General features: G+C 59.5%; 52 protein-coding genes. 23 read left to right on the top strand and 29 right to left on the bottom strand.

Going from position 1 to position 51,405, the window contains the following annotated elements; genetic code table 11:
• Positions 1–106: 106 nt before the first annotated feature.
• The 3 genes from ACP7BN_RS26280 to ACP7BN_RS26270 all read right to left on the bottom strand — a co-directional run bounded on the left by ACP7BN_RS26280 (position 107) and on the right by ACP7BN_RS26270 (position 2,293).
• The gene (locus ACP7BN_RS26280; RefSeq protein ID WP_426206698.1) at positions 107–964 is read right to left on the bottom strand and encodes a carboxylate/amino acid/amine transporter; all 858 of its coding nucleotides are present in this window, start codon (positions 962–964) and stop codon (positions 107–109) included.
• A gap of 263 nt (positions 965–1,227) precedes the next feature.
• Positions 1,228–1,827 carry an FMN-dependent NADH-azoreductase gene (locus ACP7BN_RS26275; RefSeq protein ID WP_426206697.1) on the bottom strand — a complete coding sequence of 200 codons (600 nt, stop codon included), beginning with the start codon at positions 1,825–1,827 and terminating at the stop codon, positions 1,228–1,230.
• A gap of 151 nt (positions 1,828–1,978) precedes the next feature.
• On the bottom strand, positions 1,979–2,293 hold the full coding sequence (locus ACP7BN_RS26270) for a 3-phosphoglycerate kinase (protein WP_426206696.1): 315 nt from the start codon (positions 2,291–2,293) through the stop codon (positions 1,979–1,981).
• Between the two features lie 49 nt (positions 2,294–2,342).
• Here ACP7BN_RS26270 and ACP7BN_RS26265 point away from each other — a divergent pair, with 49 nt between their 5' ends.
• The 5 genes from ACP7BN_RS26265 (at position 2,343) to aqpZ (ending at position 7,619) form a co-directional block, all read left to right on the top strand.
• Positions 2,343–3,266 carry a LysR family transcriptional regulator gene (locus ACP7BN_RS26265; RefSeq protein ID WP_426206695.1) on the top strand — a complete coding sequence of 308 codons (924 nt, stop codon included), beginning with the start codon at positions 2,343–2,345 and terminating at the stop codon, positions 3,264–3,266.
• A 14-nt stretch (positions 3,267–3,280) separates the two neighbouring features.
• On the top strand, positions 3,281–4,096 hold the full coding sequence (locus tag ACP7BN_RS26260; protein WP_426206694.1) for an alpha/beta fold hydrolase: 816 nt from the start codon (positions 3,281–3,283) through the stop codon (positions 4,094–4,096).
• Entirely contained in the window at positions 4,090–4,653 is a 564-nt protein-coding gene (locus ACP7BN_RS26255; RefSeq protein ID WP_426206693.1) for a peptidylprolyl isomerase, read from the top strand. Before ACP7BN_RS26260 ends, ACP7BN_RS26255 begins: the two co-directional genes overlap by 7 nt.
• Positions 4,654–4,740: 87 nt before the next feature.
• Positions 4,741–6,573: an ABC transporter ATP-binding protein gene (locus ACP7BN_RS26250; RefSeq protein WP_426206692.1), complete on the top strand. Its 1,833-nt coding sequence runs from the start codon at positions 4,741–4,743 to the stop codon at positions 6,571–6,573.
• Positions 6,574–6,923: 350 nt separating this feature from the next.
• Positions 6,924–7,619, top strand: a complete 696-nt coding sequence (gene aqpZ / locus ACP7BN_RS26245) for an aquaporin Z (RefSeq protein ID WP_420647867.1) — start codon at positions 6,924–6,926, stop codon at positions 7,617–7,619.
• Positions 7,620–7,634: 15 nt separating this feature from the next.
• Here aqpZ and ACP7BN_RS26240 read toward each other — a convergent pair whose 3' ends face one another.
• Entirely contained in the window at positions 7,635–8,759 is a 1,125-nt protein-coding gene (locus ACP7BN_RS26240) for a GNAT family N-acetyltransferase (RefSeq protein WP_426206691.1), read from the bottom strand.
• 280 nt (positions 8,760–9,039) lie between these two features.
• On the opposite strand from ACP7BN_RS26240, the gene ACP7BN_RS26235 reads away from it, so the two are divergent.
• Positions 9,040–10,362, top strand: a complete 1,323-nt coding sequence (locus ACP7BN_RS26235; protein WP_426206690.1) for a putative porin — start codon at positions 9,040–9,042, stop codon at positions 10,360–10,362.
• A gap of 191 nt (positions 10,363–10,553) precedes the next feature.
• Here the strand turns inward: ACP7BN_RS26235 and ACP7BN_RS26230 are convergent, their stop codons facing one another.
• From ACP7BN_RS26230 to aceK, 5 genes are all read right to left on the bottom strand, one after another.
• A complete protein-coding gene (locus ACP7BN_RS26230) occupies positions 10,554–10,793 on the bottom strand; it encodes a zf-HC2 domain-containing protein (protein WP_426206689.1) in 240 nt (79 codons plus the stop codon).
• The gene (locus tag ACP7BN_RS26225; protein ID WP_420647863.1) at positions 10,787–11,401 is read right to left on the bottom strand and encodes an RNA polymerase sigma factor; all 615 of its coding nucleotides are present in this window, start codon (positions 11,399–11,401) and stop codon (positions 10,787–10,789) included. The genes ACP7BN_RS26230 and ACP7BN_RS26225 overlap by 7 nt, the downstream gene beginning before the upstream one ends.
• Positions 11,402–11,471: 70 nt before the next feature.
• On the bottom strand, positions 11,472–12,593 hold the full coding sequence (locus ACP7BN_RS26220; RefSeq protein WP_426206688.1) for a beta-ketoacyl-ACP synthase III: 1,122 nt from the start codon (positions 12,591–12,593) through the stop codon (positions 11,472–11,474).
• A 227-nt stretch (positions 12,594–12,820) separates the two neighbouring features.
• Positions 12,821–16,732: an ATP-dependent RNA helicase HrpA gene (hrpA, locus tag ACP7BN_RS26215; protein WP_426206701.1), complete on the bottom strand. Its 3,912-nt coding sequence runs from the start codon at positions 16,730–16,732 to the stop codon at positions 12,821–12,823.
• Positions 16,733–17,001: 269 nt separating this feature from the next.
• Complete coding sequence (aceK, locus tag ACP7BN_RS26210; RefSeq protein WP_426206687.1) at positions 17,002–18,723, bottom strand: bifunctional isocitrate dehydrogenase kinase/phosphatase; 1,722 nt, start codon at positions 18,721–18,723, stop codon at positions 17,002–17,004.
• A 226-nt stretch (positions 18,724–18,949) separates the two neighbouring features.
• On the opposite strand from aceK, the gene ACP7BN_RS26205 reads away from it, so the two are divergent.
• Positions 18,950–19,858 carry a DMT family transporter gene (locus ACP7BN_RS26205; RefSeq protein WP_426206686.1) on the top strand — a complete coding sequence of 303 codons (909 nt, stop codon included), beginning with the start codon at positions 18,950–18,952 and terminating at the stop codon, positions 19,856–19,858.
• Between the two features lie 58 nt (positions 19,859–19,916).
• Here ACP7BN_RS26205 and ACP7BN_RS26200 read toward each other — a convergent pair whose 3' ends face one another.
• The gene (locus tag ACP7BN_RS26200; protein ID WP_426206685.1) at positions 19,917–20,780 is read right to left on the bottom strand and encodes a DMT family transporter; all 864 of its coding nucleotides are present in this window, start codon (positions 20,778–20,780) and stop codon (positions 19,917–19,919) included.
• 410 nt (positions 20,781–21,190) lie between these two features.
• Between ACP7BN_RS26200 and ACP7BN_RS26195 the strand changes: the two genes are divergently transcribed.
• Entirely contained in the window at positions 21,191–21,736 is a 546-nt protein-coding gene (locus ACP7BN_RS26195; protein WP_426206684.1) for a hypothetical protein, read from the top strand.
• Positions 21,737–21,772: 36 nt separating this feature from the next.
• Positions 21,773–21,931, top strand: coding sequence for a hypothetical protein (locus ACP7BN_RS26190; protein ID WP_426206683.1), 159 nt, complete (start codon positions 21,773–21,775; stop codon positions 21,929–21,931).
• A gap of 53 nt (positions 21,932–21,984) precedes the next feature.
• On the opposite strand, the gene ACP7BN_RS26185 is transcribed toward ACP7BN_RS26190, so the two are convergent.
• Together ACP7BN_RS26185 and cysK are read right to left on the bottom strand one after the other, a co-directional pair.
• Positions 21,985–22,923 carry an aspartyl/asparaginyl beta-hydroxylase domain-containing protein gene (locus ACP7BN_RS26185; protein ID WP_420647845.1) on the bottom strand — a complete coding sequence of 313 codons (939 nt, stop codon included), beginning with the start codon at positions 22,921–22,923 and terminating at the stop codon, positions 21,985–21,987.
• A gap of 186 nt (positions 22,924–23,109) precedes the next feature.
• Positions 23,110–24,084 carry a cysteine synthase A gene (gene cysK, locus ACP7BN_RS26180; RefSeq protein WP_420647844.1) on the bottom strand — a complete coding sequence of 325 codons (975 nt, stop codon included), beginning with the start codon at positions 24,082–24,084 and terminating at the stop codon, positions 23,110–23,112.
• A gap of 127 nt (positions 24,085–24,211) precedes the next feature.
• On the opposite strand from cysK, the gene ACP7BN_RS26175 reads away from it, so the two are divergent.
• On the top strand, positions 24,212–25,285 hold the full coding sequence (locus tag ACP7BN_RS26175) for a DUF748 domain-containing protein (RefSeq protein WP_426206682.1): 1,074 nt from the start codon (positions 24,212–24,214) through the stop codon (positions 25,283–25,285).
• Here ACP7BN_RS26175 and ACP7BN_RS26170 read toward each other — a convergent pair.
• Entirely contained in the window at positions 25,282–25,782 is a 501-nt protein-coding gene (locus tag ACP7BN_RS26170; RefSeq protein WP_426206681.1) for a helix-turn-helix domain-containing protein, read from the bottom strand. The two genes, ACP7BN_RS26175 and ACP7BN_RS26170, sit on opposite strands and share 4 nt — an antisense overlap.
• Positions 25,770–26,000: a DUF4160 domain-containing protein gene (locus ACP7BN_RS26165; protein ID WP_426206680.1), complete on the bottom strand. Its 231-nt coding sequence runs from the start codon at positions 25,998–26,000 to the stop codon at positions 25,770–25,772. The genes ACP7BN_RS26170 and ACP7BN_RS26165 overlap by 13 nt, the downstream gene beginning before the upstream one ends.
• Positions 26,001–26,201: 201 nt before the next feature.
• On the opposite strand from ACP7BN_RS26165, the gene ACP7BN_RS26160 reads away from it, so the two are divergent.
• The gene (locus ACP7BN_RS26160; RefSeq protein WP_028620815.1) at positions 26,202–27,047 is read left to right on the top strand and encodes an AAA family ATPase; all 846 of its coding nucleotides are present in this window, start codon (positions 26,202–26,204) and stop codon (positions 27,045–27,047) included.
• Between the two features lie 12 nt (positions 27,048–27,059).
• Entirely contained in the window at positions 27,060–28,238 is a 1,179-nt protein-coding gene (locus tag ACP7BN_RS26155) for a vWA domain-containing protein (RefSeq protein WP_426206679.1), read from the top strand.
• 57 nt (positions 28,239–28,295) lie between these two features.
• Here the strand turns inward: ACP7BN_RS26155 and ACP7BN_RS26150 are convergent, their stop codons facing one another.
• The 4 genes from ACP7BN_RS26150 to ACP7BN_RS26135 all read right to left on the bottom strand — a co-directional run bounded on the left by ACP7BN_RS26150 (position 28,296) and on the right by ACP7BN_RS26135 (position 32,016).
• Positions 28,296–29,213, bottom strand: coding sequence for a biotin-dependent carboxyltransferase family protein (locus ACP7BN_RS26150; protein ID WP_426206678.1), 918 nt, complete (start codon positions 29,211–29,213; stop codon positions 28,296–28,298).
• Positions 29,210–29,914, bottom strand: a complete 705-nt coding sequence (locus ACP7BN_RS26145) for a 5-oxoprolinase subunit B family protein (RefSeq protein ID WP_426206677.1) — start codon at positions 29,912–29,914, stop codon at positions 29,210–29,212. Before ACP7BN_RS26145 ends, ACP7BN_RS26150 begins: the two co-directional genes overlap by 4 nt.
• Positions 29,911–30,663, bottom strand: a complete 753-nt coding sequence (locus ACP7BN_RS26140; RefSeq protein ID WP_426206676.1) for a 5-oxoprolinase subunit PxpA — start codon at positions 30,661–30,663, stop codon at positions 29,911–29,913. The genes ACP7BN_RS26145 and ACP7BN_RS26140 overlap by 4 nt, the downstream gene beginning before the upstream one ends.
• 66 nt (positions 30,664–30,729) lie before the next feature.
• On the bottom strand, positions 30,730–32,016 hold the full coding sequence (locus ACP7BN_RS26135) for an MFS transporter (RefSeq protein WP_426206675.1): 1,287 nt from the start codon (positions 32,014–32,016) through the stop codon (positions 30,730–30,732).
• A gap of 157 nt (positions 32,017–32,173) precedes the next feature.
• Between ACP7BN_RS26135 and ACP7BN_RS26130 the strand changes: the two genes are divergently transcribed.
• A complete protein-coding gene (locus ACP7BN_RS26130; protein WP_426206674.1) occupies positions 32,174–33,088 on the top strand; it encodes a LysR family transcriptional regulator in 915 nt (304 codons plus the stop codon).
• A gap of 147 nt (positions 33,089–33,235) precedes the next feature.
• Here the strand turns inward: ACP7BN_RS26130 and ACP7BN_RS26125 are convergent, their stop codons facing one another.
• The 3 genes from ACP7BN_RS26125 to ACP7BN_RS26115 are packed head-to-tail and all read right to left on the bottom strand — an operon-like array spanning position 33,236 to position 35,084.
• Entirely contained in the window at positions 33,236–33,778 is a 543-nt protein-coding gene (locus tag ACP7BN_RS26125; RefSeq protein ID WP_420647834.1) for a DUF2937 family protein, read from the bottom strand.
• Between the two features lie 12 nt (positions 33,779–33,790).
• Positions 33,791–34,567 (bottom strand): class II glutamine amidotransferase, encoded by a 777-nt coding sequence (locus ACP7BN_RS26120; protein WP_420647833.1) that lies wholly within the window; start codon positions 34,565–34,567, stop codon positions 33,791–33,793.
• Between the two features lie 16 nt (positions 34,568–34,583).
• Complete coding sequence (locus ACP7BN_RS26115) at positions 34,584–35,084, bottom strand: MFS transporter (protein WP_426206700.1); 501 nt, start codon at positions 35,082–35,084, stop codon at positions 34,584–34,586.
• Positions 35,085–35,183: 99 nt separating this feature from the next.
• On the opposite strand from ACP7BN_RS26115, the gene ACP7BN_RS26110 reads away from it, so the two are divergent.
• Entirely contained in the window at positions 35,184–37,238 is a 2,055-nt protein-coding gene (locus ACP7BN_RS26110) for a S9 family peptidase (RefSeq protein ID WP_426206673.1), read from the top strand.
• A 108-nt stretch (positions 37,239–37,346) separates the two neighbouring features.
• Positions 37,347–37,820, top strand: coding sequence for a cyclic nucleotide-binding domain-containing protein (locus tag ACP7BN_RS26105; protein ID WP_420647831.1), 474 nt, complete (start codon positions 37,347–37,349; stop codon positions 37,818–37,820).
• Here the strand turns inward: ACP7BN_RS26105 and ACP7BN_RS26100 are convergent.
• A complete protein-coding gene (locus ACP7BN_RS26100; RefSeq protein ID WP_420647830.1) occupies positions 37,817–38,116 on the bottom strand; it encodes a hypothetical protein in 300 nt (99 codons plus the stop codon). The genes ACP7BN_RS26105 and ACP7BN_RS26100 overlap by 4 nt on opposite strands.
• An 80-nt stretch (positions 38,117–38,196) precedes the next feature.
• On the opposite strand from ACP7BN_RS26100, the gene ACP7BN_RS26095 reads away from it, so the two are divergent.
• From ACP7BN_RS26095 to ACP7BN_RS26080, 4 genes are all read left to right on the top strand, one after another.
• A complete protein-coding gene (locus tag ACP7BN_RS26095; protein WP_420647829.1) occupies positions 38,197–38,883 on the top strand; it encodes a spermidine synthase in 687 nt (228 codons plus the stop codon).
• Positions 38,884–38,931: 48 nt separating this feature from the next.
• Positions 38,932–39,303, top strand: coding sequence for a YajD family HNH nuclease (locus tag ACP7BN_RS26090; RefSeq protein ID WP_007911336.1), 372 nt, complete (start codon positions 38,932–38,934; stop codon positions 39,301–39,303).
• 144 nt (positions 39,304–39,447) lie between these two features.
• Positions 39,448–39,918, top strand: coding sequence for an RNA methyltransferase (locus ACP7BN_RS26085; RefSeq protein ID WP_095060636.1), 471 nt, complete (start codon positions 39,448–39,450; stop codon positions 39,916–39,918).
• A gap of 81 nt (positions 39,919–39,999) precedes the next feature.
• Entirely contained in the window at positions 40,000–40,377 is a 378-nt protein-coding gene (locus ACP7BN_RS26080; protein ID WP_426206672.1) for a YgaP family membrane protein, read from the top strand.
• Positions 40,378–40,488: 111 nt separating this feature from the next.
• Here ACP7BN_RS26080 and ACP7BN_RS26075 read toward each other — a convergent pair whose 3' ends face one another.
• Complete coding sequence (locus ACP7BN_RS26075) at positions 40,489–41,718, bottom strand: hypothetical protein (RefSeq protein ID WP_426206671.1); 1,230 nt, start codon at positions 41,716–41,718, stop codon at positions 40,489–40,491.
• A 19-nt stretch (positions 41,719–41,737) separates the two neighbouring features.
• Positions 41,738–42,187, bottom strand: a complete 450-nt coding sequence (locus tag ACP7BN_RS26070; RefSeq protein WP_426206670.1) for a YcgN family cysteine cluster protein — start codon at positions 42,185–42,187, stop codon at positions 41,738–41,740.
• Positions 42,188–42,343: 156 nt separating this feature from the next.
• On the opposite strand from ACP7BN_RS26070, the gene ACP7BN_RS26065 reads away from it, so the two are divergent.
• Positions 42,344–42,937 carry a nitroreductase family protein gene (locus tag ACP7BN_RS26065; RefSeq protein ID WP_426206669.1) on the top strand — a complete coding sequence of 198 codons (594 nt, stop codon included), beginning with the start codon at positions 42,344–42,346 and terminating at the stop codon, positions 42,935–42,937.
• A gap of 64 nt (positions 42,938–43,001) precedes the next feature.
• Here ACP7BN_RS26065 and ACP7BN_RS26060 read toward each other — a convergent pair whose 3' ends face one another.
• The 4 genes from ACP7BN_RS26060 to ACP7BN_RS26045 form a co-directional block, all read right to left on the bottom strand.
• Entirely contained in the window at positions 43,002–43,934 is a 933-nt protein-coding gene (locus ACP7BN_RS26060; protein WP_426206668.1) for a D-2-hydroxyacid dehydrogenase, read from the bottom strand.
• 105 nt (positions 43,935–44,039) lie between these two features.
• Positions 44,040–44,333, bottom strand: coding sequence for a YcgL domain-containing protein (locus ACP7BN_RS26055; RefSeq protein WP_426206667.1), 294 nt, complete (start codon positions 44,331–44,333; stop codon positions 44,040–44,042).
• On the bottom strand, positions 44,330–45,463 hold the full coding sequence (gene rnd, locus ACP7BN_RS26050; protein WP_420647821.1) for a ribonuclease D: 1,134 nt from the start codon (positions 45,461–45,463) through the stop codon (positions 44,330–44,332). The genes ACP7BN_RS26055 and rnd overlap by 4 nt, the downstream gene beginning before the upstream one ends.
• Positions 45,464–45,593: 130 nt before the next feature.
• On the bottom strand, positions 45,594–47,243 hold the full coding sequence (locus tag ACP7BN_RS26045) for a phosphoethanolamine transferase (protein WP_426206666.1): 1,650 nt from the start codon (positions 47,241–47,243) through the stop codon (positions 45,594–45,596).
• Positions 47,244–47,539: 296 nt separating this feature from the next.
• On the opposite strand from ACP7BN_RS26045, the gene ACP7BN_RS26040 reads away from it, so the two are divergent.
• Together ACP7BN_RS26040 and ACP7BN_RS26035 are read left to right on the top strand one after the other, a co-directional pair.
• Positions 47,540–48,718 carry a cyanate transporter gene (locus tag ACP7BN_RS26040; RefSeq protein ID WP_426206665.1) on the top strand — a complete coding sequence of 393 codons (1,179 nt, stop codon included), beginning with the start codon at positions 47,540–47,542 and terminating at the stop codon, positions 48,716–48,718.
• A 191-nt stretch (positions 48,719–48,909) separates the two neighbouring features.
• Positions 48,910–49,845, top strand: coding sequence for a LysR substrate-binding domain-containing protein (locus tag ACP7BN_RS26035; RefSeq protein WP_426206664.1), 936 nt, complete (start codon positions 48,910–48,912; stop codon positions 49,843–49,845).
• A gap of 29 nt (positions 49,846–49,874) precedes the next feature.
• Here ACP7BN_RS26035 and ACP7BN_RS26030 read toward each other — a convergent pair whose 3' ends face one another.
• Complete coding sequence (locus ACP7BN_RS26030) at positions 49,875–50,801, bottom strand: LysR substrate-binding domain-containing protein (RefSeq protein ID WP_426206663.1); 927 nt, start codon at positions 50,799–50,801, stop codon at positions 49,875–49,877.
• 213 nt (positions 50,802–51,014) lie between these two features.
• Here ACP7BN_RS26030 and ACP7BN_RS26025 point away from each other — a divergent pair, with 213 nt between their 5' ends.
• Positions 51,015–51,206: a YegP family protein gene (locus ACP7BN_RS26025; RefSeq protein WP_426206662.1), complete on the top strand. Its 192-nt coding sequence runs from the start codon at positions 51,015–51,017 to the stop codon at positions 51,204–51,206.
• The last annotated feature ends 199 nt before the right edge of the window (positions 51,207–51,405 follow it).

The raw sequence follows: 51,405 nt of genomic DNA, 5'->3' as shown, positions 1-51,405 counted from the left end.
ACACACCTTATCAAACCCCCAAAACCCCGGTCGGCGCGCCCCCAGGCTGCGATCTTTTGATCTTAAAAAATCAAAAGATCGCAGCCTGCGGCAGCTCCTACAGGGGTCATGCGGTGCGTCTGATGCCCAGGCGGCTGATCCAGACGGCGGCGAGGATGACACTCCCCCCAAGGAACAACCGCCCCAGCTCTTCATGCTGATTCCAGATCAGCAGATTCAGCAGCAAGCCGACTGGCACATGCAGGTTGTTCATCACCGCCAGGGTGCCGCCGTTGACCAGGCATGCGCCTTTGTTCCACCAGTACAGACCGAGTGCGGTCGAGACCAGTCCGAGGAACACCAGCACGCCCCATTGCAGCGGCGCCTCGGGCAGGAAATTGGCTTTGCCGAACAGCAGAAACGCCGGGAGCGCCACCGCCAGTGCGCCGAGGTAGAAGAAACCGAAGCGCCGGTAATGCGGCAGATCGCTCGGGTGTTTCGCCACCAGATGCTTGTACAAAACCTGCCCGGCGGCGTAGGTGAAGTTGGCCAGTTGCAGCAACAGGAAACCCATGAAGAAGTCCGGGTTGATCCGGTCATAGCGGATCACTGCAGCACCGCATACGGCCACCAATGCCGCGACCAGCGCCCATGGATTGAAACGTCGGTTCAGCGCATCTTCGATCAGGGTCACATGCAGCGGCGTGAGGATGGTGAACAGCAGCACTTCCGGTACCGTCAAAACGCGGAAGCTCAGATAGAGGCAGACGTAGGTCACGCCAAACTGCAACGCGCCGATCAGCAGCATGCCGCGCATGAATGCCGGTTCGACCGAGCGCCAGCGGGTCAATGGGATGAACACCAGTCCGGCCAGTACCACGCGCACCAGCACGGCGAAGTAGCTGTCGACATGCCCAGCCAGGTATTCCCCGATCAGACTGAAGGAAAACGCCTGGATCAACGTGACAAAAAGTAGATAGCCCATGCTCGCCTCGATTTTCAATGGCGGCGACGATAGCGGTTTTTTCTTCCATCCGCGAACCTTCAGGCAACGATGAGCCCGCTCCCACAGGGATGTGCTGCGCTGCAAAAATCGCAGGCAAAAAAAAGCCCGATCTCGCATAGGCGTTCAATCGGGCTGCAGCACTCAGGAGCAACAAGTGCAAAGGGAGGTTCGATGCGCGTGAAACCTTGAAGGGGTTGCGCCAGGTCACTAGACCATCGAGTGATTATCTGGCGATTAACGGATCAGGCGACCTGGGACAGTTTGGCGTTGGCCTGATTCAGGCCCTTCTCCTGGAAGTCGCCACCGAGGTTCATGCCTTCGGCGTGAATGAAGGTCACGTCGTGGATGCCGATGAAGGCCATGACCTGACGCAGGTACGGTTCCTGATGATCGGCCGGGCCGCCGGCGTAGATCCCGCCGCGAGCGGTGAGCACGTAGGCACGCTTGCCGCTGAGCAGACCTTGCGGGCCGGTGTCGGTGTATTTGAAGGTCACACCGGCACGCAGCACATGGTCGAGCCAGGCTTTGAGGGTGCTCGGGATCGCGAAGTTGTACATCGGCGCGGCCATCACCAGCACGTCAGCGGCGAGCAATTCATCGGTCAGTTCGTTGGAGCGCTCCAGCGAAGCCTGTTCGCTGTCGCTGCGCTGCTCGGCAGGCTTCATCCAGCCGCCCAGCAGATTGATATCGAGATGCGGGACCGGGTTGACGGCGACGTCGCGGACGGTGATCTGATCGGCCGGGTGCGCCGCTTTCCACTGACTGATGAAGGTCTGGGTCAGTTGACGGGATACCGAGTCTTGCTGGCGGGCGCTGCTTTCGATGATCAGAACGCGGGACATGTTGTGTAGCCTCCATCCGAGATTGTTGTAAGTCGATGGAGTGAAGGTTAAGCAATGTCGTATCGATGAAAAAGCGCAAATAACTGCTATAAAGCATCGATTAATTCGTTTATAAGCTGAGCACACCCAAGGTGATGTGCTCAGCCGATGTTCATTTTGGCGCGCAGCTCAGCTTGATGCGCAGCTTGATGATGGTGCGGGTGAACTTGGCTGTGGCGTTTTTATGCTTGCCCGCCGCGACTTCGATGTTGCGCGTGCGCGGTGCTTCCGGCCCGTTGCTGAACACCACCTTACAGGTTGCATCGACATCGCCATAGTTGCTGACCCGGATGGAGCCGATGTCGTTATCGGTGTCGAAGGACTCGTAGTCGATCTTCAGGCCGTTGAGGTCTTTTTCCACATCGATCGGGTACGCGAACGCCGTCAGCGGCAGCAGCGCCAGCAACACACAACAGAATTTTTTCATTCGGCAGTCTCCATGAGGGACCGCCAGCTTAGGACAAGAGGAGCTATTGATGAAAGCGCCCCGCGTGACCCTTGATCAATGGCGCACGTTGCAGGCCGTGGTCGACCACGGTGGATTCGCCCAGGCGGCCGAGGCTCTGCACCGTTCGCAATCGTCGGTGAGCTACACCGTCGCCCGCATGCAGGATCAGCTCGGCGTGCCGTTGCTGCGCATCGACGGCCGTAAAGCGGTGCTCACCGATGCCGGCGGCGTGCTGCTGCGCCGTTCGCGGCAACTGGTGAAACAGGCCAGCCAGCTGGAAGACCTCGCCCACCACATGGAGCAAGGCTGGGAGGCGGAAGTGCGACTGGTGGTCGATGCGGCGTACCCGAGCGCCCGCCTCGTCCGCGCCCTGACCGCGTTCATGCCGCAAAGCCGTGGCTGCCGCGTGCGCTTGCGCGAAGAGGTCCTGTCAGGTGTGGAAGAGGTGCTACTGGAGGGCGTGGCCGATCTGGCGATTACCGGCCTGAGCATTCCCGGCTATCTGGGTGCGGAATTGAGCGATGTCGAATTTGTCGCCGTCGCCCACCCCGAGCACCCTCTGCATCGGCTCAATCGCGAACTGAATTTCCAGGATCTGGAAACCCAGATGCAAGTGGTGATCCGCGACTCGGGTCGCCAGCAACCACGGGACGTCGGCTGGCTCGGCGCCGAACAGCGCTGGACCGTCGGCAGCCTCGCTACCGCCGCCAATTTCGTTTCCAGCGGTCTGGGTTTTGCCTGGCTGCCACGACACATGATTGAACGTGAATTGAAGGAAGGTGTGCTCAAGCTGCTACCGTTGGATCAGGGCGGCAGCCGCAACCCGAGTTTTTATCTGTATTCGAACAAGGACAAACCACTGGGTCCGGCGTCGCAGATTCTCGTCGACCTGCTGCGCACGTTCGACACGCTGCCGCTGGATGCCCCATTCGCCGCCCCTGAACAAGCCTGACACGGAGTCCACCGATGGCCTATTTCGAGCACGAAGGTTGCAACCTGCACTACGAGGAATATGGCCACGGCGCGCCATTGCTGCTGGTTCACGGACTCGGTTCGAGCACGCTGGACTGGGAAATGCAGATCCCGGCGCTTTCCGCGCACTATCGAGTGATCGTGCCGGACGTGCGCGGTCATGGCCGCTCGGACAAACCGCGCGAGCGCTACAGCATCGCCGGGTTCAGCGCCGATCTGGTGGCACTGATCGAGCACTTGAACCTCGGCCCGGTGCACTACGTAGGCCTGTCGATGGGCGGCATGATCGGTTTTCAACTGGCGGTCGATCAGCCGCAACTGCTCAAGAGCCTGACCATCGTCAACTCTGCGCCCGAGGTCAAACTGCGCACTCGCGACGATTATTGGCAGTGGTTCAAGCGCTGGAGCCTGATGCGCGCGCTCAGCCTCGCGACCATCGGCAAAGCCCTTGGCAGCAAGTTGTTCCCCAAGCCGGAACAGGCCGATCTGCGGCAGAAAATGGCCGAACGCTGGGCAAAAAACGACAAACGTGCTTATCTCGCCAGCTTCGATGCGATTGTCGGCTGGGGGGTTCAGGAACGTCTTTCGCGCGTGACCTGTCCAACCCTGATCGTCAGCGCCGACCGTGATTACACACCGGTTGCACTGAAAGAAACCTATGTAAAACTGCTGCCCGATGCGCGGCTGGTGGTGATCGCCGATTCGCGCCACGCCACCCCGCTCGATCAACCCGAACGCTTCAATCAAACGCTGCTGGAGTTTCTCGCCACAGCCGATACTAAAAACCTCAGGATCACTGACCCATGCTGAAAAAACTCGCCCTCGCCGCCGGCACCGTACTGTTCGCCGCCAACCTGATGGCCGCCACGCCGACCAAGGCACCGCACGTGCTGCTCGACACCACCAACGGCCAGATCGAAATCGAACTGGACCCGGTCAAGGCACCGATCAGCACCAAGAATTTCCTTGAGTACGTCGACAGCGGTTTCTACACCAACACGATTTTCCACCGCGTGATCCCGGGCTTCATGGTCCAGGGCGGCGGTTTCACCCAGCAGATGGCGCAGAAAGACACCAAGGCCCCGATCAAGAACGAAGCCAGCAACGGCCTGCACAACGTGCGTGGCACGCTGTCGATGGCGCGTACTTCCAATCCAGATTCGGCCACCAGCCAGTTCTTCATCAACGTGGCTGACAACGCTTTCCTCGACCCGGGCCGTGACGCCGGTTACGCGGTATTCGCCAAAGTGGTCAAGGGCATGGACGTGGTCGACATCATCGTCAACTCGCAGACCACCACCAAACAAGGCATGCAGAACGTGCCTGTCGACCCTGTGATCATCAAGTCGGCCAAGCGCATCGACTGAGTCTCGCGGGGCATTTCGAGCGGCGTCGGCCTGAGGCCACGCCGCTCACACTGATAAAAGGAGAGCCCGTACCCGGGCGGTTATCTGATGCTTTATCGCCGTTTTGAACAACTGATCGACATATTCCGTGACGCCCCGACGGCGGCTCCGCCCGACCGAGTTCTCCCCTTCTACATTTACTACCTCAAGCAGGTGTGGCCGAGTTTCGCCGCCCTGCTGGTGGTCGGCCTGTTTGCCGCGCTGATCGAAGTGGCGCTGTTCAGCTACCTGAGCCGCATCATCGACCTGGCCCAAGGCACGCCCAACCCGAATTTCTTCAGCGACCATGCCCTCGAACTGACCTGGATGGTGGTGGTGGCCTTGGTGCTGCGCCCAATCTTCTTCGGCCTGCACGACCTGCTGGTGCACCAGACCTTAAGCCCTGGCATGACCAGCATGATTCGCTGGCAGAACCACAGCTACGTGCTAAAGCAGAGCCTGAATTTCTTCCAGAATGACTTCGCCGGGCGCATCGCCCAACGCATCATGCAGACCGGCAACTCGCTGCGTGACTCGGCCGTGCAAGCGGTGGACGCGTTGTGGCACGTGCTGATCTACGCGATCAGTGCGCTGGTGCTGTTTGCCGAGGCCGACTGGCGCCTGATGGTCCCGCTGCTGACGTGGATCGTCGCCTACATCGGCGCGTTGTATTACTTCGTGCCGAGGGTCAAGGATCGCTCGGTCGAGGCCTCGGATGCGCGTTCGAAACTGATGGGGCGGATTGTCGATGGCTACACCAACATCGCCACCCTGAAGCTGTTCGCCCACACCAATTTCGAACAGCACTACGCCCGCGAAGCGATTCAGGAACAGACCGAAAAAGCCCAGCTGGCCGGCCGCGTGGTGACCAGCATGGACGTGGCGATTACCGCCATGAACGGCTTGCTGATCGTCGGCACCACCGCGCTGGCGCTGTGGTTGTGGACGCAGTCGCTGATCACCGTGGGCGCCATCGCTTTGGCGACCGGGCTGGTGATTCGCATCGTCAATATGTCCGGCTGGATCATGTGGGTGGTCACCGGGATTTTCGAAAACATCGGCATGGTGCAGGACGGTTTGCAGACCATCGCGCAACCGGTCAGCGTCACCGATCGCGAGCAGGCCAAACCGCTGGCCGTAGAGCGTGGCGAAGTGCGTTTCGAACACGTGGATTTTCACTACGGCAAGAAGAAAGGCATCATCGGCGACCTCAATCTGAACATCAAAGCAGGCGAGAAAATCGGCTTGATCGGCCCGTCCGGCGCCGGCAAATCGACCTTGGTCAACCTGTTGCTGCGCCTGTATGACGTTGAGGACGGGCGCATTCTGATCGACGGGCAGAACATCGCCGAAGTCGGTCAGGAAAGCCTGCGCGAGCGCATCGGCATGATCACCCAGGACACCTCGCTGCTGCATCGTTCGATCCGCGACAATTTGTTGTATGGCAAGCCTGATGCAACCGACGCCGAACTGTGGGACGCGGTGCACAAGGCGCGCGCCGACGAGTTCATCCCGTTGCTGTCGGACGCCGAGGGTCGTAGTGGTTTCGACGCGCATGTCGGCGAACGTGGCGTCAAGCTGTCCGGCGGCCAGCGTCAGCGCATTGCGATTGCGCGGGTGCTGCTCAAGGACGCGCCGATCCTGATCATGGACGAAGCGACCTCGGCGCTGGATTCGGAAGTCGAAGCGGCGATCCAGGAAAGCCTGGAAACCCTGATGCAGGGCAAAACCGTGATCGCCATCGCCCACCGCCTCTCGACCATCGCCCGCATGGATCGGCTGGTGGTGCTGGAAAACGGGCAGATCGCCGAAAGCGGCACCCACGCCGAGCTGCTCGCGCATGGCGGCTTGTATGCGCGGTTGTGGCAACACCAGACCGGGGGGTTTGTCGGCATCGACTGACCCCACACAGCCCAGACTTGTGGGCTGTTGTGGCGAGGGAGCTTGCTCCCGCTCGGCTGCGCAGCAGTCGCAAAACCCGCCAACCGGGAAAGTCTGACAAAACGGGCTTGAATGGTTTTGGGACAGCTTCGCTGTCCAGCGGGAGCAAGCTCCCTCGCCACAGAATGTTCAACCGGCTCAGAAACCGCCGCAGCCCGCCAACCACCGGCTCTGGCGGTTTTTTAATGCCTGCTGGAAATCCGCACAAAGCCTGCTGTACTCAGCCAAGGCTCCGGAAGGGAACCTGTAGTAAGTCTGCAGGATGCACAACGCAATACAGTCTCGATAGCACGGCTATCAAGGACTCTCTCATGTCACTGTTCAAGCGTTCAGTCACTGAGTTGTTGGGTACGTTCTGGCTGGTGTTGGGTGGTTGCGGCAGCGCGGTGATTGCCGCGTCTTCACCGTTGGGCATCGGCGTGCTGGGAGTGGCGCTGGCGTTTGGTCTGACGGTGCTGACCATGGCGTTCGCCATCGGTCACATCAGCGGTTGTCATCTCAATCCGGCGGTATCGGTGGGGCTGTTTGTCGGTGGTCGATTCCCGGCCAAAGAGCTGCCCGCGTATATCATCGCTCAGGTGATCGGCGGGATTCTCGCAGCGGCGTTGCTCTACTACATCGCCAGCGGCAAAGAAGGTTTTGATCTCGGCGCAGGGCTGGCCTCCAACGGTTATGGCGAGCATTCGCCGGGCAAATACTCGATGGCGGCAGGCTTCGTCACGGAGTTGGTGATGACGGCGATGTTCGTGGTGATCATCCTCGGCGCCACCGATAAACGCGCTCCAGCGGGACTGGCACCGATTGCCATCGGCTTGGCCCTGACCCTGATTCACCTGATCTCGATCCCGGTCACCAACACCTCAGTCAACCCGGCGCGCAGCACTGGCCCGGCGCTGATCGTCGGCGGCTGGGCAATCGCGCAGTTGTGGATGTTCTGGGTTGCGCCGCTGCTGGGTGCGGTGATTGGCGGGGTGACTTATCGCTGGCTGGGCAACGAGGACCGTTGAAGATATTGGCGAGGATCACGCTTGCCGATAAGGCAACGCGCTCCTCGCTTCTTCCGCGTAGGCGAGGACACCGGCACGTTCCTGCTGCAGGAAATCCTTGACGGCCGCTTTCAGACCCGGATGGCGCAAGTAATGCCAGGAATGGGTGATCACCGGTTCAAAGCCGCGAATCAGCTTGTGTTCGCCCTGCGCACCGGCGTCGAAACGCTGAAAACCCTGGGCAATTGCGTAGTCCATGCCCTGATAGAAACAGGTTTCGAAATGCAGTCGATCGTACTCGGCGAGACAGCCCCAGTAGCGCCCATAAAAACTGTCGCCACCGACCAGACTGAAGGCCATGGCCACCGGCCGTGAACCGTGTTTGGCCAGCACGACGCGGATCGATTGCGGCATGCGCTCGGCCAACAGGCTGAAAAATTCGCGCGTCAGATACGGCGTTTGCCGACGCACCGCGTAAGTATTGGCGTAGCAAGCGTAGACAAAATCCCACTGCGCCTCGTCCAGCTCACGGCCCTCCAGCCATTCGAACTCGAAGCCCTGCCCCGCCACTTGCTCACGCTCTTTGCGCATCTGTTTGCGCTTGCGCGAACTGAGCACGTCGAGGAAATCCTGAAAGTTGCGGTAGCCGCGATTCTGCCAGTGGTACTGACAGCCGATGCGTTGCAGCCAGCCCGGTTGCTCGGCCATCGCGGCGTCGGTGAACGCGTCGGTGAAGTTGATGTGCGCACTGGAAAGTTCTTCGATTTCCAGATAACCCGGCAGGCTTTTGAGCAGCTCGAAACCATCCTCAACGTTGGCCGCCAACAAGCGTGGGCCGCTGACCGGACTGAACGGTACGGCGGTCAACAACTTCGGGTAGTAATCGATGCCGGCACGCGCGCAGGCGTCGGCCCAGGCGTGATCGAACACGTATTCGCCGTAGGAATGCCACTTGCGATAACTCGGCAACGCTGCGAGCAATCGCCCGTCTTCGACGTGCAGCAAATGCTCCGGTTGCCAGCCTGAATGTGGACCGACACTGCCGCTGTCCTCGAGTGATGAGAGGAATGCGTGGCGCAGAAACGGCTGGTTTTCCGGTACCAGCGCATCCCATGCAGCCGATGCGATTTCCGACAGTTTGTGCAGACGTTGCAGCGGCATTTTCCACTCCGGTTCCTGGCATGACAGCTCGCCGAGTATCGCTGATTGCCCACTTAAAGCACACGAGCAATCGCAGGACAGCGCTCTAGCCCGATAGTTCTCGTCAAATTCGCATCGTCATCATCCTGCCATCATCGTGCCACTGCTCTGTCATAAACCATCGCGATACTGGCGCCTGTTTTTAGAGCGCCGGGTTCTAGCCGGCCACTGTTTTCCGACCGTTAAACCGTCGGTTGTGCCCAGGATGGTTCAGCCATCCCTCTTATCTTCGGAGATTGCTATGCGTCTTGCTTCCACGAAAACTGCGGCGGCCCTGTGCGGTGGCCTGTTGCTGGCCATGAGCGTTCCGGCCAGTGCCGCAGTCGACGCCAAACTGCTCGACATGCTCAAGGCTAACGGTTCGATTTCCCAGGCGCAGTACGTTGAACTGCAAACCGAACTGGCCAAGGATCAGAAGACCCAGCAAATCGCGCAGCAGGCGCAGCAAGAGACTAACGAGCAGATCGCGGCGACCGCGAAGAAAACCAACGAGCTCAGTTCCTTCGACCAGAAACTGGCGTGGGCTGCCAAGACCCAGTTCAAGGGTGACGTGCGTATCCGTCAGGAAACCATCAAGATCGATGGCGAGCCGAACAATGGCGGCCGCGACAAAGATCGTCAGCGCATCCGTGCCCGTCTCGGTGCCTACACTGAAATCAACCCGCAAGTCGATACCGGCATCCGCATCGCCACCGGCGGTGGCGATGATGCCCGCTCGACCAACCAGGATCAGGACAACTACTTCGACAAGAAGCAGATCTGGCTCGATCTGGGCTACATCGACTACCACCCTGACGCGATCAAGAACCTGCACGTGATCGGCGGCAAGATGCTGCAACCGTGGGTCAGCATGGGTGACGTGATCTGGGATGGCGACATCAACCCGGAAGGTCTGGCGGTCACCTACAAGTATCCGTTGGGCAACAGCGCCGAACTGTTCGGTAGCCTGGGCAACTACAACCTCAAGGACAACGTTGACGGCGACGGCGTGCAGTTCCGCCACGACCTGCGCTTGACCGCTGGCCAGTTGGGCAGCCGCCTGGCAATCACCGACAACCTGAAACTGACCGTGGGCGGCAGCGTCTACGCCTACCAGAACGACGAAGACAGCCGTTGCACCGGCACGTCGACGCCATGCGCACTGGCCGTCAACGGCAACTCGGCGAACAACGAATTCCGTCTGTACGAAGGCTTCAGCCAGCTCGACATCGGCGGTCTGCCAATGCCGCTGTCGTTCTACGGCCAGTACGTGAAGAACAACGACGCTGTGACCGATCAGGACACTGCATGGTTGCTGGGTGCCAAATCGAAAGTCTTCGGTTTCAACCTGGACTACAACTATCGTGACGTGCAGCGCAATGCTGTGGTCGGCGCCTTCACCGATTCGGACTTCGCCAACGGCACCACCGGTTCACGCGGTCACAAGCTCAAGGTCGGTTACGATATCGACAAGAACTTCGCCGTCGGCGCCACGTACTTCCTGACCAAGGCCGACTTTGCCAGCCGTACCCAACGTGATGCAGATGCCAACACCCTGCAGCTGGATGCGGAAGCCAAGTTCTAAGAAACCGCACTTTTAGCCTGGCGTGGGCGGGACGATCCCCATCATCCGTTCGTTTCACCCGCGCCGGGCTATTGCACCTGTGGCGAGGGCGCTTGCTCCCGCTGGACTGCGCAGCAGTCCCCTGTTTTCAGCAACATCGGGCCCGCTTCGCGAGCCAGCGGGAGCAAGCTCCCTCGCCGCAACAGCCGGGCTCAGGAGTTGTCTTCTCGGCGTAGCGCTGCCAGGCGTTCGGCCAGTGCATCCACATCCTCTTCCAGCGGTTTTTCCGGCATTGCCTTCAACGTCGCCTGCATCACGCGCATCTGGCGCATGAAGCGTCGGCAGTTGGGGCAGAACATCAGGTGATGACGCACCATCAGCTTTTCGCGAAAGCTCAGTTGGTCGTCGAGATAATCGCTGGCGCGGGCCACTTGCTCCTTGCAGGTCAACATTCTCCCGTCTCCTCAAAATGTTCCACGGTCGCGAAGACCTTCAGACGTGCGCGATGCAGCAGCACGCGGACATTGGAGAGCGATATCTCCAGAAGATTACAGATCTCCTCCAGCTCCAGCCCCTGCCGTTCACGCAGCAGCAATACACTGCTTTGCAACTCCGAAAGACTGAGCAGCGTGTGCTCGAGGCATTCGCGCAACTCGCCTTCGGTGAGCAAGGCTTCCGGAGTGTCCTGGTGCCAGGCGAATGGCGCTACCAGCCAGTGGCCGTCGCCGGGTGAAAAGCGGTCGTCATCGATGGTGCCATGGGGCGAGGGCAAATCGTCGAGCAACACTTCGCGACGATTGAGCTTGTAACGGCTCTTGGCCGAGTTGGCGGTGATGGTCAGCAGCCAGGTTTTGAGACTCGAACGACCTTCGAAGCTGCCGATGTGTCGAACCACCGACAGCCACGCGTCCTGCACCACTTCTTCGACGTGCCGCTGGCCGACAATTGCGTAGGCCACCGCGCGCATGGGGCTTTGATAGGTGCGGACCAGTTCCTTGAAGGCTTGTTGTTCGCCGGCCAGCAGGCGTTCGAGCAATTTTCCGTCATCCGCTACGGGCATTCAGACCTCGAATCAATTCAGGCGCAAATACGATATGGCGAGCGAGCTCGCCACAAAGGAAACGCGTCAATCAGCGCTTGCGCAGAATCACGCTACCAATCGAGTAACCCGCACCAAACGAACTCAGCACCGCCAGCGAGCCGGAGGCCAGATCGTCCTGATATTTGTGGAACGCAATCACCGAACCGGCAGAGCTGGTGTTGGCGTAGGTGTCGAGGATCACCGGCGCTTCTTCTTCGGTGGCTTCGCGACCGAGCAACTTGCGCACGATCAGGTGGTTCATGCTCAGGTTGGCCTGATGCAGCCAGAAGCGTTTCACATCGCCGACGTTGAGCTGGTTCTCTTGCAGATGCTCAGCGATCAACTCGGCAACCATCGGGCAGACATCCTTGAACACCTTGCGGCCTTCCTGCACGAACAACTTGTCGCGTGCGCCGACGCCCTCTTCCGCGGCGCGGTTGAGGAAGCCGAAGTTATTGCGGATGTTGTTGGAGAACTTGGTCAGCAGTTTGGTGCTGACCACGTCGAACTGGTGCTTGGAGGTGGCCAGATCGGCGCGCTCAATGATCACCGCCGTCGCAGCATCACCGAAGATGAAGTGGCTGTCGCGGTCACGGAAGTTCAGGTGACCGGTGCAGACTTCCGGGTTGACCATCAGGATCGCCCGGGCCTGGCCGAGTTGAATGCTGTTAGCCGCCTGCTGGATGCCGAAGGTCGCCGAGGAGCAGGCGACGTTCATGTCAAAACCGTAGCCCTGAATGCCCAGTGCTTCCTGGACCTCGATGGCGATCGCCGGGTAGGCGCGTTGCAGGTTGGAACAGGCGACGATCACGCCGTCGATGTCAGCGGCAGTCTTGCCCGCGCGCTGCAAGGCTTGCTCGGCAGCGCCGATGGCCATCTGGCAGAGCACCGACCATTCGTCGTTGGAACGCTCTGGCAAACGTGGGGCCATGCGCGCCGGGTCGAGAATGCCTTCCTTGTCCATGACAAAGCGGCTCTTGATCCCGGAAGCCTTTTCGATGAACGGGGCACTGGATTCGGTCAGGGCCTGAACTTCGCCGCTGGCGATAGCATCGGCGTTGTCGGCGTTGAACTGCGCGACGTAGGTATTGAAAGACTGCACCAGCTCTTCATTGGAGATGCTGTTGGCCGGGGTGTACAGGCCGGTGCCGCTGATGACGACATTATGCATGGTCGTTTCTCTGATCTGTTCAGGCAGAAAGCGCTGGCACCGACGTACCAACACATAAAGGGTCTATTCCCATCCGGGGGACGCAAACCTGGTATCGCTTTATTCCACTACGCGACCGGGCAAAAGGCTCTGGGTCGCGAAACCGGTGTTTATGGGGGCGAAGTTTGCCATAAACCCAAGGTTTTGGCCCCTTTCTCAACAGCAACGCAGAACCCGGTGGAGAGGGACTAAGGTTCCACCTGAGTCCACTGTTTGTTCAGGCGCTTGTCGGAGATCGGTACTTTCGTCCCCAACTGCTGGGCAAACAGCGAAACCCGGTATTCCTCCAGCCACCAGCGATAAAGCTCAAGCTGCGGATCGCGTTTGCCTTCCTGCGCATGTTTCGCCGCGCGGGTCTGGTATTGCGCCCACAGGCCGGCGAGTTCACCGCTCCAGACCCGATCCTTCTGCACCTGCGAGCCAAGCTTTTCGAAACGCTGCTCGACCGCTTTCAGATAGCGCGGCAGTTCCTTGAGCCATTGCATCGGCGTTTCCCGGACGAATCCCGGATACACCAGATTGCTCAGCTGTTGCTTGATGTCGTTCAGCGCCACAGCCTGGGCGAGGTCGATCTTGCCCTTGAAGCGTTTTTGCAAACCGTGCCAGATCTTCAGGATTTCAAGGGTCAGTCGCGCCACACGCTCGGCGTGCTCGGTCCAACCGCCACGCTTGCGTTCGGCAAGTGCCGCCAGACCGGCGCCGTCACGCGGCAACGGGTCTTCGCCGTCGAGAATGCAGTTGTCGACACTCGCCAGCAGAATGTCTTCGACCAGCGCATCGACCCGCCCGAGCTCGCGATACATCAGGCCTAGTTCGGTCATGCCCGGTAACTTGCCGCGCAGGAACTTGGCCGGCTCGGCCAGTTGCTGCATCAGCAGGCGCTGCAAGGCGCGGCGATGCTGGAACTCGGCTTCGGCCGGCGTCGAGAAGCGCCCTTCCTTGACCGTGCCGCCCTCTTCCACCAGCGCCGGATACACCGTCATCGACAGCCCGGCGATCTTCTGCTGAGTCTTTTCCGCCACCGGGGCGAAGACCTTGGCCTCCACCGGCAGCTGACTTTTCGCACTCTGCGGCACGGCCAACGCAGCCTGGCTGGCTTCGGCGAAGCGTGCCGTCAGCTCGGCCAGATCGCGCCCTTCGCCAAGGAACTTGCCCTGGCCGTCGACGATTTCCAGGTTCATCCGCAGATGCCCTTCTACCTGCTGCTCGGCCTCGGCCCAGGCTTCATCGCTGACCCGCGCGCCGGTCATGCGCAGCAATTCGCGGCCCAGCGCTTGCGGCAATGAACCTTCGGCGAAGCTCATGCGTTGCAAGGCAGCTTTGATGAAGTCCGGCACCGGCACGAAATTCTTGCGCAACGCTTTCGGCAGGTTGCGCACGAGAGCGATGCACTTGGCCTCGATCATCCCCGGCACCAGCCATTCCAGACGTTCCGGCGGCAGCATCGGCAACAGCGGCGCCGGCACGCGCAGGGTCACGCCATCGCGCGGATGATTGGGTTCGAAGTGATAACTCAGGGCCAGTTCCAGATCACCGATGTGCAGCGTGTCCGGGTAATGCTGGGCGGTGACTTCGCTGGCCTCGCGGGCCAGCACGTCTTCTTCGCGCATGATCAGCAGCTGCGGATCTTTCTGACTGTGAACCCGATACCAACTGTCGAAGGTTGCAGTTTGGTGAATCTCCGCCGGCAAGCGCGCGTCGTAGAAGGCGAACAGGGTTTCTTCGTCAGCCAGAATGTCGCGCCGCCGGGCCTTGGCTTCCAATTCGTCGAGCTGTTCGAGCAACTGTTGGTTGGCGCTCAGGCATTTGGCGCGAGATTGAATCTCACCGCGCACCAGACCTTCACGGATAAACATCTCACGCGACACCACTGGATCGACCGGCCCGTAATGCACCGGCCGACGACCGACCACAATCAGCCCGAACAGGGTGATTTGTTCGAAGGCCACGACCTGGCCGCGCTTCTTCTCCCAGTGCGGTTCGAAGTGGTTTTTCTTGATCAGATGCCCGGCCAGTGGCTCGATCCAGTCGGCGTCGATCTTCGCCACCATGCGCGCATAGAGCTTGGTGGTTTCCACCAGTTCAGCCGCCATCACCCACTGCGGGCGCTTCTTGCCGATGCCCGAGGACGGGTGAATCCAGAACCGCCGCTGACGCGCGCCAAGATAATCGCCGTCCTCGGTTTTCTGACCGATCTGGCTGAGCAAACCGACCAGCACCGCTTTGTGCAGTTTCGGGTAATCCGCCGGCTCTTTATTGACCGTTAATTGCAGGTCGCGGCAGATCAGGCTCAACTGACGATGCGAGTCGCGCCACTCGCGCAGGCGCAAATAGTTGAGGAAATTCTTCCGGCACCAGTTGCGCAGCGGGCTGGCGGTCAGCGCCTGACGCTGCTCTTCAAAACCGCGCCACAGATTGACCAGCCCGGCGAAGTCCGAGTCGATGTCCTTCCATTGCGCGTGAGCCTGATCGGCGGCTTGCTGACGCTCCGGCGGGCGCTCGCGCGGGTCCTGAATCGACATCGCGCTGGCAACGATCAACACTTCCTGCAAGCTGCCGAGCTTGGCCGCTTCGAGCAGCATGCGGCCCATGCGCGGGTCTACCGGCAGGCGCGCCAACTGGCGGCCGAGCGGCGTCAGTTGACTGTTGCGATCCACTGCCGACAGCTCTTGCAACAGGTTGAAACCGTCGCTGATCGCCTTGCCGTCCGGCGGCTCGATAAACGGGAAATCGGTGATCTCGCCGAGCCGCAGATGGAGCATCTGCAAGATCACGGCGGCGAGGTTGGTCCGCAGGATTTCCGGATCGGTAAATTCCGGACGCCCGATAAAATCTTCTTCACTGTAGAGGCGGATGCAAATGCCCGGCTCAACCCGGCCGCAGCGCCCTTTACGCTGGTTGGCACTGGCCTGGGAAACCGCCTCGATCGGCAAGCGCTGCACCTTGGCGCGATAGCTGTAACGACTGATGCGCGCGGTGCCGCTGTCGATCACGTAACGGATGCCCGGCACGGTCAGCGAAGTCTCGGCAACGTTGGTCGCCAACACTACGCGACGGCCCGGATGCGACTGGAAAATCCGCTGCTGCTCGGCCGGCGACAAGCGCGCGTACAGCGGCAGGATTTCCGTGTGTTTGAGCTGGGCCTTGCGCAGCATGTCGGCGGCGTCGCGAATCTCACGCTCGCCGGGCAGGAACACCAGCACATCGCCGGGACTGCGGCGTTCGCTGCGCTCGTAAGAAGCGATTTCGTCGAGGGTGGCGAGAATCGCCTGATCCACGGTCAGGTCGTCTTCGACGCGGTTGCCCTCTTCGTCCTGCTCCAGCGTCAGCGGGCGATACCAGGTGTCCACCGGGAAGGTGCGGCCGGACACTTCGACAATCGGCGCATCGTCGAAATGCTTGGAGAAGCGCTCCAGATCAATCGTCGCCGAGGTGATGATGACCTTCAGATCCGGGCGCCGTGGCAGCAGGGTTTTCAGGTAACCGAGCAGGAAGTCGATGTTCAGACTGCGTTCGTGGGCTTCGTCGACGATGATCGTGTCGTAGCGTTCGAGATGCCGGTCATTCTGGGTTTCCGCCAGCAGGATGCCGTCGGTCATCAGTTTGATCAGGGTGCTGGAATCGCTCTGATCTTCGAAACGCACTTGATAGCCGACCAACGCGCCAAGCGGCGTGCCGAGTTCTTCGGCAACCCGGCTGGCGACACTGCGCGCAGCGATCCGGCGTGGCTGGGTGTGGCCGATCATGCCGTGCTGGCCGCGACCGATTTCCAGACAGATTTTCGGTAGCTGCGTGGTTTTACCCGAGCCGGTTTCGCCGGCGATGATCAGCACCTGATGCTGTTCCAAAGCCTTTTTGATTTCGTCACGCTTGGCCGCAATCGGCAGGCTGTCGTCGTAACGGATCACCGGCAGGCTGGCCTTGCGCGCCAGCACCTGATCACAGGACGCCTGCATGCGCGCCACCCACTGGGCGAGCTTGGCCTCGTCGGGTTTCTTGCGCAGCTCAAGCAACTGCCGCCGCAGCCGGTGACGGTCGGCGAGCATGGCGTGATCGAGGTTCTTCAGCAGTTTGTCGATGGAGGGCGATTCTTCGGTCATCGGGTAGGCAATTCGGTCGTCTATAGGCGCAGGTTGCGGATTGTCGCAGATTTGTTCGATGTTTGGCGTGCCAGGGGTATTGCCTGCCCTCACCCTAGCCCTCTCCCAGGGGTAGAGGGGACCGACCGAGTCGACTTTACGAACTCCGCCGACCTGAACGAGTGTCTTCGAATCCATAATCGCCAAGATTTTTCAGGTCGATGTTTGACGCCAGACACCTCGGTCGGCTCCCTCTCCTTGGGGAGAGGGCTGGGGTGAGGGGGAAGCCGTTACTCGTTATCCAGGCCTTTGCGCCGATAGGGGAAAACGTCGATGACTTTCCCCGCCCGAATAGCCTCCTGCAAGCTCTTCCAGTAATCGGCGTTGTACAACTCGCCATGCAACTGATCGAACAACTTGCGCTGCCCGGAATCGGCAAACAGAAACGGCGGAAACTCTTCAGGAAACACATCCAGCGGCCCAATCGAGTACCACGGCTCCGAAGCCATTTCATCTTCCGGGGTGCGCGGCGCCGGGATATGCCGGAAGTTGGCTTCGGTCAGAAAGCAGATCTCGTCATAGTCGTAAAACACCACCCGCCCATGCCGGGTCACGCCGAAGTTCTTCAACAGCATGTCGCCGGGAAAGATGTTCGCTGCCGCCAGTTGTTTGATCGCAAGGCCATAGTCTTCGAGCGCTTCACGCACTTGCGCGTCGTTGGCGTTCTCCAGATACAGGTTCAGCGGCGTCATGCGGCGCTCGGTCCAGCAGTGGCGGATCAGCACGGTTTCGTCTTCCACCGACACCGTCGACGCCGCCACCTCGAGCAATTCCGCCAGGCATGCCGGATCGAACTTGCTCAGCGGAAAACGGAAGTCTGCAAACTCCTGGGTATCGGCCATGCGCCCGACGCGGTCGACGCTTTTCACCAGTCGGTACTTCTCGATCACCGTCGCGCGGTCGACGTTTTTCGAGGGCGAGAAGCGATCCTTGATGATCTTGAACACGGTGTTGAAACCCGGCAGCGTGAACACGCTCATGACCATGCCGCGCACACCGGGGGCCATGATGAACTGATCGTCGGTGTTGGCCAGATGGTTGATCAGCGCGCGGTAAAACTCCGACTTGCCGTGCTTGTAAAAGCCGATCGAGGTGTACAGTTCGGCAATGTGCTTGCCCGGCAGGATGCGCCGCAGGAAGCCGATGAATTCTGCCGGCACTGGGACATCGACCATGAAATACGAACGGGTGAACGAGAAGATGATCGACACGTCGGCTTCGTCGGTGATCAACGCGTCGATCTGAATCCCGCGCCCCTCGCGGTGCAACAGCGGAATCACCAGCGGCCACTGCTCGTCGCGGGTGTAGATACGCCCGACCAGGTACGCACCTTTGTTGCGATATAGAACCGAGGAAAACAGCTCGACGCTCAGCTCCGGGTCCTTGCACACCCAGTCCGGCAGGTTCTCGCGCAGTTGCGCTTCGAGACGCTGCAAGTCGCGCGGCAGATCGGCGTAGGCCTCGTTGAAACGGTAATCGTCAAAGATGCTCGCGAGCATGTCCGACAACTGGCCTTGCGGCTTGTACGTGCGGGTTTGCGCGGCACGCGCGCGGCGCAGGCTCGGGCGGGTAGTGTGGATGAACATGCAGCCGTCGCTGATCAGGTCGTGACTGAACAGGCCGCAGAAAATCGAGTTGTACCAAGTCTCGGACAGCTCATCGTCGAAGCGCAGGTCGATGATGCTGATGTAGGCGCTTTTCACCAGCGGCCAACAGGTGACGTCGTTCAGCGTGTCCGGCGCGAAATGCTCGCGCAGTCGGCCGATAGTTTCGCCGACCTTTTCTTCGTAGAGATTGATTCGCGCCGCCGATGCGGTTTGCGCCTCCTGCCAGCGCGCATTCTCGAACCGCTCCCGCGCGCCATCGGTAATCCGGCGGAAATGCTCACGGTAATCGTCGAAGCCATCGAGGATCAGACGGGCGATGTCGGTGGCTGGCCATTGCTGCGGCATAGATAAGACCTCTGCGGGAATTGAAACCTGCGCTCGAATGCCTGAGCTTAGCCATGGATGTGGGTGCAGGTGAAGCGCGATTTGTGCCAGATGCGCGACCGGACTGCCCGTAACGGCGAATTTGTTCGATGCGCCCCCCGGCGGAGAAAATTAAATGCCCGATTAGCGGTTGCCATCGTTTGAGTGCTCGGCAACACTCTCGTCCCGATCATGGAAGGAGTGGCCCGTGAGCCCCGTTGATATTTTCCGCATGTTGTCGCTGGCCGCCATCTGGGGCGCCAGCTTCCTGTTCATGCGCATCATCGCCCCGGTGGTCGGCACCATTCCTACCGGATTTTTTCGCGTCTCGATTGCGGCGGTCGGGTTGCTGGTGATCCTCGGGCTGATGCGCATCAGCTGGGATTTCAAAGGCAAGCTCAAGACCTTGATGCTGCTGGGCGTGATCAACTCCGGCGTTCCAGCGACCTTGTATTCGGTCGCCGCACAAGTGCTGCCGGCCGGCTACTCGGCGATTTTCAACGCCACCACACCGTTGATGGGCGTGTTGATTGGCGGATTATTCTTCAGCGAAAAACTCACGGCGGCCAAGCTCGGAGGGGTCTTCCTCGGTCTGATGGGTGTCGGCGTACTGACGCGGGCCGGCCCGGTCGCATTCGACCTGCAATTGCTCATGGGCGCCCTCGCCTGCCTGCTCGCGACCACCTGCTATGGCTTCGCCGGGTTCCTCGCACGGCGCTGGCTGGACCAGGCCGGCGGTGTCGATAGCCGTCTCTCGGCGGTGGGCAGCATGCTCGGTGCAACGTTGTTCCTGCTGCCGTTGTTCGGCTACAGCGTGATCACCCAGCCGCCGGTCAGTTGGGGTGGCTGGAATGTCTGGTTGTCGCTGCTGGGGTTGGGTCTGGGCTGCACCGCGTTTGCCTACATCATTTACTTCCGCTTGCTCAGCTCGATCGGGCCGGTGAAGTCGATGACCGTGACCTTCATGATTCCGCCGTTCGGCGTGTTGTGGGGCGCGCTGTTTCTCGATGAGCCGCTGTCGATGGCGCATGTGTATGGCGGGGTGTTGATTGCGATTGCGCTGTGGCTGGTGTTGAAGCCCGGGGCGGTGAAGCCGGTCGAAGTCGCGGCGCGCTGATTTGCAGTTGCAAAAAAGGCCCGGAGGTTTTCTTCCGGGCCTTTTTCATGGGCGTTGATTAAGTGGTTTTACGAAACACGAAGGCCAGACCGACGATGATCAACAGCATGCCCAGCACGCTCAGCGCAGCCAGGCGATTACCGAAAATCAAATAGTCCATCACCGCCGTCACCGCCGGCACCAGATAGAACAGGCTGGTCACGTTGACCAGATTGCCCCGGGCGATCAATCGATACAGCAGCAGCGTCGCCAACACCGATACCACCAGCCCCATCCACAACACCGGCACGATAAACCCGGCACTGTGCTCGAAGTGGAACGGCTGGAATGGCACGAAGATCCCACACAGTAATAGCCCGGCCAGATACTGCACCGGCAGCGTGCCGAGGGGATTGTCAGTGATGCGTTTCTGCATGATCGAACCGAAGGTCATGCTCGCCAACGCCAACAGACCGAACAGCATGCCCGCCAATGACATTCCGGCCAGACCGATCCCCTGGTAGACCACCATGATCAAACCGGCCAGCCCCAATGCCAGGCCAAAAATCCGGCTCGCCGAGCGCTGCCGCTCCATGATCACCACGGTCAGAATCGGCTGCACGCCCATGATGGTTGCCATCACGCCGGGGGTGACTTTCAGGTCTAGCGCCAACAGATAAAAGATCTGATAGGCCCCCAACAGCACCACCCCGGTGGCCATCGCATACAGCATCGGCTTGCCGCCCTTGGGTAGCTTCAGCTTGAGCAACGGCACCAGCAACACCAGCCCAAACAGGGCAATCACGAAGCGGATCAGCAGGAAGGCGAAGGGCGAGGCGTGGGCCAGCCCCCACTTGGAGAAGATCGCCCCGCTGCTCCACAGCAGAACGAACAGGCTCGTGGACGCCGCCGCGAGCGCGGATTTTTTCGAAAGGACAAACATGAATACCACCTGTAGTCAGGCACATAGCCAACTCAGCCGAAGCTGAAATTCAGTAGGTTTTTCCGGCGGGCACAGGGGGTCAGCAAAAAGCTGATCAGCCCGAAATGCCAACGCCCGGTGGGCTACTGACAGGTGGGGGGTAATGACTGATCTGCGCAGGCTGCTGATTCCCGCACGGCACGACGCCAGCGTTGACCGCTGAATCGACTACCGCGTTGATGAGGGATGCAGGCATTGGGCTGATCTTTATGGAGGTGACAGTGAAATTCGAGCGCCGACTATAACCAGCGCCGGACATGGATTGCAATGACTTGGACAAAGGGCCAGTAGCGACAGGCTGGCGGGCGACGCTTAGGCTCGTTTGCAACTGCTGCGCCCAACGACGGGGGACATGGAATGTATGAGATCACATGCCAAGGGAACGGAAACATCTGCGGTATCAACTGTACAAATCGCAGTCAAGGAAGCTGGCGGCGCAAAGCGTCGCCCATTTACAGCGGCAACTTAAGCTGTTCGATGCCCAGACGATCGATTTATCACGTGTCCGCTTCGACCCCATAAACACGCAAGCGCTGGATGCTTTTGAGCTTTGGGACGACCCGTACTTCTCTTGGAATGAAGTCATTGGCTGGAAAGCGCGCGAGCCATTGGCTTTAGACATAGCGATCTGGTTTGAACAACAGCTTTGTGGACTATGCTTCGCTAACCCGAACAATAGTCGACGCAGATTACGAATCGTGAGACTTGAGGGCCGCCCGGGAGGCGCTCATCCGTTGAAAAATCGTATTGGAATGCTGGCATTGATCGTGGTTGAACAGTACGCGCAATTCATCGGCTGCACGGTTCTCGAAATCCAAGAGCCCCTGAGCGGTGCAGTTTCCGTTTATCAAAAACTTGGTTTTGGCTTTGATAATGAAGGCCGACTTGTCAAATCACTGGAGAATCAAGTACCGTGAAAAACTGTTCAATTAATGATCAATGCCGGAGGTAATATGAGCAAAATCAAGAAAACACCTCGCGTTACCAAGAGCCGGCTGCTGGATGGGAAAAAGCTACCCAAAGGTGAACTGACGGCCAGTCAGCAGCGCCTGTTGCAATTGTTGATTACAGGCATCGAGAACGAGCCCAGTGTTCTCGCCGGACGGCGCTGATTCGCAAGCAAAAAACCGCTCAAAAGAGCGGTTTTTTATTTCATAAATTTACCTCAACCAAACAACCAATACCCCAACAACGTCAACACCACCACCGCCAGCACTGGCCGCATCACGCGGTAGGCCTTGGGATTGCGGCGTTTCCATTGCTTGACCACACCACTGAACCTGTCGCTGAAGCTCTTGCTCCAGGCGTAGGCGCGGTTGATGCCACCGACCTGTTCATCGTCGAGGTTCTGCGGCGCAGTGGCGCGACCGAGCCAGGCGCTGATAAAGCGGTTGATCCGGGTCATGAAGCGGTTGCTCAGCGGACGTTCGATGTCGCAGAACAGAATCACTCGAGTCTGGTTGGTTTCGTTCTTGACCCAGTGCACGTAGGTCTCATCGAACATCACGTCTTCGCCGTCGCGCCAAGCGTAAACCTGGCCGTCCACGAAGATGCGGCAGTCGTCAGAGTTCGGCGTCGACAAACCCAAGTGATAACGCAAAGAGCCAGCAAACGGATCGCGATGCGGGTTGAGGTGGCTGCCACCCGGCAACAACGCAAACATCGCGCCCTTGACGTTGGGGATGGCACTCACCAGTGCCACGGTTTTCGGGCACAGGGATTCGGCCGATGGCAGCGGTTTGTCGTACCACTTGAGGTAGAACCGCTTCCAGCCCTTCTTGAAGAACGAGCCAAAACCGGCGTCATTGTTCTTCTCGGCGGCGCGAATGTAACCCTCGTCAAACAGGTGCATGGCTTCGTCGCGGATCACTTCCCAGTTGTCGCGCAGTACATCCAGTTCCGGAAACTTGCTGCGATCCAGATAAGGCTTGGACGGCACGCCCGAGAACAGGTACATCAACGCGTTGTACGGGGCGAACAGCGCCGAGTGGTTGACGAACTGACGCAGCACCGGCAAGCGTGCCTTGCCACGCAAATGCACATAGAGAGTGCTGCCCAGAAAGAGCAACAGCACCAACGCCTTGGCGGCAAACGGAAAGGTCATCAACAACTCCTTGAAATAGACAACGCTGCACAATGCCATTTACCCGGCATGGCAGCCGGCCATGATAAACACTACCGGCTCTGGGAAAAACCCGTTCAACCCAAGATTCAGTGTTAACAATTGCGCAACAAAGCATTAGTTAACATAGCGACCCTGAACCTTGGCTGACTTGAATCAACGCGTTTGTTATTGCTGGGTCTCCTGATCAGTGAACAAATCGCTGAACAACATGCTCGACAGATAGCGTTCACCCGAATCCGGCAGGATCACCACGATAGTCTTGCCCTGCATTTCCGGAGTCTCTGCCAGGCGCACGGCAACCGCCATGGCCGCGCCGCAGGAAATCCCGCACAGAATCCCCTCTTCCTGCATCAGGCGCAGGGCCATGGCCTTGGACTCTTCATCGGTGACCAGCTCGACACGGTCGACCATCGACAGATCAAGGTTTTTTGGCACGAAACCAGCGCCAATACCCTGAATCTTGTGCGGGCTCGGCTTGATTTCCTGACCGGCCAAAGCCTGAGTGATCACAGGAGAAGACACTGGCTCCACGGCGATCGAGATAATCGGTTTGCCTGCGGTGTTCTTGATATACCGCGAGACACCGGTGATGGTTCCGCCGGTGCCAACGCCCGCCACCAGCACATCGACCGCACCGTCGGTGTCGTTCCAGATTTCCGGGCCGGTGGTCTTTTCGTGAATCGCCGGGTTGGCCGGATTATCGAATTGCGAAGGCATGAAGTATTTGTCGGTATCGCTGGCAACAATTTCGGCGGCTTTTTCGATCGCGCCTTTCATGCCCTTGGCCGGTTCGGTCAGCACCAGTTCCGCGCCCAACGCCTTGAGGACTTTGCGCCGTTCGATACTCATGGAGGCCGGCATAGTCAGCATCAGTTTATAACCGCGCGCCGCCGCGACGAACGCCAGACCGATACCGGTGTTGCCCGAAGTCGGCTCGACGATGGTCATGCCCGGCTTGAGTTTGCCGCTGCCTTCGGCATCCCAGATCATGTTCGCGCCGATCCGGCACTTGACCGAGTAACCGGGGTTGCGGCCTTCAATCTTGGCCAGAATGGTCACGCCACGCGGCGCAATGCGGTTGATCTGCACCAGCGGCGTGTTGCCGATGGAGTGGGCGTTGTCAGCGAAGATACGGCTCATGGCTGGGTCCTTGTGCAGCATTGAATTCAGCGCTCCAAGGTAAGCCTGTTGCCCGTGTCAGTCCAGTCGGTCGAACGTCTGCGAGCGTCAGCAGTCAATCGAATTATATCGTTCGGGAATCTTCACCATGAAACGTCGCTACAGCTGGCCGTTGTGGGCTTTTGCCACCGTCATCGTGTTATTGGTCGCGTTACACATCGCCCTGCCTTATCTGGTGCGCGACTATCTGAATGACAAACTGGCGAACATGGGCGATTACCGCGGTCAGGTGACAGACGTCGATCTGGCACTGTGGCGCGGCGCCTACAAGATCAACGGCCTGAAAATCGTCAAGGTCGACGGCAAGGTACCGGTGCCGTTCGTGGATGCGCCGGTGGTAGACCTCGCAGTGAGCTGGCACTCGCTGTGGTACGACCATGCTGTCGTCGCCCAGGCGAGGTTCATCAGTCCGCAAGTTAATTTCGTCGACGGCAGTAACAAGCAGAACTCACAAACGGGTAAAGGCACCGACTGGCGTGAGCAGTTAAGCAAGCTGTTACCGATCACCCTGGATGAAGTCCAAATTCAGGACGGCCGCATCAGTTTCCGCAACTTCAACTCCAAACCGCCAGTAAACATGAATGCCACCAACGTTGATGCCAGCATTTACAACCTGACCAACGTAGTCGACAAGGAAGGTAAACGCGACGCCCGCTTCGAAGGTAAAGCCTTGTTACTGGGCCACGCCCCGCTGGAAACCACTGCCACATTTGACCCCCTGAGCAACTTCGAAGAATTCGAATTCCGCCTGCGTGCCCGCGACATCGAACTGAAAAAAATGAACGACTTCGCCTCGGCCTACGGCAAGTTCGACTTCAGTGCAGGGCACGGCGACGTGGTCATCGAAGCTGCTGCGAAAAAAGGTCAGGTCAAGGGCTACATCAAGCCGCTGTTGCGCGATGTCGAAGTGTTCAACTGGCAGCAAGACGTCGAAAACAAGGACAAGAGCATCTTCCGCTCAGTTTGGGAGGCGTTGGTCGGTGGCACCGAAACCGTGTTGAAAAACCAGGCGAAAAACCAATTCGCCACCAAGGTCGAACTCCGCGGTAGCGTGCACCAGCAAAATATCAGCGCGTTCGAAGCGTTTTTGCAGATTTTGCGCAATGGATTCGTCCAGGCATTCAATGCGCGGTATGAACGGCCGAAGCCGGATGCGGGCTAGGTTTTACGATTGACGACATAGCGGCCGGTGTCCTCGGCCGCGATCAGTGTCGACTTATCCTGCAATGAATCCCAACCAAGGCAGGCCAACGCCAGTGAGCGGGGCACAGCTTCTCGGCCATTGCTGTAGCGAGTGATGCTGCGGGGGCTGACGCCCAATGCTTCTGCCGCTTGGTTCAGTGGCAAACCGGTCCGAGCACGCCACGCCATGAATATCCGCGTGTTTTCGTCCGGAGCGTTTTGCGCCAACGCATCCCTATACAAGGTATCGGCACCGATCTGGATGTCTGGTTCCAACCATTCGACGCTCCAGCCGTCATCACCGAGTGACGCTGTGTCGAATACATCTGAGTTTAGCAATGGCCGTAGACCCGGATACGCCAGAAAATCCTCGCTCAGGTCCAGGGTCCATTGTTGGCCGTCGATAAAGGTCAACGCCAGCCGACCATTCGGCAAAGCCTGCACTGCCGACAAACGCGGCCGTTTCATGGATAGCATTGTTTCCAATCCTCCAGCAGTTGGGCCTGATGGGCCAGGACCCAGGTCAGCGCTTCCTTGATGATCAGTTGTGGTGCTCGGCCCATCATGACTCCGACAGGTTCCAGGCTGAGCATCACATCCACTCCACCACCTGTCAGGTGCACATGGGGCGGAGGATGATCTTTCTCACGCAACTGAATGCGGTATTTTTCTCTGAATCGGTATTTAGTAGACATGCCGGGAATACTATCGCCAAATCGGCGATACCTGAATACTGGCCATCAGCCGAGACTGAGTCAACATGTGACGCCCCATTCAGAGACTGAATAAGCCGTCTGCGTTCACAGTCGACCGGGCTGCGCGTTATAGTCGGTCATCCGATTATTTCGCCCCCGCCCTGCCCGTTCAGGTCGGCGTTACCGTTCGAGGATTAGCAGATGAAGTTCGAAGGCACCCAGGCCTACGTCGCCACCGATGACCTGAAGCTGGCGGTCAACGCCGCCATCACCCTGGAGCGGCCGCTGCTGGTCAAGGGCGAGCCGGGCACCGGCAAGACCATGCTCGCCGAGCAACTGGCCGAATCGTTCGGCGCCAAGTTGATCACCTGGCACATCAAGTCCACCACCAAGGCGCATCAGGGCCTGTACGAGTACGACGCCGTCAGCCGTCTGCGTGACTCGCAACTGGGGACGGAAAAAGTCCACGACGTTCGCAACTACCTGAAGAAGGGCAAGCTGTGGGAGGCGTTCGAGTCTGAAGAGCGTGTCATTCTGCTGATCGACGAGATCGACAAGGCCGACATCGAGTTCCCTAACGACCTGCTGCAAGAACTCGACAAGATGGAGTTCTACGTTTACGAAATCGACGAGACCATCAAGGCGAAGAAGCGTCCGATCATCATCATTACTTCGAACAACGAGAAAGAGCTGCCAGACGCGTTCCTGCGCCGTTGCTTCTTCCATTACATCGCGTTCCCGGATCGCACCACGCTGCAGAAAATCGTCGACGTGCACTACCCGGACATCAAGAAGGATCTGGTCAGCGAAGCGCTGGACGTATTCTTCGACGTGCGCAAAGTGCCGGGCCTGAAGAAGAAGCCGTCCACCTCGGAACTGGTCGACTGGCTGAAACTGCTGATGGCCGACAACATCGGCGAAGCAGTGCTGCGCGAGCGCGATCCGACCAAAGCCATTCCGCCACTGGCAGGCGCCTTGGTGAAGAACGAACAGGACGTGCAACTGCTTGAGCGCCTGGCGTTCATGAGCCGTCGCGGCACCCGCTAAGAGGCTGATGCCATGTTGCTCAACCTGTTCAATGAAATGCGTGCAGCCAAGGTGCCGGTGTCGGTGCGCGAACTGCTCGACCTGATCAACGCGCTGAAACAGCGCGTGACCTTCGCCGACATGGACGAATTTTATTACTTGTCACGGGCGATTCTGGTCAAGGACGAACGGCATTTCGACAAGTTCGACCGTGCGTTCGGCGCCTACTTCAATGGCCTGGAAAAACTCGACGACCATTTGCAGGCGCTGATTCCCGAAGACTGGCTGCGCAAGGAGTTCGAACGTTCGCTAAGCGACGAAGAACGCGCGCAAATCCAGTCGCTCGGCGGCCTCGACAAGCTCATCGAAGAATTCAAGAAGCGTCTGGAAGAACAGAAGGAACGCCACGCCGGCGGCAATAAATGGATCGGCACTGGCGGCACCAGTCCGTTTGGTTCCGGCGGTTTCAACCCGGAAGGCATTCGGGTTGGCGACGCCGGCAAACGCCAAGGCAAAGCGGTGAAAGTCTGGGATCAGCGCGAGTACAAGAACCTCGATGATTCCGTGGAACTGGGCACGCGCAATATCAAAGTTGCCTTGCGCCGCTTGCGCAAGTTTGCCCGTCAGGGTGCGGCGGAAGAGCTGGATATCGATGGCACCATCGACTACACCGCTCGCGATGCCGGGCTGCTGAATATCCAGATGCGCCCGGAACGACGCAACACCGTGAAGCTGTTGTTGCTGTTCGATATCGGCGGCTCGATGGATGCGCACGTGAAAATCTGCGAGGAATTGTTCTCGGCCTGCAAGACCGAGTTCAAGCATCTGGAGTACTTCTACTTCCACAACTTCGTTTATGAATCGGTGTGGAAGAACAATATGCGCCGCACGTCCGAGCGCACTTCGACTCAGGACTTGCTGCACAAGTACGGCGCCGACTACAAAGTGATCTTCATTGGCGATGCGGCGATGGCGCCTTATGAAATCACCCAGGCTGGCGGCAGCGTCGAGCACTGGAACGAAGAGCCGGGTTATGTGTGGATGCAGCGGTTCATGGAGAAGTACAAGAAGCTTATCTGGATCAATCCGTATCCGAAGGACACTTGGGGGTATACGTCTTCGACCAACATCGTGCGGGATCTGATTGAAGATCAGATGTATCCGTTGACGTTGCGTGGGTTGGAAGAAGGCATGCGGTTTTTGTCCAAATAGAAGCAAAAGATCGCAGCCTTCGGCAGCTCCTACAGGGAGGCTGCGATCTTTTGATCTTCAACCAAAACGCCGTAAATACTCGATGTGTTCGCGATGCGCGACATCTTGCACCACCGGTCTTAGCCGCACCCGCGCGCCCGGCAGACACTGCGCCAGCCGTGCCAGCGCCAGCGGAGTCAACGCTCCCAGTCTTGGATACCCGCCAATCGTCTGCCGATCATTGAGCAACACAATCGGCTGTCCATCCGGCGGCACCTGCACCGCGCCCAGCGGAATCCCTTCGGAAATCATCGGCGCGCCCTGGTAATGCAACGCCTTGCCCAACAGGCGAATACCCATGCGATCCGCGCGACTGTCCAGTGTCCACGCGCTGTTGAACACATCGAACAGACTCTGCCCGCTGAACTGACCGATCTGTGCGCCCAGCACCAGATCCAGCGGCGCTGCATTCCGCAGATCCGGGCGCTGCGCCAGCGGCACTTCGCGCACCAACAAGGTTTCGCCGTGATAGCTCAGCGTCGCGCTTTTGGCCAACGGCAACCCCATGCCATCGAGTCCGCCAAGTTCTTCGCGCACCACCGTGGCGCTGCTGCCCAGAACTTTCGGCGCCACAAAACCACCGGGCGCCGCCAGATAAGCGCGCGCGCCAAGCAGCGGCTGGGTGAGCTTCAACGTCTGACCTTTACGCAATTTGAAACTGCGCCAAGGCGCCAACGGCTCGCCATCAATCTGCGCGCCGAGATCTGCCCCGGCCAGCGCCAGCACGCAGTCCTCTTCAGCCACCACGGCAAACCCGCCGAGGGTGATTTCGATCACCGGCAGATCCAGTCCATTCCCCAGCAACCAGTTGGCCCACGCCATCGAACACCAGTCGGCCGCGCCACCCTGGGTCACGCCCAAATGCCGAACGCCAAAGCGTCCGGCGTCCTGCAACAGGCACAGTGGCGTGCTCGCTTCAATCGTCAGACGGCTCATGCCAAGACCTCCAACGGCGTGTCGTCACCGCCCAGATTGATGAACTCGGCATGGCTCACTGCTTCGAAGCGCACGGTGTCGCCGGGTTGCATCAGGCTATAGCCGTCGCGATTGCGATCAAACAATTTAGCGGGGGTGCGGCCGATCAGATTCCAGCCGCCAGGGGATACCACCGGGTACGCAGCGGTCTGCCGTTCGGCGATACCCACGCTGCCGGCAGCGACTTTTTTGCGCGGGGTGTTCAAACGTGGGGCCGCGAGGATTTCTTCAACCAGCCCCATGAAGGCAAAACCTGGAGCGAAGCCCAGTGCGAATACCTGATATTCCCGTCCACTGTGGCGGCGGATCACCTCCTCCACCGGCAGCCCACTGCGTTCAGCGAGCAAGCGCAGTTCTGGCCCGACGCTCAAGTCATACCAGACCGGCAATACATGGCACTGGCCGCCGGCTCTTGCGTTCGGCGACAGATCAATCAAGGCTTCGGCAATCAAATCACGCGCCTGATTCGGACTTAGCACGGTGAGATCGTAATGCACCATCAGCGTGGTGTAGGACGGCACCAGATCGATCAGTTGCGCGCCGAATACAGCGCGCAAACGCTCACTGGCGGCAAGCATCCACGGCATATTGGCTTCGGCGATTTCATCGAACAGACGCAGCATCAGGCAATCCAGTGCCACTACTTCAATCCTTGCTTTCATGACGCGCTCTGCTCGTCCAAAGCCTGGCGAATGCGCTGCACGGCGGCCACCGAACTGGCGTTGTCGCCATGCACGCACAACGTGTTGGCTTGCAGGTGCAATGCGCTGCCATCGCTGGCGGTGAGATGGTCGCCACGGGCGATGGTCAGTGCTTGCTCGATGATGGTTTGCGCATCGTGATGCACCGCCCCCGGCAGTTGTCGCGAGACCAGTCGGCCGGCGCTGTCGTAGGCGCGGTCGGCGAAGGCTTCGAACCACAACGTCACGCCGTATTCATCGCCCAGTTGCTGCGCGGCCGTGTTGTCGCGGGTCGCCATGAGCATAAGCGGCAACGTGCAGTCGTAAGCCGCGACCGCCTGAAGCACAGCACGCAACTGCGCCGGGTTGGCCATCATGTCGTTGTACATCGCACCATGGGGTTTGACGTAACTGACCCGTCCACCCTGAGCGCGGCAAATGCCATCGAGGGCGCCGATCTGGTAGTGCAGGATGTCTTGCAATTCTTGCGCGGAATACGCCATCGAGCGCCGACCGAAACCCACCAGATCCTGATAGGCCGGATGCGCGCCGATCTGCACGCCGTGACTCAATGCGAGGCTGACGGTTTTGCGCATGATGCCCGGGTCGCCGGCGTGGAAGCCGCAGGCAATGTTGGCGCAATCGATGAAGGGCATGATCTCGGCGTCCAGACCCATGGTCCAGCTGCCGAAACTCTCGCCAATGTCGCAGTTCAATAGCAGGCGGCTCACGGTGAACACTCCTGTAGTTCTTTTCTTTTTGTGCCGTGGGACAAACAGTGCCCCGCAGATTATCAGTTACTGCGAATCGAGTTCTTTGCCACGGGTTTCCGGCAGGCTCAACGCCGCGATAATCACCACGCCGTAGGACACCGCCGCGAACGCACCAATACCCACACTCAACGGCACGGTCTGACTGAGCAGACCGATCAACAGCGGAAACAACGCCGCCAGCGCCCGGCCGATGTTGTAGCAAAAGCCCTGCCCCGAACCGCGAATCCGTGTCGGAAACAGCTCGGTGAGAAATGCGCCCATGCCGCTGAAAATCCCCGAGGCGAAGAAGCCCAGCGGGAAACCCAGCCACAGCATCACGCCATTGCTGACCGGCAATTGGGTGTAGAGCAGAACGATGGTGAACGAGCCGACCGCGAACAGGATGAAGTTCTTTTTGCGCCCCAGCAGATCAGTCAGATACGCGCTGATCACGTAACCGACGTAGGAGCCGACGATCACCATCGCCAGATAACCGCCCGTGCCGAGTACACTCAGGCCGCGTTCGTTCTTCAGAAATGTCGGCAGCCACGAGGTGATGGCGTAGTAACCGCCGAGCGCGCCGGTGGTCAGCAATGATGCGCGGATCGTGGTGAAGAGCATGCCCGGCGCGAAAATCTCGTAAAACTTCGCCGTGTTCTCCGGTGTTTGCTGCGCCTTGGCTTCGCGGTAGATCTCCGGATCTTTCACCAGCCGCCGAACGAAGATCACGAAAATCGCTGGCACGATGCCGAGGATGAACAGCGCGCGCCAGGCGTCTTCCGGCGGCAGCAGCGAGAACAGCAGCGCATAAAGAATCGCCGTCAGCCCCCAACCCAGCGCCCAGCCGGATTGCACCATCCCCACGGCTTTGCCGCGATCCTTGGCGCGGATCACTTCACCGATCAGCACCGCGCCCGCCGTCCATTCACCGCCAAAACCGAAACCCATCAAGGTGCGCGCAATCAGCAGTTGTTCGTAGTTCTGGGCGAAGCCGCAGAGGAAGGTAAAAAAGGCAAACCACAGCACCGTCAGTTGCAGGGTGCGCACACGGCCGATGCGGTCGGAGAGAATCCCCGCGACCCAACCGCCGATGGCCGAGGCAATCAGGGTGCTGGTGTGGATCAGCCCGGCTTCACCGGTGGTGATGCCCCACATGGCGATCAGGGTCGGCACCACGAAGCTCAACATCTGGGTGTCCATGCCGTCCAGACCGTAGCCGATCTTGCAGCTCCAGAAGGTGCGGCGCTCCTGCTGATTGATATTGCGATACCAATCGAACGGGCCGGGACGCGCCGCGGGCTTGGATAAAGAGACGGTGTCGGGAGCACTCATGGCAAATCTCCGCAATTATTATTGGTCTTGTTCGTAGTCCCGACGACGCCTATCGTGGGAACCGGATGCGGCGATTTTTGGCTGCGTCAGGCTGTCGCGTCCAACGAGTAAAACCCTGCCTTAGGCATAAGAATTTTTTGTCACCCGAGCCGACCGCATGAATCTGAAGTTTCTCGAGACCTTTGTCTGGGTCGCCCGGCTGAAGAGTTTTCGTCTGACCGCCGACAAGCTGTTCACCACCCAGGCGTCGATTTCCAGCCGCATTGCGGCGCTGGAAAGCGAACTTGAGGTGAAGTTGTTTCTGCGCGATTCGCGCGGGGTCAGCCTGACGCCGGAAGGTTTGAAAGTGCTGGAATACGCCGAGCAGATGCTCGCCACCATGCAGGCGTTGAAGCAGTCGATCGAGACTCGCTCATGCAAGGTCGGCCGGGTGCGCATCGGGGTGATGGACACGGTCATTCACACTTGGCTCAGTCCGTTGGTGGCGCAGATGACCGATCTGTATCCGATGGTGGAAATCGAGCTGGTGGCGGATACCTCGCTGAATCTCTGCGATCAGCTGCAAAAAGGCTTTCTCGATCTGATCCTGCAAACCGATCTGGTGCGCCACGAAAGCGTGCGCAGCCTGGAACTGGCCAGCCATCCGCTAGGCTGGATTGTCGCCAGCAATTCGATCTACCACCGCGACTACGCGAGCCTCGCCGACCTGGCCCGGGAACGCATCATCACCTACTCGAAAAATTCCCGACCGCATCAGGACATTCTGGCGTTGATGCAGGCCCACGGCGTGCTCGCGCCACGCTTGAATTGCGTGAATTCGGTGTCGGCGATTACCCGGTTGTTGCGTGATGGATTCGGTATCGGCGCATTGCCGCCAGTGCTGGTAGCCGAAGAGTTGGCGCGCGGAGAGTTGATCCTGCTCGACATTGAGCAGCGTCCGCAGAATTTGCAGGTGGTGGTGTCGTGGCGGATCGGGGTGGAATGGGTCGAGGAGATTGTGACGTTGTGTCAGCAGGTGCTGGAGGGCTATGCGCAGAAAATGGGCGACAGCTACGTCACCCTGTCTGACTGACGCAACCTTGTGGCGAGGGGATTTATCCCCGTTGGGTGGCGAAGCCGCCCCAAAGTAGTCCAGTCACACTGTGATTGCAGGTTTGGCGACTGCTGCGCAGCCGAGCGGGGATAAATCCCCTCGCCACAGAAGCTCCCCGCTGCGAATTCAGAGACCGCGCACATCCCGGTCTTCAATCGGCCGGCTCTGGCGCAGACGCTTGCCGCCGAGCACCACCCAGTCGATCAGACGGAACAGGCATTCGATGCCGAACGACAGCAGCAACGCGCCGCTCATGCCCCAGATCATCGCTTCCGGAGTCAGCAGAATCTGGTAGCTGTAGCCGTTCCAGGTTTCCTTGCGGATGTCCGGGTCGGCCGCCAGTACCACTTGCAGGAAGCGGATGTACCACGGGCCTTGCATGGCCTGGAACTGTTTATCCAGTGCCAATTGACGGTCAAGCATAGTGCTCAGACTGTCGGCATCGCTGCGAAACACCGGGTCTTCGCTGGCGCGGTAATGCGCGACCAGTGCCTGAATATCGCCCTTGAAGAACTGCTCGGCAGTGCCCTGGAAGCCGCGCAGACCGGTCTGCGCCTCGATCAAATGCGCTTCGACGCGTTTTGCGTAATCGTTGATGAAACCCGGCACCTGGACACCGATCAACAGGCCCGCCGCAAACAACACCAGCCGTAGATAACTGAGCAACATCGGGGTAGATCCTTATGCAGTCTTGCCCTGGCTGACGCATTCGCCGCGTCGCCACAGGCTCCATTGGCCCGGTTCGTAGCGGGTCCAGGTTTCGTTTTCGGTCAGTGGTTCGGTGGCGATCACCGTCACCACGTCATTGGGTGTGGTTTCGGCCTGGAAGTCGACGATCACATCGACATCCTTCAGCCGGGCCGGACCAAACGGTGCGCGCCGGGTGATCTGCGCCAGTTTGGTCGAGCAATAGCAGAACAGCCAGTCGCCGTCGCTGAGCAGGCAGTTGAACACGCCTTTGCTGCGGTATTCGGCGCACGCGGCAACCAGATCCGGCAGCAGCGCTTCTATATCGACCGGTTCCGGAAATGCACCACGGACGCGGTTGAGCAAATCGCAGAACGCCGCTTCGCTGTCGGTATCGCCGACCGGGCGGTAAAAACTCTTGATCGGGGTGAAATCGGCGAGCTGGCCGTTGTGCGCGAAGCACCAGTTGCGCCCCCACAGTTCGCGGACGAACGGGTGGGTGTTGGACAGGCAGACCTTGCCGACGTTGGCCTGACGGATGTGGCCGATGACCACTTCGCTCTTGATTGGATAACGTTGCACCAGATTGGCCACTTCGGATTCGCAGCTCGCGGCCGGATCCTGAAACAGACGCAAGCCGCGACCTTCGTAGAAAGCGATGCCCCAGCCGTCGCGATGCGGCCCGGTGCGACCACCGCGTTGCATCAGCCCGGTGAAGCTGAACACGATATCGGTCGGCACGTTGGCACTCATGCCCAGTAGTTCACACATGTGCGGACTCTCGTGATTACAGACGCGGCTCGACGCGCATGCGCTGCGGATTGTTCGGCAACGGCGGGCGACCATAACGATCATCGCCGGCACCGCCGAACGGTTGATCGTCGTTACGCTCATCATCGGCACGGGCGGCGACTTTGGCTGCTTCGGCCTGTTCCTTGCGCGCCTTCGACGCTCGCTCTATCGGCAAACGGATCAGCACGAAAATCAGGTAAATGCCGAAAGCGATCATCCCGTACATGAACAGATCGGAGACCGCGCGCCAGGCGTTGTTGCCAACCTTGAATGCCAGATCCAATGCGGTGATGGCGACGGCTGGCGCCACTTTATCCTTCACCTGATCGACAATGGTCGGGGTCAGCAGCAACACGGCCATGAGCAGACGCAGTGGCTCGCGCAGCCAGCGCCACATCCAGCGGGTCATGCGCATCCATACCAGGAGGCAGCCTAAAGCGGCAAAGGCGTAGAGGCCCCAGGCGATCAGATAGTCGTTCTCGGTCATGGTGTCCATGGCAAGGCAGGCAAAGAGGCGCTTATAGTAACGACTTTTCGCACGCCCGGCTTGTCCACCGTCCGTGCCACCCCTATTTGTCATGTCCGAGAGCCTTCCATGCCCGAATCCGCCAACGTCATCCGTGCCCCGATTGCCCACAAGGCGGCCGGTGTCGACCCGTACGCCTGGCTGCAGGAGCGCGACACCGCTGCGGTGCTCGATTACCTCAAGGCTGAAAACGCTTACCAGGAGGCGCAGACCGCCGATCAGGCCGAACTGCGTGAGAGCCTGTTTAAAGAAATCAAAGGCCGAATCCTTGAGACCGACCTGTCCCTGCCCTCCCCGTGGGGCCCGTATCTGTATTACACGCGCACCACGGCTGGCGATGAATACGCCCGTCACTACCGCTGCCCGCGCCCGGCCGACGACAGCCTGACCCTCGACGAAAGTCAGGAACAACTGCTGCTCGACCCGAACGCACTGGCCAACGGCGGTTTCTTCTCCCTTGGCGCCTTCAGCATCAGCCCCGATCACCAGCGTCTGGCCTACAGCGTCGACGCCTCGGGCGACGAGATTTACACGCTGTTCGTGAAGGAATTATCCAGCGGACGTGTCAGCGAACTGGAATTCGAAGACTCCGATGGCAGCATGACCTGGGCCAACGACAGCCTGACGCTGTTCTTCGCCACCCTCGACGAGACGCATCGCCCGTACAAACTGTTCCGCTATCGTCTGGACGGCACGGCCGCTGAAGAGGTTTTCCATGAGCCGGACGGGCGCTTCTTCCTGCATTGCTATCGCGCCAGCTCCGAGCAGCAACTGCTGCTGTCGCTGGGCAGCAAGACCACCAGCGAAGTCTGGGTGCTCGACGCCAATCAGCCGCAGCTGCCGTTCACCTACCTGGCGCCACGGGTCGAAGATCACGAGTACGACGTTGATCACGGCAAGCTCGACGGCGAATGGACGTGGTTCATCCGCACCAACCGTGACGGCATCAACTTCGCCTTGTATCAGGCGGCCGACACCGGGATCGCGCCGACCGAGGCCGACTGGCACAACCTGATCCCGCACAGCGACACGGTGATGCTCGACGGCGTGAGCCTCAACGCCGAAGCCATGACCCTGAGCCTGCGTGAGGGCGGTCTGCCGATCATCGAAGTTCACCCACACGGCGCGGCGCCTTATCGCGTGCAATTACCGGACGCGGCCTACAGCCTGTATGTGCAAAACACCCTTGAATTCGACAGCGACCGGATTCGCCTGCGCTATGAGGCTTTGAACCGGCCGGCACAGGTTCGCCAATTGCTGCTGGCGGATGGCGAGCAGCAAGTGCTCAAGGAGACTCCGGTGCTCGGCACGTTCGATGCCGACGCCTACGTCAGCCAACGCCTGTGGGCCACCGCGCCGGACGGGACGCTGGTGCCGATCAGCCTGGTGATGAAACGCGAAATGGTCGGCAAAGCCGTGCCGACGTATCTGTACGGATACGGCGCTTATGGTTCGAGCCTCGATCCGTGGTTCTCCCACGCGCGGCTGAGCCTGCTGGATCGCGGCATGGCATTCGCCATTGCGCACGTGCGCGGCGGCGGTGAGTTGGGCGAAGCCTGGTATCGCGCCGGAAAGCAGGAACACAAGCACAACACCTTCAGCGATTTCATTGCCTGCGCCGAGTTCTTGATCCTCAACGGCATCACCACTGCGCCGCAACTGGCGATCAGCGGCGGCAGCGCCGGCGGTTTGCTGATCGGCGCGGTGCTCAATCAGCGTCCGGATCTGTTCGGCGTGGCGATTGCCGAAGTGCCGTTCGTCGACGTGCTCAACACCATGCTCGACCCGGAACTGCCGCTGACCGTCACCGAATATGACGAGTGGGGCAATCCTGAAGAACCAGACGTCTACGAGCGGATAAAGGCGTACGCGCCGTACGAAAACGTCACTGCGCAGGCTTATCCGGCAACGCTGGTAATCGCCGGCTACAACGACAGCCGCGTGCAGTACTGGGAAGCGGCCAAGTGGGTGGCGAAATTACGCGCGAGCAAAACCGACGACAATCTGTTGCTGCTGAAGACCGAACTGGGTGCCGGGCATGGCGGCATGAGCGGGCGTTATCAGGGATTACGTGACGTAGCCCTCGAATACGCATTTGTTTTCAAGGTTTTGCGCATCGCCTGAGGAACTCCACCGGTCGGTTGGGTCTTAACTCAAGCCCCAACCGGCCGATTCATCCATGATCCCCTGTGTAACGCCTGAAACCGTGACAATAAAAAAGACTGTAACGACATGTCAGAACCGACCTTACTGAACAACGAAATTCGCGACTGGCTGATGGACTGTGGCCTGTTCGATCAATTGGTGCTGGCCGACTTCGCCGCCGCTTCGGGTTATTTCAGCATCAGCACCGTGGCTGAAGGCGAGGCGATTTTCCGTGAGGGCGATGCCGGCAGTTTCATGTGCATACTGCACACCGGTCAGGTCGCCGTGCAGAAAACCGGCAGTGACGGCCAGGTCATCACCATGGCCACCCTGCGCAGCGGTCGGGCATTTGGTGAAATGGCCGTGCTCGATGGCGAACGGCGTTCTGCCACTTGCATCGCTGCCAGCAATTGCCAGTTACTCAATCTGGGCAAGGATTCGCTGGAAAAAATGCTCAACGACGCACCGAAGATCGCCGCCAAGATTATCCGCGCCCTCGCCGTCTCGTTGTCGAAACGTCTGCGCATGGCTGACGGCCAACTGGCGGCGCAACAGATCTAGCCTCCGGGCGATTTGCTCTTGATGTCGTTCTGCTCAAGGCCCGGTAACGGCTGATCCTTGACCGGTGGGCTGGGCATTTCAATTGGCACCAACGCTGGACCGCCGCCGTTGCCGGCGCCGGACTTGGGAATACCCACCGGGCCGACCTGCGGATACGGGGTCGGCGTCGCGGTGCCGGGCGAACCGGATGCCGGCGGCGGGCTGACGGGAATGCTCTGTTGGGCCTGCGCTGCAGTGATCGATGCAGTTATCGAGAGCGCGGCCAAGGCAATGACCGTTAGAATGGTGCGCTTCATCAATGGCTCCGTTGGCCTTAAAGTCTGGGCTCAGGCTACTCCCAACCGCGCCTGCGCGCCTTCCCCTTGTAGAGATTTCCATGAAACGTTTCGTTCTGCTCGACACCACGCCAATCCCTGACAATGGCGGCGCCCTGTGCCTGTTCGAGTATGGCGAGGATTTCGTCATCAAGATCCAGGGCGGCGACGGCGGGCAGTTGATGAACACGCGCATGCACGGTTCCGAAGATGCGCTGGCGGAAATTCCTTGCCGCAAAGTCGCTGGCCGCCCGGATTCGCGAGTGCTGATCGGCGGGCTGGGCATGGGTTTCACCCTCGCCTCGGCGCTCAAGCATCTGGGGAAAACCGCCGAAGTGGTGGTCGCTGAACTGGTACCCGGCGTGGTCGAGTGGAATCGCGGCCCGCTCGGTGAAAAGTCTGGGCGCCCGCTGCTCGACCCGCGCACGGTGATCCGTCAGGACGATGTGGCCAAGGTGCTGCAAAGCGAGCCAAACGGCTTCGATGCGATCATGCTCGACGTCGACAACGGCCCCGAAGGCCTGACCCAGAAGGCCAACAGCTGGCTGTATTCCGCCGGTGGCTTGAGTGCCTGCGCCAAAGCCCTGCGCCCGAAAGGCGTGCTGGCAGTCTGGTCAGCCAGCGCCGACAAGCAGTTTTCCGACAAGTTGAAGAAGGCCGGCTTCAAGGCCGAGGAAGTCCAGGTCTTCGCCCACGGCAACAAGGGCACGCGCCACACAATCTGGATTGCCGAGAAGCTCAAGGGCTGAGCTAAACTTCACGCATAACCGTCATTCGTCTTCTACAAAGGTGAACCCATGAGTTCGTCCACCCCGACCAATACTTCGAAGCTGGACCGCATCCTCGCCGACAACCAGCGCGACAAGGAAATGGGCTACCGCGACAAAGCCCTGAAGATGTACCCGCATGTGTGCGGACGCTGCACCCGTGAATTTTCCGGCAAGCGCCTCAGCGAACTGACCGTGCACCACCGCGACCACAACCACGACAACAACCCGCAGGACGGCTCGAACTGGGAGCTGTTGTGCCTGTACTGCCACGACAACGAACACTCGCGTTATACCGACCAGCAGTATTTCAGCGAAGGCTCGCTGAGCACGCCGAAGATTGCCAAGGCGACGCATAACCCGTTTGCGGCGTTGGCCGGGTTGATGAAGAAAGAAGATTAAAAGCAAAAGATCGCAGCCTTCGGCAGCTCCTACAGATGGCAACGCAATCCAACTGTAGGAGCTGCCGAAGGCTGCGATCTTTTGATCTTGCTATTCCCAATCCCCGTATAATCGCGCTCTTTTTTCCCCGAAGGCACCCCGCTCGTGGCAGACAAACGGTACAGCTGCATTGGTTTGTATAACCCCAAATCACCCGAGAACGTCGGTTCGGTGATGCGCGCCGCAGGCTGTTATGGCGTGGCGTCGGTGTTTTACACCGGCAAGCGCTACGAGCGCGCTGCTGACTTCGTCACCGACACCAAGCGTGTGCATTACGACATCCCGCTGATCGGCATCGACGACCTGAAAAAGATCCTGCCGCTCAACTGCGTACCCGTCGCCGTAGAGCTGGTCGAAGGCGCGCGCCCGTTGCCGGAATACACCCACCCGGATCGCGCCCTGTACATCTTCGGCCCGGAAGACGGCTCGCTCGATCAAGAGATCCGCGACTGGTGCGAAGACGTGGTGTACATCCCGACCACCGGCTGCATGAACCTCGCCGCCACGGTCAACGTCGTGCTCTACGACCGCATGGCCAAGGGCCTGAACACCCGCTCCGGGCCAAAATTCCGCTGAAGCGTTGCACATTCGATGGAACAAGCGGCACGCTCCGGCAGTCAGCTTGATTATCGATCACTGAATGCCCGGAGAAAGATCATGAACGAACTCAAACGCGTCGAACGTATCGCATCCACCCCGTTCCAGAGCCGATCCGACCAGAACGTTGAAGGCTGGGAGCGTATCGGCTCGCTGGCTGGCGGTGTGCTGATGGTTGGCAAGGGCCTGCGCCGTGGCGGCGTGTTCGGGTTGATTCAGGTGGCAATCGGTGGCGTGGCCATGGCTCGCGGGATCACTGGGCACAGTTCGGTGAAGAGTCTGATCGAGAAGAGCCGTCAGGACATGAACAGCGTGCGCGCCAAGATCGAACGCGCCGGGGAAGAGCTGAGTCAGCTCAAGGCGAATGCCGAGGCGGCGACCAGTACCGCGACGGTGACCGGCAATGATTCGGTGAAATCCCCGAAAGCCGGGGTTTGATTCTGAATCTGCGGTGAGGCTGATGGCCTCATCGCTGGCAAGCCAGCTCCCACAGGTCTTGTGGCGTTAATCAAGACCTCTGTGGGAGCTGGCTTGCCAGCGATGGCGGACTTACTGAAGCAACTCGGTATCAAGAACGTTGGAAGACTCGCCGATTACGCTGTCGGCAAGCTGCACAAACGCCTTGGTATCCACCTGCCCCAGATGCATCGCCCCTCGCAACACATCATCCAGCGAACGCTTGTTCCGCGTCTTCAAGCGGATCTCGCGATCCAGTTCCTGCAACAGCAAAACCGCTTTCGAAACCTGCGCCGGGCTGATCTGCTCGCCGCGCAAGGTCGTGACTTTGTGGCTGTCCTTGGCCAGTTTCGCCTGCAAACTCGCGTAGCGCTCATCGCTCATGCCGCCCGCACGGCGCACCAGTTCGATGGCGTAATACTCGGCAAAACTCTCACTGATCCAGTCGCTGCGATGATCATCATTGATACGTGCGAACACCTGCGCCAACTCTCGCACCAGCGCGCTGCTCCCGATTTCACTCACCAGCGGCAAGCGCGTGTTAAGGAATATCGACTCGCGCGCCGCCAGACTGCCGCGCCACATCGGGTCACTTGCGCCGACAATCAACAGCTTCGTTGGATGACGCGGGAAAACCGCCTGCACCTGCGGCCAGACAAAGGTCAGCAGCGTCAACACATCCATGCGGCGCATGCCCTGCCCTTGCGGCGAGGCCACGGTGACTTCGGTTTCCCCCAGTCGCGTGCGGCGACTGCCGAGATGGCCGGCGAGCATCCAGCCCGTCGGCCGGTCGAACAGGCGCGAGGGGTTGTCGATGCGGAATTTATTTTTGCCGATACGTGGCCAGGCAGTTTCGACGCTTTTCCAGCCGTCGGGCAATTCGAATTGCAGGCGCGAGACCAGTTCAACGCCGTCTTGCTGATCGAGCCTCGCGGCGGGCACTAGATCATCGCCACGCATTAACGCCCATTTCGCAGTCATGCGCGTGTCGAAGCTGCCGTTCTTGCGCCCGTGGCTGATGCGCACGCGGTAGGTCAGGCTGGCCGTATCCGCCGCTGGCCGCCACACGCCGCGCGCTTGCTTGCCCGGCGTCAGCAGCCATTGGCCGTCAGCCTTGAAGTCGCTGTAGTGGCTGCCGTCTCCTAGATCGAAATCGAGGCTGCGCACCGCCGAGCCTTGCGCCAGCGTCAGGCGCACTTCGGCCTGATCGCTCTGCGGCAGCAGGCGCACGTGGTAATCCAGATCGACTTTGTTTGCCGCCCACACCGGGGCGCTGAATGCCAACAACGCAAAGATCAGCGCCCGGCGCAATCCCGTCGCCATACCCACTCCTTGAGAATCATTAGCCTGCGCGGAAAATCAGGTGATCTTCCCAGTTATCTTCCGGCACGCTGCCTTCGGCGAGCATCCGTCCGGACTGGGAAATCCGCTCATGGTGCACCGCGTCGCGGTCGCCGCACACCAGGTGATGCCACAGCGGCAGATCCTTGCCCTCGCTGACCAGGCGATAACCGCAGGTCGGCGGCAACCAGCGAAACTCTTCAGCCTTGCCCGGCGTGAGCTGGATGCAGTCCGGGACGAACTCCAGCCGCTTTGGATAATTGCTGCACTGGCAGGTTTTCAGGTCCAGCAGTTTGCAGGCGATGCGCGTGTAATAGACGCTGTTGTCTTCTTCGTCTTCAAGCTTTTGCAGGCAGCACAGGCCACAGCCGTCGCACAGCGATTCCCATTCCTGCGGATCGAGTTGATCGAGGGTTTTGCGTATCCAGAACGGTTCGACTTTGGCGGCCATGGCTCAAGCATCAACATCAGGTGGTGAAAAGGCCGCCAGTCTAGTACCCAACACCTTGCGGGCCAAGCGCTGGCGACTGCCGGTTGCACGGGGCTTGTGAGTTTTTCTGCCGACGGGTAGTTTTGCCAGCACCCAAACGTCGCCAGGAATCTCTTGATGAGCGCCAACTCCCGCGTTGCCGATTACGCCATTCACCCGCAGTTCACCGAGCGCTGGTCGCCGCGCGCCTTCACTGGCGAAACGATCCCGCAAGAAACCTTGCTGAGCTTTTTCGAAGCCGCACGCTGGGCGCCGTCGGCCTATAACTCGCAGCCGTGGCGCTTCCTCTACGCGCGTCGCGATACGGCGAACTGGGAGCGTTATCTGGGCCTGCTCAACGAGTTCAACCGCAGCTGGGCACAGCACGCGTCGGCACTGGTAATCGTGATCTCGAAAACCACTTTCACTGCACCGGGCGCCAGCGAAGAAACGCCAGCGTTGTGGCACACCTTTGACACCGGTTCGGCATGGGGCCATCTGGCGCTGCAAGCGAGCCTGAGCGGCTGGCACACCCACGGCATGGCCGGGTTCGATCAGGAATTGACGCGCAAGGAGCTGAATATTCCTGAGGGTTATGCGCTACACGCGGCGGTTGCCGTGGGCAAATTGGGCGACAAGGCAACGCTGGCAGATTATCTGCAAGCACGCGAAGAGCCGAGCCCCCGTCGGCCGTTGAGCGAGTTGGCTGCTGAAGGCGATTTCACGCTTTAAGCCACACTGCAAAACCAATTGTGGGAGCCAGCCTGCTAGCTCCCACAATTTTTACTGCGTTGAATCAGTAGCCGCGATTGAAATCCACTTCCCCACGCAACGGCTCGCCCGCCTGATACGCGCGCAAGTTATCCAGAAACAGCTGCGCCATCAGCGACGGTGACGTCGGCGCCGAGCTGTGCCCGGTCAGCAGCAAGCCCCATGCAGTCCAGAACGGATGCCGTTGTGGCAGAGGTTCCTGACGGCACACGTCAATCACCGCGCCGGCCAGATGCCCTTCTTTCAAGGCTTCGACCAGATCCGCATCGACCACCGCCACGCCGCGCCCGGCGTTGATGAACAGCCCGGTCGGCTTGAATTGCTTGAACAGCGCCGCGTCGTAGATATCGTGGGTGTGCTCGGTGTTCGGCAGCAGGTTGACCACGTAATCGACCTCGCCGACCAGCCGTGGCAAGTCCGCCATCGAACCGACTTCGACAAACGGCGCCTGCTCACGGGCGCTGCTGGCAATGCCGTACAGTTCAACGCCGAACGGCAGCAGAAACTGCGCCACGCTCTGGCCGATATCACCGGTACCGACGATCAGCACCTTGCGCCCGACCAGACTCTGGCCAGTGCGGCTGTCCCACTTGCGCTCGACCTGGCTGACCAGCCGGGCCAACACTTCACGCTCGTGACCGAGCATGTAGGTCAGCACGTATTCGGCCATCACCTGGCCAAAAATCCCTACCGCCCGGGTCAGCCGATAATCGCGGCGCAAGCCGTCGGCCAGCAACGGCGTGATACCGGCCCAGGTCGATTGCAGCCATTGTGGCTGGTGGCCCTGACGCAACAGCGTCGCGAGCAGATCCGGCTGGCCCAGCCACACCGGGCAATCGACCGCCAGGCGGGCCAGTTCGGCGGAGTCGCCGCTGGTCAGCACTTCAAGATCGGGGGCCGCCTGTTGCAGCAGTCGGGCGTACACCGCGTGGTCGTGTTCAGCAATCAGAACGCGCATCTTCAAACCTTTCGCAAACCGTGCAGACGCCCGCCCCCTGAGGGGCGGTCATCGCCGTAAAACAGTTTCAGGGATTACCCGAGGCCCAGGACCGGGCCTCGCAGATCACATCGGGTCGTTGCGTCGCAGCAACTCTTCGGGCAAGTGCTCGATGTACTCGTCCTCGGCCGGCGGCATTTGCAGGTGGTAGCCCTGCTTCTCGAGGTTTTCCAGCACCACGACGATGTCTTCGCTGGCCAGTTTGCGCTCCGGCGTCAGCACCAGATTGAAGGCCAGTTTCGGCTTGCCGAACGCCAGCATCAGCCCTTCGGGCACACGTTCGAGCTCATCGCTCTTGAGCACGTAAAGGTACATGCCCGCGCGCTTGGAGCTTTGGTAGATGGAGCAAATACGTTTCAAGGCTGTTCTCCGGCGGTGGCCAGGCTGTCGAGCAGTGCCTGGCCCATCAATTCGCGGCGCCAGCCACGCAGCGAATCTGGTAATTGGTAAGGACCTTCGGGGTAGCCACTTTTGACCAGCGCTTCGAGGGTTTTCTTGCGTAGCATCAGTTCCGGTGCGATGCCCAAGCGTTCGGCTTCGGCCTGACCGAGCGCGCGCAGTTGCTTGATCAGCGCGGCGGCGTCAATCGGCAATGGCTCGGCCACGGCTGGCGGCCATTGATCAGGCCCCACACTGCCAGAGCGCTTGATCAGATCAAGCAGAAACTGGCCGTCCTGACGCACGGTACGCGGATGCATGTCTTCGATTTTGCCCAGCGCCACGAGATTGTCCGGTTGCGTGCGGGCCAGCGGCCACAGCGAGTGCTCACGGATTATACGGTTGCGCGGCAGATCGCGGGCGCGGGCTTCAAGCTCACGCCAGGCGCACAACTCGCGCAAAACGGCCAGTTGCGCACGGGACAGCTTCCACGCCAGTTTAGCGTCGCGGTAGGCTTCGTACGGATCGGTTTCGCGGCGCAGGTTGGCAACCAGTTCGGCGCCGTCCTCCAGCACCCAGGCGAACTTGTCGTCAGACAGTTTCGGCCGCAGTTGTACGAAAACCTCCGCCAGATGCACGGCATCTTCGGCGGCGTAGCTGATTTGCGTGTCGGACAGTGGACGCTGCAACCAGTCGGAACGGGTCTCACCCTTGGGCAGTTCGATGCCGAGCACTTCCTGTACCAGTCGCGAATAACCCATCGAGAAACCGAGGTTCAGATAAGCGGCGCCCAACTGTGTGTCGAACATCGGCGCTGGCAGGCTGCCGGTCAGGCGCAGCAGGACTTCGAGATCTTCGCTGCACGCATGCAGGACTTTGAGCACTGCCGGGTTTTCCAGCAACGCCGCCAGCGGTTGCCAGGCGTTGATGCTCAGCGGATCGATCAGGTAAGCGCGCTTGCCGTCGCCGACCTGCAACAGGCCGGCAATCGGATAAAAGGTGTCGACGCGCATGAATTCGGTGTCGAGGGCGATGAAAGGCAGCTGCTGCCATTCGGCGCAAAACTGCGCGAGGCTATCGTTGTCGCGAATCCAGTGAATATCGATGGCCACACGGCTCTCCCTTGAAGAATGGCGCGCAGTATATATCGCCGCCAGCGATTTACGCGCCTGCACAAGCCGGGAGCTTGATGAAATCTCCTGCCTGAGGGAAAGAATAGTCTTACAGAGTGCGTCTGCCGACTCAGTCCTTGGCCAGAACTCCATCGATCACTGCGCCACGGCAACCGGCGAACATGTCCAGATCCTGCTGATACACCGAGCTATGCACCTCCAGCAGGCCGAGCATCGAGTGAAACAGATTGTCTTGGCTCAACGGTTTGTCGCGGCTCATTTGCAGGCAATGGGTGTCGACCGCGTAGGACTTTTGATAGCTGTCGGAGAACCATGCCAGCATGGCCACATGCTTTTGCTGATCCGGCGCGAGCATGTACGGCGTGCCGTGCAGGAACAGGTTGTACTCACCCAGCGACTCGCCGTGATCGGACAGGTACAACATCGCGGTATCAACTTTGTCCTGATTATTGCGCAGCACATCGATCAGGCTCGACAGCACGTGGTCGGTGTACACCAACGTGTTGTCGTAACCGTTAACGATGCTTTCGCGGCTGCAATTGTTCAGCGCGTTGCTCTCACACACCGGGGTGAAGTGCTCGTATTCCTTCGGATAGCGCTTGAAGTATTCCGGACCGTGACTACCCATTTGGTGCAGAACCAGCACGGTGTCTTTGTCCAGATGATCGATAAAGCCTTGCAGGCCTTGCAGCAGAATTTCGTCGCGGCATTCGCTGTTGGCGCACAACGTCGGGTCTTTCAAGTTACTGACGTCTTGTACCGTGACGCGATCGCAAGTGTCTTTGCAGCCAGACTGATTATCGCGCCAGATCACATCAATCCCGGCACGTTTGAGTACGTCGAGCAAGCCTTCTTCATTTTTGGCCTTGCTGGCGTCGTAGTTCTTGCGGCCCATGTTGGAGAACATGCACGGCACCGAAACAGCGGTTTCCGTGCCGCAGGAGTGCACGTCGGTAAACGCGATCAGGCCTGCTTCCTTGTCGAGCTTCGGTGTGGTGTCGCGGTTGTAACCAAGAATGCCGAAGTTCTCCGCCCGTGCACTTTCGCCGACGACCAATACGGTCAGGGATTTGCGTGGATGGAGTTGCACGGCCGGGTCGCGTCGTGCATCTTCGCCGATCTTGACGAACGGCTGCCGCGCCGAAACCACCTGCTCGCGCAGATAGCCGGCCGAGGCGCCGATGTAGTTGCTCGGCACCAGCATCAGGCGCAACTCATGGTGATTGCGAAACAAGGAAGACAAGCCTTGATAGTTGGCCAGCGCTACACCACCGATGACCGCCACCGAAGCGACGCTGACGATAACTTTGCTGAACAGCTCATGGTGCCAGCGACGGTAGTTGACCGGAACTTGCCACAATAACCAGGACGGCAAAACACCCAGCAACACTATATAAGCGATCAACTTCAACGAGAGCAGATCACGAACTTCAGTCATGTTGGTTTCAGCGAAGTTACGAAACATTCCCGCATCAATCAACACGCCGTATTGGCTCATGAAATAAGCCACGCCAGCGCTGATCAAAAACATCAACGTCAAAACAGGTTTCAATACTCTGCGGAACGCCAGAAAAGTCAGCACGATGTTGAAAGCCGCGAAGATCATCACCCCGAACGCAACGCGCATGGCAATGCCTTTGCCGTCCGCAGCAGTGATCTCGAAGAGATGCTGCCAGAGCACGAAATTGAAACCGGCCAAAAGAAAGGCACTGGCACACAACGTCACCCATTCCGGGCGCACGGCTTTTATCTTCAACATAGTTAGGGTGATTCCTGAAAAGAAGCGCCGTGGCCAATTGTGAAAACTTCATTGGCTCAGACGACTCAAACTTTAAGCAGCTAACCATCAATTTTTTGTGAAAAAGAAGCCAACGATTAGTTGGCTGATGGCAATAAGCCAAAACTTCTGAAGTATTTGAGAATGATTCAGGTGTGGTTCAGTTACTGATTCAACGCAGGGGTTATCGAATTTTTAAATAGGCCTGCGGATTTTCTGGTTTGCCCACGCGGGCGGCCTCGCGCCTAATCGACAGCCTCTTGCTCGAAGGTCTGAAAATGGAAAACGTCCGTGCCACCGCCCGCCCCGCTGCCTGGCTGATGCTCGGCATCGTTCTGGTCGCGCTGAATCTGCGTCCGTCGATGGCAGCGGTAGGTCCGTTGCTGTCGGCGATTCGCGGCGATATCCCGTTGAGCTTCAGCGTCGCGGCGCTGCTGACCATGCTCCCCGTGATGGCCATGGGTTTGGCGATGTTTTTCGGGATTGGCATTAGCCAGCGCCTGGGTGAGCGGCGCGCAGTGCTGTTGTCGCTGCTGATCATTGGCCTGGCGAGCGTGTCACGGCTGTTTGTCGATTCGGCGGCGGAGTTGATTGTCAGCGCGATGCTCGCCGGATTCGGTATTGCGTTAATTCAGGCGCTGATGCCGGCGCTGATCAAGTCGCGGTTTCCCGACAATGTGGCGTTATGCATGGGACTGTATGTGACGTCGATCATGGGCGGCGCAGCCATTGCCGCCTCGTTTGCGCCGCTGGTGATGGCGCGCACCGGCAGTTGGCGCGCCGGTCTGGCGATCTGGGCGGGATTGGCGCTGCTCGCGTTGTTGTTCTGGCAGCATTCGAATGCTTCCACGGTGGCAGCGGCAACCGTGAGAAAAAAGTCATTCTTCTGCAATTCTCGCGCATGGCTGCTCGCGGTCTTCTTCGGTCTGGGCACTGCTTCTTACACCTGTGTACTCGCGTGGCTGGCGCCGTACTACGTGGAAAAGGGCTGGAGCGAACAGGATGCTGGTCTGCTGTTGGGTTTTCTGACAGCGATGGAGGTGATTTCCGGCCTGCTGGTTCCGGCCATTGCCAACCGCAGTCGCGACCGTCGGCGGGTGCTGGCCGGATTGCTGGGATTGATCATCGCTGGCTTCTGCGGCTTGATCCTCAGCCCGCAACATCTGAGCCTGCTGTGGCCGGGCCTCCTGGGACTGGGTATCGGCGGACTGTTCCCGATGAGCCTGATCGTTTCCCTCGATCATCTCGACAACCCGCAAAGCGCCGGAGGCCTGACCGCGTTTGTGCAAGGCATCGGCTATTTGATTGCCGGTCTCTCGCCGCTGCTGGCCGGGATGATCCGCGATCAATTGGGCAGCTTCGAATGGGCCTGGTGGGCGCTGACGGGAGTCATCGTGCTGATGTTGCTGATCGTACGGCGTTTCGATCCAAGGCATTACGCCCGGCACATTCACTGAGAAGTGTCTGGCTAAAGGCTTCTGGCCATCTTCCGCCGAATCAATCAGTCGCGTCGTGTTGTTAAAACTTTCTGTCCCACAACTGTCCGTGAAATGTCCTACAGGGCTTTCTAGTGGCACCATCGTTCCGTTAGGATCGTACGCACACGTTTGCGCGGATTCAGCGCAAGGAGCACATCGGGACGGAACGGATGCTGAACAGTAACTTGCTAAGAAAGCTCGATATGCAGGATTTAATGGTGTTTGTCGCCGTTTACGAGCAAAGCAGCGTCACCGATGTGTCGGAGGCGCTGTTCGTCAGCCAGTCCACCGTCAGTTACTGTCTTAAGAAATTGCGCACCAGCTTCGAGGATGAACTGTTCGTCAACACCCGCACGGGCATGCGGCCGACCTACAAAGCCAGCAGCATGTACGGCCATGTGCAGAAGATTCTGGAAAGCATCAACCTGTGCCATGCCGGTGCCACAGCCTTTGACCCGACCGCACAACCGGCAACTTTCAACATCTGCGCCCCGGAGTATTTTGAGCAGTTGGTTCTGCCACGGCTGTTGAAGCGTTTCGATTTCGCTGACCTGCCGGTAATGATCAACATGCACAAATTCGAAACCGATGTCCCGGCGCAAGAGTTGCGCGATGGCAGTCTCGACCTGGTGATCTGTTTTGGCCCCAACTTTCACCGCAATCACACTGACCTGAAGTCACGCATGTTGCTGGAAGATGATCTGGTCTGTGTCTTCGACAAACGCGCTACGCCGCTGGAGCCGCGCCTGAGTCTGCAAGCGTTTACTGAACGCAGGCACGTCTTCCCGACGCCGTGGACATCAAGCACGAACATGGTCGATGGCTGGCTGGCGCGTCAGGCGCAGAAACGCCAGATCGTCGCCCGCTCGAACAGCTACAGCGCGGCGCTGAAGATGATTACCGGCACCGACTTCATCCTCACCCTGCCCCGCCGGATCCAGCGACTGCTGACCAACGAGGCGGTGTTCAATCATTGCGAGGCGCCCAACGGATTGCCTGGGTTTACCCTCGACATGCAGTGGAGCCAGAACGCTGACCAGGACAGCGCCAACCTCTGGTTGCGCGAGCAGGTGATCGAGACCTGTCTCGAGATGCAACATGGATAAACGCACGCTTTAAAACAGCGCTGCCCTGCTCACCCCACAGCTGGCTGCAGCGATCTTTCGCTCATGAATGCCTCCAGCCGTGAGCGCAACCAGCGTTCGGCTGGATCGGTGTCGACATGGCTGAGCCAGACCATCGACAGGTCGAGTGTCGGGGTCTTGAACGGGAATGGTTCTTTGAACAGGTGACCGGAAGCGGCCATGGCCTCGGCGGTGTAGTCCGGCAGGCTGGCAATCAGATCGGTACCCGCGAGCAACGCCGGCAGCGAGCTATATTGCGGCACTGACAACACCACCTGACGGCTGCGGCCGATTTCTGCCAGCCATTCATCGGCGTAACCACTGACGTTGGCCGTATGGGAGACCAGTACGTGCGGGCGTGAGCAATATTCATCGAGGGTCAGCGGTGTGTTGGATGCATCGGCGCGCAGGATGCTCGGCTGAATATGTCGCAGCAGTTTGCGCTTGGCATTCGCCGGCAGGCCGCGAGTCTGGCTGATGCCCACGGTAATGTCCCCGGATGCCAGCAAATCAGGGATGCGCCAGTAATCGACGTGTTGCACCACGAACACGACTTTCGGCGCCTCTTGGCGCAGGGCGCGCAACAGCGGTGGCAGCAGGCCGAACTCGACGTCGTCCGACAGACCGATGCGGAAAGTCATGGTGCTGATGGCGGGATCAAAATCATGAGTCAGGCTCAGGGCGACCGACAGTGAGTCCAACGCCGGAGATAGATGCTTGAAGATCTCTTCGGCACGGGCCGTCGGCTCCATGCGATGGCCAACGCGGATGAACAACGGATCGTTGAATAGCGTACGTAAGCGGTTGAGCGCCGAGCTGATGGTCGGCTGGCCGAGAAAAAGCTTTTCGGCGACCCGGGTCACATTGCGCTCAAGCATCAAGGTCTCGAACACCACCATCAGGTTGATATCGGCCTTGCGCAGTTCATTTCGATTCATCCATTGCCCCCGATCTCCAAACTGCGGGCAGTGTAGAAAGTTGGAGGGCCTGCCGTCCATAAACATCCACGTTGCCATATGGATCAGCACTGCAGAAACATCCGCCTACGATTGGAAACAAATCCTGGATGGCCAAAAACCCACACTCCGCTAGGCTTGCGAGCATGCGTCACACAGGTTGTCGCAGTTAACCAATCGCATGGAGCGAGCTGAATGTATTTCGAGATTTACAGGCAATCCAAAGGAAGCCCGAGTACGGGTCAGGGACAATGGCGCTGGAGGTTGCGCGCGGGGAATCACGAGACGGTCGCCAGCGGCGAGTCATATGTGAACAAGGCGGATTGCTTACATGTGATCGAGTTGATCAAAGGTGTACAGGGCGAGACGCCGGTTAAAGAGATCTAGGCATCTAAAGGCAAAAAGCCTGGTCATGAAAAAGCCCCGCAGATTTTCATCTGCGGGGCTTTTCGTTTGCTCACTTTTTTGCAGGCAAAACAAAACCCCAACTGCTTTCGCAATTGGGGTTTCGGAATTTAATCTTGACGATGACCTACTCTCACATGGGGAAACCCCACACTACCATCGGCGATGCATCGTTTCACTG

Origin of the sequence: Pseudomonas sp. TWP3-1, from assembly GCF_049896625.1 — a bacterium.
Taxonomy (GTDB): Bacteria; Pseudomonadota; Gammaproteobacteria; order Pseudomonadales; family Pseudomonadaceae; genus Aquipseudomonas.
The sequence above is the reverse complement of the archived record's forward strand: the minus strand, read 5'-3'. Positions and strand labels throughout refer to the sequence as shown.

Coding starts and splice junctions, on each gene's coding strand:
- ACP7BN_RS26280 (WP_426206698.1), bottom strand. CDS start 964: ATGGGCTATCTACTTTTTGTCACGTTGATCCAGGCGTTTTCCTTCAGT.
- ACP7BN_RS26275 (WP_426206697.1), bottom strand. CDS start 1,827: ATGTCCCGCGTTCTGATCATCGAAAGCAGCGCCCGCCAGCAAGACTCG.
- ACP7BN_RS26270 (WP_426206696.1), bottom strand. CDS start 2,293: ATGAAAAAATTCTGTTGTGTGTTGCTGGCGCTGCTGCCGCTGACGGCG.
- ACP7BN_RS26265 (WP_426206695.1), top strand. CDS start 2,343: ATGAAAGCGCCCCGCGTGACCCTTGATCAATGGCGCACGTTGCAGGCC.
- ACP7BN_RS26260 (WP_426206694.1), top strand. CDS start 3,281: ATGGCCTATTTCGAGCACGAAGGTTGCAACCTGCACTACGAGGAATAT.
- ACP7BN_RS26255 (WP_426206693.1), top strand. CDS start 4,090: ATGCTGAAAAAACTCGCCCTCGCCGCCGGCACCGTACTGTTCGCCGCC.
- ACP7BN_RS26250 (WP_426206692.1), top strand. CDS start 4,741: ATGCTTTATCGCCGTTTTGAACAACTGATCGACATATTCCGTGACGCC.
- aqpZ (WP_420647867.1), top strand. CDS start 6,924: ATGTCACTGTTCAAGCGTTCAGTCACTGAGTTGTTGGGTACGTTCTGG.
- ACP7BN_RS26240 (WP_426206691.1), bottom strand. CDS start 8,759: ATGCCGCTGCAACGTCTGCACAAACTGTCGGAAATCGCATCGGCTGCA.
- ACP7BN_RS26235 (WP_426206690.1), top strand. CDS start 9,040: ATGCGTCTTGCTTCCACGAAAACTGCGGCGGCCCTGTGCGGTGGCCTG.
- ACP7BN_RS26230 (WP_426206689.1), bottom strand. CDS start 10,793: ATGTTGACCTGCAAGGAGCAAGTGGCCCGCGCCAGCGATTATCTCGAC.
- ACP7BN_RS26225 (WP_420647863.1), bottom strand. CDS start 11,401: ATGCCCGTAGCGGATGACGGAAAATTGCTCGAACGCCTGCTGGCCGGC.
- ACP7BN_RS26220 (WP_426206688.1), bottom strand. CDS start 12,593: ATGCATAATGTCGTCATCAGCGGCACCGGCCTGTACACCCCGGCCAAC.
- hrpA (WP_426206701.1), bottom strand. CDS start 16,732: ATGACCGAAGAATCGCCCTCCATCGACAAACTGCTGAAGAACCTCGAT.
- aceK (WP_426206687.1), bottom strand. CDS start 18,723: ATGCCGCAGCAATGGCCAGCCACCGACATCGCCCGTCTGATCCTCGAT.
- ACP7BN_RS26200 (WP_426206685.1), bottom strand. CDS start 20,780: ATGTTTGTCCTTTCGAAAAAATCCGCGCTCGCGGCGGCGTCCACGAGC.
- ACP7BN_RS26195 (WP_426206684.1), top strand. CDS start 21,191: ATGCCAAGGGAACGGAAACATCTGCGGTATCAACTGTACAAATCGCAG.
- ACP7BN_RS26190 (WP_426206683.1), top strand. CDS start 21,773: ATGAGCAAAATCAAGAAAACACCTCGCGTTACCAAGAGCCGGCTGCTG.
- ACP7BN_RS26185 (WP_420647845.1), bottom strand. CDS start 22,923: ATGACCTTTCCGTTTGCCGCCAAGGCGTTGGTGCTGTTGCTCTTTCTG.
- cysK (WP_420647844.1), bottom strand. CDS start 24,084: ATGAGCCGTATCTTCGCTGACAACGCCCACTCCATCGGCAACACGCCG.
- ACP7BN_RS26175 (WP_426206682.1), top strand. CDS start 24,212: ATGAAACGTCGCTACAGCTGGCCGTTGTGGGCTTTTGCCACCGTCATC.
- ACP7BN_RS26170 (WP_426206681.1), bottom strand. CDS start 25,782: ATGCTATCCATGAAACGGCCGCGTTTGTCGGCAGTGCAGGCTTTGCCG.
- ACP7BN_RS26165 (WP_426206680.1), bottom strand. CDS start 26,000: ATGTCTACTAAATACCGATTCAGAGAAAAATACCGCATTCAGTTGCGT.
- ACP7BN_RS26160 (WP_028620815.1), top strand. CDS start 26,202: ATGAAGTTCGAAGGCACCCAGGCCTACGTCGCCACCGATGACCTGAAG.
- ACP7BN_RS26155 (WP_426206679.1), top strand. CDS start 27,060: ATGTTGCTCAACCTGTTCAATGAAATGCGTGCAGCCAAGGTGCCGGTG.
- ACP7BN_RS26150 (WP_426206678.1), bottom strand. CDS start 29,213: ATGAGCCGTCTGACGATTGAAGCGAGCACGCCACTGTGCCTGTTGCAG.
- ACP7BN_RS26145 (WP_426206677.1), bottom strand. CDS start 29,914: ATGAAAGCAAGGATTGAAGTAGTGGCACTGGATTGCCTGATGCTGCGT.
- ACP7BN_RS26135 (WP_426206675.1), bottom strand. CDS start 32,016: ATGAGTGCTCCCGACACCGTCTCTTTATCCAAGCCCGCGGCGCGTCCC.
- ACP7BN_RS26130 (WP_426206674.1), top strand. CDS start 32,174: ATGAATCTGAAGTTTCTCGAGACCTTTGTCTGGGTCGCCCGGCTGAAG.
- ACP7BN_RS26125 (WP_420647834.1), bottom strand. CDS start 33,778: ATGTTGCTCAGTTATCTACGGCTGGTGTTGTTTGCGGCGGGCCTGTTG.
- ACP7BN_RS26120 (WP_420647833.1), bottom strand. CDS start 34,567: ATGTGTGAACTACTGGGCATGAGTGCCAACGTGCCGACCGATATCGTG.
- ACP7BN_RS26115 (WP_426206700.1), bottom strand. CDS start 35,084: ATGGACACCATGACCGAGAACGACTATCTGATCGCCTGGGGCCTCTAC.
- ACP7BN_RS26110 (WP_426206673.1), top strand. CDS start 35,184: ATGCCCGAATCCGCCAACGTCATCCGTGCCCCGATTGCCCACAAGGCG.
- ACP7BN_RS26105 (WP_420647831.1), top strand. CDS start 37,347: ATGTCAGAACCGACCTTACTGAACAACGAAATTCGCGACTGGCTGATG.
- ACP7BN_RS26100 (WP_420647830.1), bottom strand. CDS start 38,116: ATGAAGCGCACCATTCTAACGGTCATTGCCTTGGCCGCGCTCTCGATA.
- ACP7BN_RS26095 (WP_420647829.1), top strand. CDS start 38,197: ATGAAACGTTTCGTTCTGCTCGACACCACGCCAATCCCTGACAATGGC.
- ACP7BN_RS26090 (WP_007911336.1), top strand. CDS start 38,932: ATGAGTTCGTCCACCCCGACCAATACTTCGAAGCTGGACCGCATCCTC.
- ACP7BN_RS26080 (WP_426206672.1), top strand. CDS start 40,000: ATGAACGAACTCAAACGCGTCGAACGTATCGCATCCACCCCGTTCCAG.
- ACP7BN_RS26075 (WP_426206671.1), bottom strand. CDS start 41,718: ATGGCGACGGGATTGCGCCGGGCGCTGATCTTTGCGTTGTTGGCATTC.
- ACP7BN_RS26070 (WP_426206670.1), bottom strand. CDS start 42,187: ATGGCCGCCAAAGTCGAACCGTTCTGGATACGCAAAACCCTCGATCAA.
- ACP7BN_RS26065 (WP_426206669.1), top strand. CDS start 42,344: ATGAGCGCCAACTCCCGCGTTGCCGATTACGCCATTCACCCGCAGTTC.
- ACP7BN_RS26060 (WP_426206668.1), bottom strand. CDS start 43,934: ATGCGCGTTCTGATTGCTGAACACGACCACGCGGTGTACGCCCGACTG.
- ACP7BN_RS26045 (WP_426206666.1), bottom strand. CDS start 47,243: ATGTTGAAGATAAAAGCCGTGCGCCCGGAATGGGTGACGTTGTGTGCC.
- ACP7BN_RS26040 (WP_426206665.1), top strand. CDS start 47,540: ATGGAAAACGTCCGTGCCACCGCCCGCCCCGCTGCCTGGCTGATGCTC.
- ACP7BN_RS26035 (WP_426206664.1), top strand. CDS start 48,910: ATGCTGAACAGTAACTTGCTAAGAAAGCTCGATATGCAGGATTTAATG.
- ACP7BN_RS26030 (WP_426206663.1), bottom strand. CDS start 50,801: ATGAATCGAAATGAACTGCGCAAGGCCGATATCAACCTGATGGTGGTG.
- ACP7BN_RS26025 (WP_426206662.1), top strand. CDS start 51,015: ATGTATTTCGAGATTTACAGGCAATCCAAAGGAAGCCCGAGTACGGGT.